Annotated in this window: 58 protein-coding genes (2 of these 58 cut by a window edge); 32 read left to right on the top strand and 26 right to left on the bottom strand. The window is 67.3% G+C overall.

Annotated elements, in window-relative coordinates; all coding sequences use genetic code 11:
• From G6N57_RS20770 to G6N57_RS20750, 5 genes are all read left to right on the top strand, one after another.
• A protein-coding gene (locus tag G6N57_RS20770) for an alkaline phosphatase family protein (RefSeq protein ID WP_097926358.1) crosses the window boundary here: on the top strand, positions 1-390 show its final stretch. 771 nt of this gene lie to the left of the window's left edge; only the last 390 of its 1,161 coding nucleotides appear in the window; its start codon lies off the left edge, out of view; it ends in the stop codon at positions 388-390.
• 47 nt (positions 391-437) lie between these two features.
• Positions 438-770, top strand: coding sequence for a DUF732 domain-containing protein (locus G6N57_RS20765; protein ID WP_077744003.1), 333 nt, complete (start codon positions 438-440; stop codon positions 768-770).
• A gap of 39 nt (positions 771-809) precedes the next feature.
• Positions 810-1,271 carry a DUF5078 domain-containing protein gene (locus G6N57_RS20760; RefSeq protein ID WP_097926357.1) on the top strand — a complete coding sequence of 154 codons (462 nt, stop codon included), beginning with the start codon at positions 810-812 and terminating at the stop codon, positions 1,269-1,271.
• A gap of 417 nt (positions 1,272-1,688) precedes the next feature.
• Entirely contained in the window at positions 1,689-2,162 is a 474-nt protein-coding gene (locus G6N57_RS20755) for an MmpS family transport accessory protein (RefSeq protein WP_077740783.1), read from the top strand.
• Positions 2,159-5,056 (top strand): MMPL/RND family transporter, encoded by a 2,898-nt coding sequence (locus G6N57_RS20750; RefSeq protein ID WP_077740784.1) that lies wholly within the window; start codon positions 2,159-2,161, stop codon positions 5,054-5,056. The genes G6N57_RS20755 and G6N57_RS20750 overlap by 4 nt, the downstream gene beginning before the upstream one ends.
• Here G6N57_RS20750 and G6N57_RS20745 read toward each other — a convergent pair.
• Positions 5,053-5,826 carry an ArsR/SmtB family transcription factor gene (locus G6N57_RS20745; protein WP_077740785.1) on the bottom strand — a complete coding sequence of 258 codons (774 nt, stop codon included), beginning with the start codon at positions 5,824-5,826 and terminating at the stop codon, positions 5,053-5,055. The genes G6N57_RS20750 and G6N57_RS20745 overlap by 4 nt on opposite strands.
• A gap of 548 nt (positions 5,827-6,374) precedes the next feature.
• Here G6N57_RS20745 and G6N57_RS20740 point away from each other — a divergent pair.
• The gene (locus G6N57_RS20740; protein WP_163646651.1) at positions 6,375-7,040 is read left to right on the top strand and encodes a C40 family peptidase; all 666 of its coding nucleotides are present in this window, start codon (positions 6,375-6,377) and stop codon (positions 7,038-7,040) included.
• 53 nt (positions 7,041-7,093) lie between these two features.
• Positions 7,094-7,840, top strand: a complete 747-nt coding sequence (gene yaaA, locus G6N57_RS20735) for a peroxide stress protein YaaA (RefSeq protein ID WP_077740787.1) — start codon at positions 7,094-7,096, stop codon at positions 7,838-7,840.
• Positions 7,841-7,870: 30 nt separating this feature from the next.
• Here the strand turns inward: yaaA and G6N57_RS20730 are convergent, their stop codons facing one another.
• Genes G6N57_RS20730 through G6N57_RS20710 form a run of 5 tightly spaced genes read right to left on the bottom strand, consistent with a single transcriptional unit; the run spans position 7,871 to position 12,437 of the window.
• Positions 7,871-8,788 carry a TauD/TfdA dioxygenase family protein gene (locus G6N57_RS20730; protein WP_077740788.1) on the bottom strand — a complete coding sequence of 306 codons (918 nt, stop codon included), beginning with the start codon at positions 8,786-8,788 and terminating at the stop codon, positions 7,871-7,873.
• 33 nt (positions 8,789-8,821) lie between these two features.
• Positions 8,822-9,859 carry a PhnD/SsuA/transferrin family substrate-binding protein gene (locus tag G6N57_RS20725; protein WP_234815680.1) on the bottom strand — a complete coding sequence of 346 codons (1,038 nt, stop codon included), beginning with the start codon at positions 9,857-9,859 and terminating at the stop codon, positions 8,822-8,824.
• Positions 9,860-9,897: 38 nt separating this feature from the next.
• Entirely contained in the window at positions 9,898-10,641 is a 744-nt protein-coding gene (locus tag G6N57_RS20720; protein ID WP_077740790.1) for an ABC transporter ATP-binding protein, read from the bottom strand.
• Entirely contained in the window at positions 10,628-11,515 is an 888-nt protein-coding gene (locus tag G6N57_RS20715; protein ID WP_234815681.1) for an ABC transporter permease, read from the bottom strand. The genes G6N57_RS20720 and G6N57_RS20715 overlap by 14 nt, the downstream gene beginning before the upstream one ends.
• Positions 11,493-12,437, bottom strand: a complete 945-nt coding sequence (locus G6N57_RS20710) for a TauD/TfdA dioxygenase family protein (protein WP_077740792.1) — start codon at positions 12,435-12,437, stop codon at positions 11,493-11,495. The genes G6N57_RS20715 and G6N57_RS20710 overlap by 23 nt, the downstream gene beginning before the upstream one ends.
• A 390-nt stretch (positions 12,438-12,827) precedes the next feature.
• Here G6N57_RS20710 and G6N57_RS20705 point away from each other — a divergent pair, with 390 nt between their 5' ends.
• The 7 genes from G6N57_RS20705 to G6N57_RS20675 all read left to right on the top strand — a co-directional run bounded on the left by G6N57_RS20705 (position 12,828) and on the right by G6N57_RS20675 (position 19,328).
• Positions 12,828-13,457 (top strand): hypothetical protein, encoded by a 630-nt coding sequence (locus G6N57_RS20705; protein ID WP_234815682.1) that lies wholly within the window; start codon positions 12,828-12,830, stop codon positions 13,455-13,457.
• A gap of 43 nt (positions 13,458-13,500) precedes the next feature.
• Positions 13,501-13,722, top strand: a complete 222-nt coding sequence (locus G6N57_RS20700) for a hypothetical protein (RefSeq protein ID WP_077740794.1) — start codon at positions 13,501-13,503, stop codon at positions 13,720-13,722.
• Positions 13,723-13,728: 6 nt separating this feature from the next.
• Entirely contained in the window at positions 13,729-15,204 is a 1,476-nt protein-coding gene (locus G6N57_RS20695; RefSeq protein ID WP_077740795.1) for an amidase, read from the top strand.
• Positions 15,205-15,297: 93 nt separating this feature from the next.
• Positions 15,298-16,191, top strand: a complete 894-nt coding sequence (locus G6N57_RS20690) for a fructose bisphosphate aldolase (RefSeq protein ID WP_077741945.1) — start codon at positions 15,298-15,300, stop codon at positions 16,189-16,191.
• 32 nt (positions 16,192-16,223) lie between these two features.
• Entirely contained in the window at positions 16,224-17,138 is a 915-nt protein-coding gene (locus G6N57_RS20685) for an alpha/beta fold hydrolase (RefSeq protein ID WP_077740796.1), read from the top strand.
• Between the two features lie 50 nt (positions 17,139-17,188).
• The gene (locus tag G6N57_RS20680; RefSeq protein ID WP_077740797.1) at positions 17,189-17,836 is read left to right on the top strand and encodes an MBL fold metallo-hydrolase; all 648 of its coding nucleotides are present in this window, start codon (positions 17,189-17,191) and stop codon (positions 17,834-17,836) included.
• A gap of 91 nt (positions 17,837-17,927) precedes the next feature.
• Positions 17,928-19,328, top strand: coding sequence for an FAD-dependent oxidoreductase (locus tag G6N57_RS20675; protein WP_077740798.1), 1,401 nt, complete (start codon positions 17,928-17,930; stop codon positions 19,326-19,328).
• Positions 19,329-19,413: 85 nt separating this feature from the next.
• On the opposite strand, the gene G6N57_RS20670 is transcribed toward G6N57_RS20675, so the two are convergent.
• From G6N57_RS20670 to G6N57_RS20650, 5 genes are all read right to left on the bottom strand, one after another.
• Positions 19,414-20,682 (bottom strand): competence/damage-inducible protein A, encoded by a 1,269-nt coding sequence (locus tag G6N57_RS20670; RefSeq protein ID WP_077740799.1) that lies wholly within the window; start codon positions 20,680-20,682, stop codon positions 19,414-19,416.
• A gap of 35 nt (positions 20,683-20,717) precedes the next feature.
• A complete protein-coding gene (locus tag G6N57_RS20665) occupies positions 20,718-21,941 on the bottom strand; it encodes an enhanced intracellular survival protein Eis (RefSeq protein WP_077741946.1) in 1,224 nt (407 codons plus the stop codon).
• A 74-nt stretch (positions 21,942-22,015) separates the two neighbouring features.
• Positions 22,016-22,240 carry a hypothetical protein gene (locus G6N57_RS20660; RefSeq protein WP_077740800.1) on the bottom strand — a complete coding sequence of 75 codons (225 nt, stop codon included), beginning with the start codon at positions 22,238-22,240 and terminating at the stop codon, positions 22,016-22,018.
• Between the two features lie 9 nt (positions 22,241-22,249).
• A complete protein-coding gene (locus G6N57_RS20655; RefSeq protein ID WP_077741947.1) occupies positions 22,250-24,976 on the bottom strand; it encodes a glycoside hydrolase family 2 protein in 2,727 nt (908 codons plus the stop codon).
• 172 nt (positions 24,977-25,148) lie between these two features.
• The gene (locus G6N57_RS20650; protein ID WP_077740801.1) at positions 25,149-25,886 is read right to left on the bottom strand and encodes a glucose 1-dehydrogenase; all 738 of its coding nucleotides are present in this window, start codon (positions 25,884-25,886) and stop codon (positions 25,149-25,151) included.
• Between the two features lie 102 nt (positions 25,887-25,988).
• On the opposite strand from G6N57_RS20650, the gene G6N57_RS20645 reads away from it, so the two are divergent.
• Positions 25,989-27,065 (top strand): NAD(P)H-dependent amine dehydrogenase family protein, encoded by a 1,077-nt coding sequence (locus G6N57_RS20645; protein WP_077740802.1) that lies wholly within the window; start codon positions 25,989-25,991, stop codon positions 27,063-27,065.
• Here the strand turns inward: G6N57_RS20645 and G6N57_RS20640 are convergent.
• A complete protein-coding gene (locus G6N57_RS20640) occupies positions 27,062-27,826 on the bottom strand; it encodes an HAD family hydrolase (protein ID WP_077740803.1) in 765 nt (254 codons plus the stop codon). The genes G6N57_RS20645 and G6N57_RS20640 overlap by 4 nt on opposite strands.
• A 56-nt stretch (positions 27,827-27,882) precedes the next feature.
• On the opposite strand from G6N57_RS20640, the gene G6N57_RS20635 reads away from it, so the two are divergent.
• The 5 genes from G6N57_RS20635 to G6N57_RS20615 all read left to right on the top strand — a co-directional run bounded on the left by G6N57_RS20635 (position 27,883) and on the right by G6N57_RS20615 (position 32,912).
• A complete protein-coding gene (locus tag G6N57_RS20635) occupies positions 27,883-28,248 on the top strand; it encodes a VOC family protein (RefSeq protein WP_077740804.1) in 366 nt (121 codons plus the stop codon).
• Positions 28,249-28,368: 120 nt separating this feature from the next.
• Entirely contained in the window at positions 28,369-29,499 is a 1,131-nt protein-coding gene (locus G6N57_RS20630; protein ID WP_019346340.1) for a nitronate monooxygenase, read from the top strand.
• Positions 29,500-29,540: 41 nt separating this feature from the next.
• Complete coding sequence (locus tag G6N57_RS20625; RefSeq protein WP_077741948.1) at positions 29,541-29,942, top strand: hypothetical protein; 402 nt, start codon at positions 29,541-29,543, stop codon at positions 29,940-29,942.
• A 154-nt stretch (positions 29,943-30,096) separates the two neighbouring features.
• Positions 30,097-30,666 (top strand): TetR/AcrR family transcriptional regulator, encoded by a 570-nt coding sequence (locus tag G6N57_RS20620; protein ID WP_077740805.1) that lies wholly within the window; start codon positions 30,097-30,099, stop codon positions 30,664-30,666.
• The gene (locus G6N57_RS20615) at positions 30,663-32,912 is read left to right on the top strand and encodes a molybdopterin-dependent oxidoreductase (protein WP_077740806.1); all 2,250 of its coding nucleotides are present in this window, start codon (positions 30,663-30,665) and stop codon (positions 32,910-32,912) included. The genes G6N57_RS20620 and G6N57_RS20615 overlap by 4 nt, the downstream gene beginning before the upstream one ends.
• A 15-nt stretch (positions 32,913-32,927) precedes the next feature.
• On the opposite strand, the gene G6N57_RS20610 is transcribed toward G6N57_RS20615, so the two are convergent.
• Positions 32,928-33,500, bottom strand: coding sequence for a hypothetical protein (locus G6N57_RS20610; RefSeq protein ID WP_322790639.1), 573 nt, complete (start codon positions 33,498-33,500; stop codon positions 32,928-32,930).
• Between the two features lie 239 nt (positions 33,501-33,739).
• On the opposite strand from G6N57_RS20610, the gene G6N57_RS20605 reads away from it, so the two are divergent.
• A complete protein-coding gene (locus tag G6N57_RS20605) occupies positions 33,740-35,020 on the top strand; it encodes a cytochrome P450 (RefSeq protein ID WP_077740807.1) in 1,281 nt (426 codons plus the stop codon).
• Here the strand turns inward: G6N57_RS20605 and G6N57_RS20600 are convergent.
• On the bottom strand, positions 34,941-35,297 hold the full coding sequence (locus G6N57_RS20600; protein ID WP_077741949.1) for a hypothetical protein: 357 nt from the start codon (positions 35,295-35,297) through the stop codon (positions 34,941-34,943). The genes G6N57_RS20605 and G6N57_RS20600 overlap by 80 nt on opposite strands.
• A gap of 147 nt (positions 35,298-35,444) precedes the next feature.
• On the opposite strand from G6N57_RS20600, the gene G6N57_RS20595 reads away from it, so the two are divergent.
• The 4 genes from G6N57_RS20595 (at position 35,445) to G6N57_RS20580 (ending at position 38,295) form a co-directional block, all read left to right on the top strand.
• Positions 35,445-36,179 carry a helix-turn-helix domain-containing protein gene (locus tag G6N57_RS20595; protein WP_097926038.1) on the top strand — a complete coding sequence of 245 codons (735 nt, stop codon included), beginning with the start codon at positions 35,445-35,447 and terminating at the stop codon, positions 36,177-36,179.
• Between the two features lie 75 nt (positions 36,180-36,254).
• Entirely contained in the window at positions 36,255-36,866 is a 612-nt protein-coding gene (locus G6N57_RS20590; RefSeq protein WP_077740808.1) for a peroxidase-related enzyme, read from the top strand.
• 53 nt (positions 36,867-36,919) lie between these two features.
• On the top strand, positions 36,920-37,642 hold the full coding sequence (locus G6N57_RS20585; protein WP_077740809.1) for a FadR/GntR family transcriptional regulator: 723 nt from the start codon (positions 36,920-36,922) through the stop codon (positions 37,640-37,642).
• Complete coding sequence (locus G6N57_RS20580; protein ID WP_077740810.1) at positions 37,639-38,295, top strand: sterol desaturase family protein; 657 nt, start codon at positions 37,639-37,641, stop codon at positions 38,293-38,295. The genes G6N57_RS20585 and G6N57_RS20580 overlap by 4 nt, the downstream gene beginning before the upstream one ends.
• Here G6N57_RS20580 and G6N57_RS20575 read toward each other — a convergent pair.
• Positions 38,276-39,055, bottom strand: a complete 780-nt coding sequence (locus tag G6N57_RS20575; RefSeq protein ID WP_077741951.1) for a L,D-transpeptidase — start codon at positions 39,053-39,055, stop codon at positions 38,276-38,278. The two genes, G6N57_RS20580 and G6N57_RS20575, sit on opposite strands and share 20 nt — an antisense overlap.
• A 175-nt stretch (positions 39,056-39,230) precedes the next feature.
• Complete coding sequence (locus G6N57_RS20570; RefSeq protein WP_174814500.1) at positions 39,231-40,667, bottom strand: DUF7159 family protein; 1,437 nt, start codon at positions 40,665-40,667, stop codon at positions 39,231-39,233.
• Positions 40,668-40,878: 211 nt separating this feature from the next.
• On the opposite strand from G6N57_RS20570, the gene G6N57_RS20565 reads away from it, so the two are divergent.
• Entirely contained in the window at positions 40,879-42,336 is a 1,458-nt protein-coding gene (locus G6N57_RS20565) for a peptide MFS transporter (RefSeq protein WP_077740812.1), read from the top strand.
• On the opposite strand, the gene G6N57_RS20560 is transcribed toward G6N57_RS20565, so the two are convergent.
• Positions 42,330-43,283, bottom strand: coding sequence for a threonine ammonia-lyase (locus G6N57_RS20560; protein WP_077740813.1), 954 nt, complete (start codon positions 43,281-43,283; stop codon positions 42,330-42,332). The two genes, G6N57_RS20565 and G6N57_RS20560, sit on opposite strands and share 7 nt — an antisense overlap.
• 98 nt (positions 43,284-43,381) lie before the next feature.
• Here G6N57_RS20560 and G6N57_RS20555 point away from each other — a divergent pair, with 98 nt between their 5' ends.
• The 4 genes from G6N57_RS20555 (at position 43,382) to G6N57_RS20540 (ending at position 45,538) form a co-directional block, all read left to right on the top strand.
• On the top strand, positions 43,382-43,804 hold the full coding sequence (locus tag G6N57_RS20555; protein WP_077740814.1) for an acyl-CoA thioesterase: 423 nt from the start codon (positions 43,382-43,384) through the stop codon (positions 43,802-43,804).
• Positions 43,805-43,853: 49 nt separating this feature from the next.
• The gene (speB, locus tag G6N57_RS20550) at positions 43,854-44,891 is read left to right on the top strand and encodes an agmatinase (RefSeq protein WP_077740815.1); all 1,038 of its coding nucleotides are present in this window, start codon (positions 43,854-43,856) and stop codon (positions 44,889-44,891) included.
• An 84-nt stretch (positions 44,892-44,975) separates the two neighbouring features.
• Positions 44,976-45,188: an Rv3202a family protein gene (locus tag G6N57_RS20545; RefSeq protein WP_077741952.1), complete on the top strand. Its 213-nt coding sequence runs from the start codon at positions 44,976-44,978 to the stop codon at positions 45,186-45,188.
• Between the two features lie 17 nt (positions 45,189-45,205).
• Positions 45,206-45,538, top strand: a complete 333-nt coding sequence (locus G6N57_RS20540; RefSeq protein WP_077740816.1) for a hypothetical protein — start codon at positions 45,206-45,208, stop codon at positions 45,536-45,538.
• Here G6N57_RS20540 and G6N57_RS20535 read toward each other — a convergent pair.
• The 3 genes from G6N57_RS20535 to G6N57_RS20525 form a co-directional block, all read right to left on the bottom strand.
• Positions 45,480-46,382 (bottom strand): cytochrome c biogenesis CcdA family protein, encoded by a 903-nt coding sequence (locus G6N57_RS20535; protein ID WP_077740817.1) that lies wholly within the window; start codon positions 46,380-46,382, stop codon positions 45,480-45,482. The two genes, G6N57_RS20540 and G6N57_RS20535, sit on opposite strands and share 59 nt — an antisense overlap.
• Before the next feature lie 9 nt (positions 46,383-46,391).
• Positions 46,392-46,871, bottom strand: a complete 480-nt coding sequence (locus G6N57_RS20530; protein ID WP_077740818.1) for a protein disulfide oxidoreductase — start codon at positions 46,869-46,871, stop codon at positions 46,392-46,394.
• A 106-nt stretch (positions 46,872-46,977) separates the two neighbouring features.
• Entirely contained in the window at positions 46,978-47,859 is an 882-nt protein-coding gene (locus tag G6N57_RS20525; RefSeq protein ID WP_077740819.1) for a TIGR03854 family LLM class F420-dependent oxidoreductase, read from the bottom strand.
• 86 nt (positions 47,860-47,945) lie between these two features.
• Here G6N57_RS20525 and G6N57_RS20520 point away from each other — a divergent pair, with 86 nt between their 5' ends.
• Positions 47,946-48,386: a DUF6188 family protein gene (locus G6N57_RS20520; protein ID WP_077740820.1), complete on the top strand. Its 441-nt coding sequence runs from the start codon at positions 47,946-47,948 to the stop codon at positions 48,384-48,386.
• A gap of 39 nt (positions 48,387-48,425) precedes the next feature.
• On the opposite strand, the gene G6N57_RS20515 is transcribed toward G6N57_RS20520, so the two are convergent.
• The gene (locus G6N57_RS20515) at positions 48,426-48,893 is read right to left on the bottom strand and encodes a hypothetical protein (protein WP_077740821.1); all 468 of its coding nucleotides are present in this window, start codon (positions 48,891-48,893) and stop codon (positions 48,426-48,428) included.
• 179 nt (positions 48,894-49,072) lie between these two features.
• Between G6N57_RS20515 and G6N57_RS20510 the strand changes: the two genes are divergently transcribed.
• The gene (locus tag G6N57_RS20510) at positions 49,073-50,353 is read left to right on the top strand and encodes a cytochrome P450 (protein ID WP_077740822.1); all 1,281 of its coding nucleotides are present in this window, start codon (positions 49,073-49,075) and stop codon (positions 50,351-50,353) included.
• A gap of 4 nt (positions 50,354-50,357) precedes the next feature.
• Here G6N57_RS20510 and G6N57_RS20505 read toward each other — a convergent pair whose 3' ends face one another.
• The 5 genes from G6N57_RS20505 to G6N57_RS20485 all read right to left on the bottom strand — a co-directional run.
• On the bottom strand, positions 50,358-50,744 hold the full coding sequence (locus G6N57_RS20505; RefSeq protein WP_077740823.1) for a cupredoxin domain-containing protein: 387 nt from the start codon (positions 50,742-50,744) through the stop codon (positions 50,358-50,360).
• 84 nt (positions 50,745-50,828) lie between these two features.
• Positions 50,829-52,055: an acyl-CoA dehydrogenase family protein gene (locus G6N57_RS20500; protein WP_077740824.1), complete on the bottom strand. Its 1,227-nt coding sequence runs from the start codon at positions 52,053-52,055 to the stop codon at positions 50,829-50,831.
• Entirely contained in the window at positions 52,052-53,377 is a 1,326-nt protein-coding gene (locus G6N57_RS20495) for a glutamine synthetase family protein (protein WP_097926039.1), read from the bottom strand. Before G6N57_RS20495 ends, G6N57_RS20500 begins: the two co-directional genes overlap by 4 nt.
• Before the next feature lie 14 nt (positions 53,378-53,391).
• A complete protein-coding gene (locus G6N57_RS20490; protein WP_097926016.1) occupies positions 53,392-54,819 on the bottom strand; it encodes an APC family permease in 1,428 nt (475 codons plus the stop codon).
• Positions 54,820-54,928: 109 nt separating this feature from the next.
• Positions 54,929-55,783, bottom strand: partial view of a glycosyltransferase gene (locus G6N57_RS20485; protein ID WP_077740825.1) — the 3' portion only. The gene runs 252 nt beyond the window's last position; only the last 855 of its 1,107 coding nucleotides appear in the window; its start codon lies beyond the right edge, outside the window; the stop codon is at positions 54,929-54,931.

The raw sequence follows: 55,783 nt of genomic DNA, 5'->3' as shown, positions 1-55,783 counted from the left end.
GGGATGGTCACCGTGAACCCGGCAGCGGTAACCGACATCGACGAGTGCCAACCGCTGCTCGAGGGGGTTACCGCGGTAGGCGGCGAGGCGCGCGCCCGTCACGTGTACACCGCCCCCGGGGCGGGTGACGACGTCCTCGCGACATGGCGCGACAGCCTGGGTGATTTCGCGTGGGTGATGTCGCGGGAAGAGGCCATCGAGGCGGGTTGGTTCGGCCCACACGTGCGCGACGACGTCCGGGCCCGCATCGGCGATGTCATCGCCGCCGCCACCGGGTCCGCCGCGTTGCTGCGACGAACCGTCGAGCCCATGGAGTCGGCGTTGGTCGGTCAGCACGGTTCGCTGACGAGCGCCGAGCAGTATGTCCCGCTACTCGCCGCGATCAGTTGAGCAAACCGCACACCCCGAACAGGCTTAGATGGGCTAAGATTCAGCGCATGAAGCTTGCAGGGCTGGCAGCAGTTGGCGCCGCGGCGGCTATCGCCTTCGCCGCTCCCGCACATGCCGATCCGGACACGGATTTCGCGAATGAGTTGCACACCTTCGGGATCTACGGGCAGAAGGACTACAACGCCTGGATCGGCAAGATCATGTGCAAGCGGTTGCACAACGGCGTCGACCACAATGCCAAGGACTCGGTCGGTTTCGTCAAGAAGCAACTGGCCAAGGACAGCACCGACGCCCAGTCGTGGCAGTTCCTGGGTACCGCCATCAACTACTACTGCCCCGATCAGCGCTTTGTCTACGAACAGGCCGCGACGCCGTCGTAGTCTGATTCCCGACGCCGATCTGACGAGTTTTGGAGTGAGATGAACCGCAAGAGTCTCAACACCGCGATCCGCACCGGCGTGGCCGCGTGTGCTGTGGCCGGAGCCCTGGCCGGCGCCGGCATCGCCTCGGCCGATGCCACCGACGACTACCCGATCCCGAACCGGATCCTCAAGACCCCCTGCACGGCCGAGCAGATCATGGCGGCCGCCCGCGACGTCGAGCCCGTGTACTACGAGCGCTACATGATCGACTACAACAACAAGCCCGTCGCCGACCAGCAGGGCGCCCAGGACCGGATCCACTGGTTCTTCTCGATGGACTACGCCGGCCGCCGCCAGTACTCCGAAAATATGGCCACCAACGCGTTCTTCGAGAACATGTCCTGGCGCTGGCCGAACTGGGCCAAGCTGTTCTTCAACAACAAGGGCGTCGCGGCCAACACCACCGACGTCTGCCAGAACTACCCGCCCAACGACATGTCCGTCTGGGACTGGCACTAGTCCGAGGGATTTCCACGAGGGCTGGGTCTGGCGGCCGACACGGCAGCGAGACCCAGCCCGTTTCGTTAGCTCCATCACAATCAGCGCCCTGCGCCTCAGCGCGCCCACCCCTGACGGCGCCGTAAAAGTGCCCTGACCTGCGATTGCACGGCGGGCTACACAGCTGGGCCCGTCACGGCCGCCGGGCGGTGCCGTAGGCGCACAATCACGGCTGTGTCACCGTTTTGCCACGCATTTAAATAGGCTAATATCTCGCTAACTTTTAGTTAGCCATTCGGCTAGACAGCGAGGCGTGATCGAGGTGAACATGGTGCACAGGTACTGCCCCATCGGCTGCCGTGCCACCGGCATGTCGACACCGCCCTGCCTCCCCATTGCCCATATCGCCAACAATCGACGGACCGGTGCCATTTCACGATGACCAACGCGACGAAAAGCTCTCGCCGGAAACAGTTTTCATTCTCAGGCCTGGCCAGGAAGTTCTGGATTCCGTTGATCATCATGGCGGTGGTGGTGGTCGGCGGGTTCACGGTGATGCGGGTCCGCACGTTCTTCGGCGCGGGCGACGGCACCGGCATTTCCAGCGCCAAGGTCGATGACACCAAACCGTTCGATCCCAAGGTCGTGGTCTACGAGATCTACGGCGTGCCCGGAGCGACCGCGGACGTGAACTACCTCGATCTCGACGCCCAGCCCCAGCGCATCGACGGGGTGACCCTGCCCTGGACGCTGCGGCTGGAGTCCACCGCCCCCTCGGTGTTCCCCAACATCGTCGCGCAGGGCAACGGCGACACGATCAGCTGCCGCATCACCGTCGATGACGAACTCAAGGACGAGAGAACCTCCAACGGCGTGAACGCCCAGACCTTCTGCTTGGTGAAATCTGCATGAGCAACCACGACGCCCCGACCGAGTCGATTCCGGTCACCGGGCCGAGGCATGCCCAGCAAGGTGGGATCGCCAAGTGGATCCGGCGCCTGGCCATCCCGATCATCATCGGCTGGATCGCCCTCATCGGCGTCCTGAACACCGCTGTGCCCCAGCTCGAAGAGGTGGGCAAGATGCGCTCGGTGTCGATGACCCCCGACCAGGCGCCGTCGATGATCGCGATGAAACGCGTCGGCGAGGTGTTCCAGGAGTTCAAGTCCAACAGCTCGGTGATGGTCGTCCTCGAGGGCGACGAGCCGCTCGACATCAAGGCGCACGACTTCTACGACGAGGTCGTCAAGAAGCTCGAGGCCGACAAGGCGCACGTCGAGCACGTCCAGGATTTCTGGGGCGACCCGCTGACCGCTTCGGGTGCGCAGAGCTCCGACGGCAAGTCCTCCTATGTCCAGGTCTACACCGCCGGTAACCAGGGTGAGGCGCTGGCCAACGAATCGGTCGAGGCCGTCCAGAAGATCGTCGAGAGCGTCACGCCGCCGCCCGGTGTCAAGGCCTACGTCACCGGCCCGGCCGCGTTGGCCGCCGACCAGCACATCGCAGGCGACCGCAGCATGCGGATGATCGAGGCGCTGACCTTCACCGTCATCATCATCATGCTGCTGTTGGTCTACCGCTCCATCGTCACGGTGATCCTCACCCTGGTCATGGTGGTGCTGTCACTGTCGGCCGCCCGCGGCGTGATCGCCGCCCTCGGCTACTACAACATCATCGGGCTCTCGACATTCGCCACCAACCTGCTGGTGACGCTGGCCATCGCCGCCTCTACCGACTACGCGATCTTCCTGATAGGCCGATATCAAGAGGCCAGAAGTGTCGGTGAAGACCGCGAACAGTCCTACTACACGATGTTCCACGGCACCGCGCATGTGGTGCTCGGCTCAGGTCTGACCATCGCCGGCGCGACGCTGTGTCTGCACTTCACCAACCTTCCGTACTTCCAGTCGCTGGGTATCCCGCTGGCCATCGGCATGGTCACCGGCGTTATCGCAGCCCTCACCCTGGGACCGGCCATCATCACGGTGGCCAGCAAGTTCGGTAAGACACTGGAACCCAGGCGAGCCATGCGCACCCGCGGCTGGCGCAAGCTCGGTGCGGCCGTGGTGCGCTGGCCCGGACCGATCCTGATCGCCACGATCGCGCTGTCGCTGATCGGTCTGCTGACCCTGCCGGGCTACCGGACCAACTACAACGACCGCAAGTACCTGCCCGCCGATCTGCCGGCCAACACCGGGTACGCCGCATCCGACCGGCACTTCTCCCAGGCCCGGATGAACCCTGAATTGTTGTTGATCGAAAGCGATCACGATCTGCGCAACTCGGCGGACTTCCTGGTCGTCGACCGCATCGCCAAGCGAATCTTCCAGGTGCCCGGTATCTCCCGGGTCCAGGCCATCACGCGCCCGCAGGGAACGCCGATCGAGCACACCTCGATCCCGTTCCAGATCAGCATGCAGGGCACCACGCAGATGATGAACATGAAATACATGCAGGACCGCATGAAGGACATGTTGAAGATGGCCGACGAGATGCAGACGACGGTCGACACCATGCAGCAGATGCTGGTGCTGGTCAAGCAGATGTCCGACACGACCCACAGCATGGTCGGCAAGATGCACACCATGGTCGCCGATGTGGCCGAAATGCGGGACCACATCGCAGATTTCGACGACTTCTTCCGGCCGATCCGGAACTACCTGTACTGGGAACCGAAGTGCTTCAACATTCCCCTGTGCTGGTCGATCCGGTCGATCTTCGACACGCTTGACGGCATCGACACCATGACCGACGACATCCAGAAGATGATGCCGGACCTGGATCGTCTCGACCAGCTCATGCCTCAGATGCTCACGATCATGCCGCCGATGATCACGACCATGAAGAACATGAAGAACATGATGCTGACCATGCAGGCCACGATGGGCGGGCTGCAGGATCAGATGGAAGCGATGATGGAGAACCAGACGGCCATGGGCCAGGCGTTCGACGCTTCCAAGAACGACGACTCGTTCTATCTGCCACCGGAAACCTTCGACAATCCGGACTTCAAGCGCGGCATGAAGATGTTCCTGTCCCCCGACGGGCACGCCGTGCGGTTCATCATCAGCCACGAGGGCGACCCGATGAGCCCCGAAGGCATCTCACACATCGATGCGATCAAGAACGCCGCCAAGGAGGCGATCAAGGGCACCCCGCTTGAGGGCTCCAAGATCTACCTCGGCGGCACCGCGTCCACCTTCAAGGACATGCAGGAAGGCGCCAACTACGACCTGTTGATCGCCGGCATCGCCGCACTGTGCCTGATCTTCATCATCATGTTGATCCTCACCCGCAGCGTGGTGGCCGCCGCGGTCATCGTCGGCACCGTGGTGCTGTCCCTGGGCGCCTCCTTCGGTCTGTCGGTGCTCATCTGGCAGCACCTGATCGGCCTCGAACTGCACTGGATGGTGATCGCGATGGCGGTCATCGTGCTGTTGGCGGTCGGCGCGGACTACAACCTGCTACTGGTCTCCCGATTCAAAGAGGAGATACACGCAGGCCTCAACACCGGCATCATCCGCGCCATGGGCGGCACCGGATCGGTGGTCACCTCCGCGGGCCTGGTGTTCGCCTTCACCATGATGTCGATGGCGGTCAGCGAGCTGGCGGTAATCGGCCAGGTCGGCACCACGATCGGCCTGGGCCTGCTGTTCGACACCCTGGTCATCCGGTCCTTCATGACCCCGTCCATCGCCGCACTGATGGGCAAGTGGTTCTGGTGGCCGCAGCGGGTGCGTCAGCGTCCCCTGCCTGCCCCATGGCCCACGCCCGTCCAGCGCGATCCGCAGGATTCGCTGGTCTAGTCGGACTGCTCCAGCCCGGACTTCAGGCTGGACAGCTTGACGGGCCAACTGTGCGCGATCACGTCGCGCACCACGCTGCCCGGATCGAACCCGTCGTGTGTCACGGTGAGCTTCACCTGATCCCCGATGGGTTCGATGTCGAACGACACCCGTGACCGGCGTTCCGCCGCGGCCGCGGCGATGGTCTCCTCGCCGAGCTCCGGGGCGATCTCCAGCAGTTCGGGCGTGAACGTATGGAAGGTGAAGGCCAGCCGCTGATAGGGGTCGGACTCGACGATCACCTGCTCGGGGTCTTCTATGCGAAGCGTGTCCTCGATCCAGGTATAGGTCGAGCCCTTCTGCCAGTCGGATTCGATGGCGTGTGCCAGGTAGCCGCTGGAGTACGCCGGATTGGTGATGGCCTGCCACAGCCGCTCCGGGGTGGTGCGGATATAGGTGGTGTAGACGAACTCGCCGACCATGCCGGGGTTGTCCAAGACCGTCTTGAGGTCGGCGAGGGTCTGCACCCTTGTCGCGTCGTAGCGGTCGATCCACCGGTCCGCGACGGCATTGATCGGTTCGGCGTTGATGAAGTGCAGCTTCTCCCGGCCCTGGCGCAGAGTCGTGACGAGGTTCGCCGCCTCCAGCACGGCCAGGTGCTTGCTGACCGACTGCCGGGCCATCGACAGACGCCCGCAGAGCTCTCGCAGACTCTGCCCGTCCCGGTCGTTGAGGCTGTCCAGGAGCAGTCGCCGGCTCGGATCCGCCAGCGCCTTGAAGACCTCGTCCACCCTCGCCGTCCTCTCGTGCCCCCGGACGCCCGGGTTCCTTGGTCAATCATGCAGCCAATAGGCTGCATGTCAAGCGCCGCCGCCACCGGGGATCGCCACCCCGACCGCGAATCCAGCCGCACCATCGGGGGTCGCCAGCCACCATCCAGCGGGTGTCACCGTTGCCGAAATCACCGCGTCCGGTCGATCTGCCCGCGAGACGCGCCCGGCCGGACGGTCACAGACGCTTCTGACAACTCCGCCCGGACAGATGGCCGAGCGGAGTTCGAAATGCCTTTCACATCAATGTAATTCGCATATCACTTGCGGAACGCAAGGCAATAGTGGGCGCGCCACGCATCAGCACAAGTCCAGTGCCACAGCACTATTGGTGATTGCTCGATACGTCCGGCAACCTCGGGCAAACACATTCCGCTGGCAACCGAATTGCCCGCACAGGCAACAGCGCTCAACCCGAAGCTGCGTGAAACAGTCCATATCGGGCACCCCTTGTGAACGGAGTCACATATTTTGCCCGCCCAAAATCGGCTCTGCTAGCGTCCCGCCGCATGTTTGCTATCGCGACGCTTATGGCGCTTGTCCAGCAGGTTTCGGGCACGCCGTACATCTCCGGTGGAGACTCCCCAGCGGGTACGGACTGCTCGGGCCTGGCCTCATGGGTCAGCAACATGGCCACTGGCCGGCCGGTCTACGGGGACCGCTTCAACACGGGCAACCAGGAGCGTGCGCTCCTGGCCCGCGGCTTCAAGTACGGCACCCAGCCGGGCGCCCTCGTGATCGGCTGGAACAGCGGCCACACCGCCGTGACCCTGCCGGACGGCACGCCCGTTTCCTCCGGTGAGGGCGGCCACGGCGTGCGGATCGGTGGCGGCGGCGCCTACCAGCGCCAGTTCAGCCACCACATGTACCTCCCGATGGCAGCAGAGGCTCCGCAGGACGCACCGGTGGACGCGCCGATCGACCCGTTCGCGCCCCCGCCTCCGCCGGCCCCGATCGACCAGATGGCCGCCCCGGCCCCCGTCGATCCCTTCGCACCCCCGCCGCCGGCCGACCCCATGGCCGCCCCGGCACCGATGGACCCCTTCGCTCCGCCGCCACCGGCCGACGCGATGCCGCCGGCGCCCCCGATGGACGGCCCCGCCCCGATCATGCTGGACGTGCCGCCGCCTCCGGCGCCCCCGGCTCCCGAGGAACCGGCTCCGGTCGCCATCTGACATCACACCTGTCGGTGGTCAGAGGGCCACGATCGTTCGGATAACGTCTGGATGTGATCGTGCTCCTGCCACCGTCGGAGACCAAACGCACCGGCGGGGACGGCCCACCGGTGCGTTTGGACATTCTGAGCTCTCCGAAACTCACCCCGCTGCGCCAGTCGCTGATCGACGAGCTGGTCGATCTCGCCGCCGACCCGCCGGCGTGCCGCAAAGCCCTGGGCATCTCGGCCAATCAGGACGTCGAGATCGAGCGCAACGCCGCGCTCTGGCAGGCGCCCACGATGCCGGCCATCGAGCGATATACCGGTGTCCTCTACGACGCCCTCGACATCGCATCCCTACGGGGTGCCGCTGCCACGCGCGCCCGGGCCCGGCTGGCGGTCGGATCGGCGTTGTTCGGTCTGCTTCGGGCCGATGACCCGGTGCCCGCCTACCGGCTCTCCGCCTCCTCGAAGCTGCCCGGCCAGCCCGGCCTGGCCACGCGTTGGCGGCCATTGCTGGAGCCGGTGCTGGCGGACCTCGCCGCCCAGGAGCTGATCGTGGACCTACGCTCCGGCTCGTACGCGGGGCTCGGACGGATCCCCGATGCCGTCCGCGTACAGGTGCTGGCCGAACACGCCGACGGTCACCGCACCGTCGTCAGCCACTTCAACAAGGCCCACAAAGGCCACCTGGCCCGCGCGCTGGCCGGCTCCCGGGCCGAACCGAGCGATGCGGCCGCCGTGGCTGCGGTTGCCCGCCGCGCCGGCATGAATGTGGAACGTGACGGCGCCGAACTGACCGTCGTGGTGCCGGCCTGACGCTCAGGCAGCCTCGAACGGCTCGCCGACTCAGGCAGCCCCGAACGGCTCGCCGTCCAAAGCCCGCGAGGGCCGGCCGTCCGGCCCCTGCGGCACATCGCCCACGAGTGTCACGCGATACAGCCGGCGGTCGTGCTCGCCGGTGAGGTCCGACGGTGCGAGATGAACGGTCGAGCGGTTGTCCCAGAACGCGATGCTGCCCGGCTCCCATTTGAACCGCACGGTGTACTCGGGCCGCACCAGCTCGTCGTAGAACAGCCCCAGCAGCCGGCGGCTCTCATGCGGCGAGACGTCGACGATGTGGCTGGTGAAACCGGGGTTCACGTAGAGCGCGCGCTCCCCCGTCTCGGGATGCACCCGAACCACGGGGTGCTCGGTCAGCAGGGGACGTCGCTTCACCCGGCGCTCGTAGTCCTCGGTGGCCGTCGTACCGTCCGGAGGCGCGAACCGGTGCACCGCCCGCAGCCCGTCGGCCAGCCGCTGCAACGGAGCGGACAAACCGTCGTATGCGGCAACGGTGTTGGCCCATTGGGTGTCGCCGCCGTACGGCGGGATCACCTCGGCCCGAAGTATGGACGCCGCAGGAGGATTCACCGCCGCGGTGACATCGGCGTGCCAATTCGCCTTGTCGTAACCGCGGCTGCTGCCGTACCGCGCCTTGAACCGGTCGGCGAAGATCGGATAGATCGTCGGGTAGTCCGGGTCAGGGATGGAATCGAACAGCGGGTGCGCCGGGGTCGGCGAGCCGAAGGCGCGGGCCAGCCGGAGGTGATCCTCGTGCCCGATGAACTGGTCGCGGAAGAACACCACCTTCCACCTGAGCAGAGCGCCACGGATCTCGGCCACGTGTTCGTCGAGGAGCGGTGCGGTCAGGTCGATTCCGTGTATCTCGGCGCCGATCCACCCGGACTGCGGCCGGATGCTCAGTGCGGATGCCAATTGCGTCATCTGTGCTCCCCTGTGTTGGTACGGCTGAAGTCCCTACGACTTCAGTGACTTCGGTGTGACACCGTCGAGTTCGTTCTGCGCCGTGACGATGTCGTTGTAGCGGCCGTCCACATACGGCTTCACATCGACGCGGCCCTTGATGGTCCCGGTCTCGTGCAGACCGTCGGCGACGGTTTGGAACAGCGCCGTGGACTGCTCGTCGATCGGGTAGTACGAGGCGATTCCGTCCTCGTCGTACAGCTTCCTGCCCTGTTCGAAGGTGATGCCCTGAACCTTCACGTAGTACTGGTCGATCCACTGATCGGAATGGGTGTCCTTCCAGTTGTTCGCCGCGACGGCCCGCCCGACGTAGTCACCGATCGCCGCGGCCTTGGCGGGATCGTCGAGCACGTCGCGGCGCACGATCAGGGTCTGGATGCCCGTGTTGATTCCCTTGCCGTCACCGAGGATCGGCGGCTCGCCCAGCTGGTAGTACTGGTTGCCGAGCACGATGGCGGCGTCGACGGCGCCGGCGGCGAATGTCGGAACCACCTCTGCCCCGGCCAGTTCCACGGGCTGGACATCGGTTCGCAGGTCAAGCCCATGGCGCTTGAGCAGCCCGGCGGTGACCATGTGCCGGCCCGACCCCGGTGGATAGGCCACCCGCTTGCCGCGCAGATCCTCGATCGTCTTCACCCCGCTGCCGGGGCGGGCCACCAGGTAGTAGCCGCCGCTGGTGCCCGGGTTCGCCTGCAGCCCAACGGTCACCAGGTCGGTTACCCCGCTGTCCACCGCGATGGGCACCGGAGCCTCACCGATCGACCCGACGTCGGCAGCCCCCGACCGCAGTGCCTCGATCACCGCGGCACCGCCGCTGAAATCGGCGAAATCGACCTCGTAGGGCGTGCCCTGGCCGGCATTGGCCAGATTCCAGGGCAACGACTGGGTTCCGTTCTGCTCGGCGATGACGAGCTTGGTGCCTGCCGGGACCTCGGTCCTGGCAGCGATCTTCACCGTGTCGATGGCGGTATCGGCCTCGTCGTCGGACAATCCGCATGCGCTGAGCAGCAACGGGATCAGCAACAGTGCCACGGAATGCCGCCGCACTCGACCACCAATTGGCATGTGACTCATTCCTTGTCTTCGGATACACCGAGTTCGGACAGCAAACGCTTTCGCAGCGAGGCGAATTCGTGGGCGTCGCGGGCCCGCGGTTTGGGCACCGTGACGTCGACGTCGAGAGAGATGACCCCGTCGGTCAGGACGATCACGCGGTCGGCGAGCAGGATCGCCTCATCGACGTCGTGGGTCACCAGCAGGACGGCCGGGGTGTGTCTGCGGTACAGGTCCAGCAGCAGGCCGTGCATCTTGATCCTGGTGAGTGCGTCGAGTGCGCCGAAAGGTTCGTCGAGGAGCAGCAGCTGCGGTTCGCGGACCAAGGCCCGGGCCAGGGCGACCCGTTGCGCCTCGCCACCGGACAACGTGCGGGGCCATGCCTTTGCCTTGTCCGCCAGATTGACCTCGGCCAACGCTGCCAGCGCACGTTTCTGTACGACGCCGGTCGACGGCAACCCGATCGTCACGTTGGCGAGCACCCGCTGCCACGGCAGTAGCCGGGAATCCTGGAAGACGATCGCGCGCCGCTCGGGAACCCGGAGGTAGCCGTCCACGTCGCTGTCGAGCGCACCAAGAGCCCGCAGAAAGGTGCTCTTGCCCGAACCGCTGCGGCCAAGGAGCGCGACGAATTGGCCCGCGCCGATCTCCAGATCGAGGCCGTCGATGATGACGTTGTCCCCGAACCGCTTCCGGATGTCGCGCGCGATCACCACCGATGAGGCGCCTGCCGTGGCCGGCAGGGTGTCAGCCGCCGTCATAGGCCCGTCTCCAAGTCAGCAGGCGGCCTTCGAGGAACCGGACCACCAGGATCGAGATCAGCCCGAGGATCGCGTAGACCGCGATCAGCACGAAGACGATGTCGATCTGGAAGTACTCGCGGGCGTCGGTCATCATCCGGCCGAGGCCCTTCTTCGCGTTGATCGTCTCGGCGAAGATCAACGACAACCAGGAGGCCGTCAGCGCAAGGCGCAGGCCGACCAGGAACCCCGGCAGTGACCCGGGAATGATGACGCGGTAGATCATCTCGGCCCGGCCTGCGCCGAAGGATCGGGCCGCTTCCACCAGGGCGGCATCGACGCTTCGGATCGCGCTGAAGGTGTTGATGTAGATCGCCACGGCGACGGCGAGCGTGATCAGCAGGATCTTCGGCACCTCGCTGATGCCGAACCACACGATCAGCAGCGGAACCAGCGCGAAGTTCGGAACCGCCCGCAATACTTCCATATTGGCGTCGACAAAGTTTTCCCCGATTCGGGACAGTCCCGATATCAGCGCCAGGCCGAGTCCGAGCACGATCCCGAACGCCAGGCCGTATCCGACCCTCAGCAGGCTGGCGGTCAGATGTTCCTGAAAGGTGCCGTCGGCGATCAGTGTCCAGGCTGCGCTGAGCACCCGGGTCGGCGGCGGCACCGTGCGCTCGTCGAATATGCCGACGGTGGACAGCAGTTGCCATACGCCGACCAACAGGATCGGGCCGGTGAGTCGCTGCACCGGCCGCGGCACCATCGGCTTGCGCTGCGCCCGCCGCACTGCCGCCCGGGGATCGACGAGCCCGATCGGGGCATCGGCCCGCACGGCTCCGGCCGGGCGTGACAGCAGAATGGGCATCTCAGGCGGCCCCGAAGAAGTCACCCGAAATAGACTCAGACGCAACACCATCGGGGCCTACCGGAACGTCGCCCACCAGCGTGATGCGATGCAGCACCCGGTCACCTTCGACGTGTTCGAAGTCGCGCGGAGCCAGGTGCAGCGCGGCCCGGTTGTCCCAGAACGCGACACTGCCCGGTTCCCATTTGAACCGCACCGAGTACTCGGGGCGCGCGATCTCCTCGAAGAGCAGATCCAGCAGGTGCCGGCTCTCCCGTGGGGAGAGGTTGACGATCTCGCGCGTGAAAGACGGGTTGACGTAGAGCACCTTCTCCCCCGTCTCCGGGTGCACCCGCACCACCGGGTGGATGGTGGCGAGCGGATTGCCGCGGACGAGGTCGCCGATCTTCTCGGAGCTGCGTTCGGCCGACGTCGTCGCGCCGAAGCGATGCTCGGCCCGCAGTTCGCCGACGAGTGTCTGCACCGACGGCGACAGTCCCGCGTACACGGCGGCGACATTGGTGAACTGAGTGTCGCCGCCGTAAGCCGGAACTCGCTCTGCCCGAAGGATCGAATGCGACGGCGGGTTTATCAGTGGGGTGACGTCGGCATGCCAACCGGGACCGTTCGGGCTTTGCCGCTTGCGGTACTTGGTGCCGTACCGGTGATCGTAGGCGGCCGGTGACACCGTGTGGATCTGCGGGAATCCGGCTGGAGCAGAGTCACCCTCGTACGGATGGCCGGGAGTCACCTCACCGAACTGGGCACCGAACGCGATCTGGGACGCATGGTCGAGGTCCTGGCCCCGGAAGAACACCACCTTCCACCGGTGCAGTGCGGCACGGACGGCCGCGACCTGTTCCGGTGACAGCGGAGCGGCAAGGTCGATCCCTTCGATCAACGCTCCGGTGTGTCCCGACAGCGGACTGACGGTGAGTTCAGAAGTAGACAGTTCAGCAGTAGACATAGCCACGCTCCCCTCGAAAGCGGCTGCTTGCATCGGAAATTCGACGCTAACGAGGTTCGTCTCGTGGGTTACCGGTTTGAATCGGCGTGACGGGAATGGCGACCGGTGCTCGCGGCACCCAATCGACGTTGCCGACCGCGGGCCGAACGGATCACCCAAATCGCTTCTGCCTGCGGCGTACTGGCTTCCGCCCGGTCGCCGAGCCCGAATCTGACTGTTGCCGAGCTAATTTCAGAGCATCTGCGCCACCGTCCGGCACCGAAGCGGGTTTCGGCGAATTCCCGGGTGTCGCCCCCAGCGCCCAGCCTCGTCGTGCAGAATATGAGCTCGCGTCAGCGCACCCGTCGCCTCTGCCACGCCCCAACACACCGCCGTTCCCCGGGAGCAAGCTTGGTCACCTGCCTCGTCCCCACACCGCATCCGCCATATCCACCGGTACGTCGTGGGCGGCATCGCAAGGCACCGGAACGACGCTGGCTGCCCGTCGGCATCGGAGTGGCGGCCGCGGCCGTCGTCAGCTCCATGCTCACCGCATTCGTCATCCTCACCACGCTCGCCTCCAAGTTCTCCGCCAAGGAGTCGGTGTATGCCGTCGGCGCCAGGATGTATGAGGTGAAACCGAACCGGCCGCTGCAGCGCAGCTTCGCCGCGCGGGCCACCGCTCCGGCCGCCGCGGCGTTCGCCTCCGACGGCTCCGGCTTCGTCGATTCGGCAGCACGGTGCCGTGACACCCAGACCGCCAGGGCCATCGGCCGCACCGACGCATCACTGGTGGTGATCTGCCTGGACCGCACCGGCCGGCTGGAGTACCACGGTGTCCGACTGTCCGACAAGGCCGCCCTGGCGGCGTCGGCCGACATCACGCCGGGGCGCCGCTTCGTCGCGCGCAACTACCAGGTCAACTACGCGGTCTCACCGACCGAGCTGCTCGTCACCTCGGGCAGTTCGGTGCTCAAGCGCGAACCGATGGTCGAGTACCGGGAGATCCTGTCCACGCCGGTCGTCGTCGCACCGCGATAACCGCGTTAAGCTGGCCGCTCATCGGACACGCGGCGGGAGATCGATGTCCACATTCTGGCGATACATCCGGATCCAGGCCATGGTGTTCGTGGTCGGGATCGTCGGACCGATCTTCCTCATCGTTTACTTTGCCGCGCAACCGGATCCGACCCTCAAATGGATGTATTTCGCCGGTCTGGTCATCACCGGGGTCGAGGTTCTCATCGCGCTCGAGTTGACCCGCGTCAGTGCGCCCACCGATACCACCATCGATCGCCCGGAGTGATGTGTCATGGATTCGTCGTCGGCATTCGAACTCGCCCGCACCGACGGGATCGGGCAGGCGGCGCTGGCCGCCGCCGGTGAGCTGACCGCCGTCGAACTACTCGACGCGGCGATCATCCGGGTGGAAGCGACCCGTGGTCTCAACGCCGTGATCACCGACCTGTTCGAGCGGGGCCGGGCCCAGGCCGCAGCCCTCGACAAGTCCGGTGCGCTGCGCAGCGAGCGGACCGGACCGCTGGCCGGCGTGCCGTTCCTGCTCAAAGATCTCGGTGCGGCCCTGGCGGGTGCTCGCGAATCGATGGGCTCCTGCGCGCTGCGAGACCATGTCGCAACCGACACCGCGTGGACGGTGAACCGCTACCTCGACGCGGGCCTCGTCGTGTTCGGGAAGACCAACACCCCGGAATGGGGCAATCACTGCACCACCGAGCCGACGCTGTACGGCCCCACGGTGAACCCGTGGTCCCCGACCCGCACCCCCGGTGGATCCAGCGGTGGCTCGGCGGCAGCCGTCGCCGCCGGTGTGGTGCCCGGGGCCTCGGGTGGGGACGGCACGGGCTCCATCCGCGTGCCTGCCTCATGTTGCGGCGTGGTCGGCCTCAAACCACGGCGCGGGCGGGCCTCCTTCGCCCCCGACGGCGGCCACGGACTCGAGGGACTGGTGAACAATCACGCGCTGACCCGGACGGTGTGCGACAGTGCGGCCCTCCTGGACGTCATCGCCGGCACCGCACCCGGTGATCCATACAGCGCCGCCGTCCCGGCCGTGTCCTTCCTGGAAGCGGCCGCGCAGACCCCGACGGCACAACGCATCCTGATCGCCACCTCGTCGCCGTTTCCCACCGACCGGATCGACCCCGAGGTGGTGTCGGCGGTCGAGGCCGCCGGGCGGCTGCTGGAAAGCCTCGGCCACCACCTCACACCCGGCGCGCCCACGATCGATCCGGACGTCGTCGCCGACGCCATCGCGGTGCTGCACACCGTCAGCAACGCGGAGTTGCACGAGCTGGCCCGGCAGCATCTGGGCCGGGAACCCCGCGAGGACGAGTTCGAGCCGAGCAGCTGGGTGATGATCCGGGAGGGCTTCACCACGACCGGCCTTGCCTATGCGAAGGCCATCTCGGACATCCATGCCCAGACGCGGCGGTTCGCCGCGGAGATGGCAGGTCATGATGTGCTGCTGGTGCCGACGCTGCTGACCGGTCCGCCGCCGTACGGACTGTTGAACCAGCCCCGGGGCACCACTCGGGCCTTCTTCGACGTCGAGTTCGCCACCACCGGCTGGACGGCCCTGGCCAACGTGACCGGTTGGGCTGCGATTTCACTGCCCCTGGGGCAGACCTCCGATGGCCTGCCGATCGGGGTACAGCTGATGGCTCCCGACGAATCGGTCCTGCTCAGCCTGGCCGGTCAGCTCGAACAGGCCGCCCCGTGGGCTGCCCGAACCCCGCCCCGATGGGTGGCCGCTACCGCCGGGACGTAGCCGCATATCCTCTGAGTCGAACTGTGCGCCACTGTGGTGTGCGCCTCACAGCAGAAACAGCAGGACGCCGTCTTCAAAGGAGTGGACAACCTCATGGTGAACCAGCAGCAGGCCGACAAGATGACCACGGGCAAGGGCTTCATCGCCGCGCTCGACCAGAGCGGTGGGTCGACCCCCAAGGCCCTGCGTCTCTACGGGGTCGAGGAGAGCGCCTACTCCTCCGAAGAGGAGATGTTCGACCTGATCCACCAGATGCGCTCGCGCATCATCACCTCGCCGGTGTTCACCGGGGAGCGCGTGCTGGCAGCGATCCTGTTCGAGCAGACCATGGACCGCACCATCGACGGCAAGCCCACCGCGACCTACCTCTGGGAGGACAAGGGCGTGGTTCCGCTGCTCAAGATCGACAAGGGCCTGGCCGATGCCGCCGACGGCGTGCAGGTGATGAAGCCGATGCCCGGCCTGGACGAGCTGCTGGCCCGCGCAGCGAAGAACGGCATCTTCGGCACCAAGGAGCGTTCGGTGATCGGTGCGGCCAACGCCGACGGCATCGCCGCCGTGGTCGCCCAGCAGTTCGAGGTGGCCAAGCAGGTCCTGTCGCACGGGCTGATCCCGATCATCGAGCCCGAGGTCACCATCTCGATCTCCGACAAGGCCGAGGCCGAGGACCTGCTGCGCGACGAGATCACCAAGAACCTCGACGCGCTGCCCGCCGATCAGAAGGTGATGCTGAAGCTGACCCTGCCGACTGTGGCCAACCACTACCAGTCGCTGGTCGAGCACCCCAAGGTGATGCGAGTCGTGGCGCTGTCCGGCGGCTACTCGCGCGACGAGGCCAACAAGCTGCTGGCCGCCAACACCGGCGTGATCGCCAGCTTCAGCCGCGCGCTGACCGAAGGGCTTTCGGCACAGCAGAGCGACGACGAGTTCAACGCCACGTTGGACAAGTCTATCCAGTCCATCTACGACGCCTCCGTCGCGGGCTAGTCGCAGACCCCGGCCAGGCGAGGCACACGAACATGGTCATCCCGATCGATCGCCCCAAACTGGAGGGCAATGTCGCCGTGGGCGACGGCAGGCAGCTCGGGTTCGCCGAGTTCGGTGATCCGCAGGGCCGCGCGGTCTTCTGGCTGCACGGCACCCCGGGTGCCCGCAGGCAGATCCCGACCGAGGCCCGGATCTACGCCGAGCGGAATCACATCCGGCTGATCGGGGTGGACCGCCCCGGCATCGGGTCCTCCACTCCGCATCAGTACGACCGGGTGCTGGATTTCGGCGACGATCTGCGGACCATCGCCGACACGCTTGGCATCGACACGATGGCCGTCATCGGGTTGTCCGGTGGCGGGCCCTACACCCTGGCCACCGCGGCCGCCATGCCCGACCGGGTGGTGGCGGCCGGGGTGCTCGGCGGGGTGGCCCCGATGATCGGCCCCGATGCGATCAGCAGTCCGCTGATGCAGCTCGGCGCGGCGGTCGCCCCGATCCTCGAGGTGGCAGGCGCACCGATCCGATTGGCCGCCTCCGGACTGATCCGGCTGATCCGTCCCGTGGCCTCGCCGGCTCTGGAGATCTACGCCAGGATCTCCCCCGAAGGCGACCGGCGCATGCTCGGCCGCCCCGAGTTCAAGGCCATGTTCCTCGACGACCTGCTCAACGGCAGCCGCAAGCAACTGGCCGCCCCGTTCTACGACATCGTGGTGTTCGAGCGGGACTGGGGCTTCCGGCTCGACGAGGTCAAGGTCCCGGTGCACTGGTGGCACGGCGACCACGACCACATCGTGCCGTTCGCCCATGGTCAGCATGTCGTCTCCCGCCTGCCCGACGCGGTGATGACCGAGCTGCCCTATGAGAGTCACCTCGGTGGGCTGGGCTGCGTGGAGGAGATCATGGGGACCATGATCTCGACGTGGGACAAGGCGAAGACGGACTGAGCCGGACCGGGGGTTGACCTCAACCATTGTTGAGGGTCGAGGCTGTCGTCATGACGAACTCGATGACCCGGATCCGGTCCGACCTGTGGGAAACCCGTACCGACACACCGTTTCCCGGTTTGACCACACACTCCTACCTGTGGACGTCCGGCGGGCACAACGCGCTGTTCTACTGCCCGGCCGGAGATGCGGACTTCGCCACGCTGGATTCCCTCGGCGGCGTCGACGATCAATATCTGTCGCACCAGGACGAGGCAGGCCCGATGCTGGCCCGGATCGCCGAGCGGTTCGGTTCCCGGTTACATGCGCCCGATGCCGAGCGCGAGACGATCGGCCGGCACCGCCCGATCGACGTACCGCTGTCGTCCCGCCACGTCGATGACCGCGGCGTCGAGGTGATCCCCACCCCCGGGCACACCCCCGGCAGCACGAGCTACCTGGTCGACGGCGCCCAGGGCCGGTACCTGTTCACCGGGGACACCATGTTCGTCGCCGCCGACGGCCGATGGTCGACGTTCGTGATTCCCGGCATCGGCGATGCCGGAGCCATGGCCGACAGCCTGCATGTGCTGGCGAGCTTGCGGCCCGACGTCGTCATCTCGAGCGCCTATGGGGCGCGTGCGGTCACAGTCCTCGACGAGGGTGCCTGGCCCGCCTGCGTGGAGGAGGCACTGGCATCGATACCGGCGACCCGGTGACGTTCGAGTAGCGCACTACTCTAGGCCCGGACCCAGCCCCGTTCCCATACTTCGAACAACTGGCGATGTGCCAGCGGTCCGGAGGTCGGCAATGGCAACGATCGGCAAACACGCAGTGGTGCTCGGCGCGAGCATGGGCGGACTTCTGGCCGCCCGGGCCCTGGCCGAATTCTTCGACACCGTCACGCTGGTGGAGCGCGACGTACTGCCCGACGGCCCGGTCCAGCGGCGCGGCGTCCCGCAGGGCCGGCACGCGCACGGACTGCTCAGCGGCGGACTACAGGCCCTGGCCGAGCTGTTTCCCGGGCTCCCCGAGGAACTGGCCGCCGACGGTGCGACGGTGCTCGACGCGGCGAATCTTTCCCTCATCTCGCTGACGTTCGGCGGCCACCGGCTCAATCTCGACCAGGAGCCGTCCAGACCGATCGAGTCGTATCTGGCCAGCAGACCGTTCCTGGAGGCACATGTCCGGGACCGGGTGCGCGCCATCGACAACGTCCGCATCCTCGACGGACACGACGCGGTCGAGTTGCTGATGGATGACCACCGGCGCGTGACCAGCGTCCTCGCGGCCCCTCGCTCCGGTGGTCCCGGGCAGGCGATCGCCGCCGATCTGATCGTCGACGCGATGGGCCGCGCCGGACGCACACCGGCGTTTCTGGAGAGCGCCGGATTCGGACGTCCGGCCGAAGACCGGATCGCGGTGCAGGTGGCCTATTCCAGCCAGTTGATGCGCTTCACCGAGAACCCGCCCCGCGACCGGCTCACCCTCGTCGGGGCGGTTCCCGAAAGGCCCTGCGGCGGTTCCCTGTTCGCCTATGAAGACAACACCTGGCTGCTCACCACCGCGGGGATGAACGGCCAGGAGCCGCCTGCCGACCTGGACGGGATGATCGCCTTCGTCGAGGATCTGTTCCCCGCCGAAACCATCGCGGCCCTGCGCACCGCCCAACCGCTGGGGGCGGTGGCGACCTTCCGCTACCCGGCGAGTGTGCGGCGACGCTACGAGCGCATGCCCCGCTTCCCCGAAGGTCTGCTCGTGTTCGGCGACGCGATCTGCAGCTTCAACCCGGTGTACGGGCAAGGCATGTCGGTAGCCGCGCTCGAGGCGCTGGCGCTGCGCGACTGCCTGACCCGGGGCGCCGACGATCTCGGTCGCCGATTCCTGCGGGCCGCTGCCGGATGCGTCAACACTGCATGGCAGATGGCCTGCGGCGCCGATCTGGCCCTGCCCCAGATTCCGGGGCACCGACCGGTATCGGTCCGGCTGTCCAATTGGTACACCGAGCGGGTGCTCACCGCGGCCGAGAACGATCCCGTGGTCACCGAGGCATTCTTCCGGGTGATGAACCTGGTTGACCCGCCCAGTCGGTTGATGCATCCGGCGATCGTGCGGCGGGTGGCGACCGGCGCGTCCCGGCGACGCGGCCGCGCAGTCCCAGCGCCCTCGGCACCAACCCCCGAGGCACTTACACCTAGGATTACTGCTTGATATTGACTGGAGTCCTAGATTTAGAGCATGTCTAATCAATGCGAATAGTGGTGCAGCCCATGGGGAGACCTGACTTGCCGCCGACCTAGTCGCCGAATCCCGTGAGGGCCCGGCGCAGCAGATGCATCGCCACCGTCGTGGCCCGTTCCCGGATGTCGGACCGATTGCCCGGCAGGCGCAGGGTGCGGGTGATCGCGGCCGATCCCGACCGGACCGCGAAACACACCGTGCCGACCGGCTTTTCCGGGCTGCCGCCATCCGGGCCCGCGACACCGCTGATGGCCACCGCCGTGTCGGCCCCGAAATGATGCAGCGCACCGGCAACCATGGATTCCACCACCTGTTCGGACACCGCGCCGTACTCGGTGATCAGAAGCGGATCCACGTTCAGCAGTTCGGCTTTGGCCTCGTTCGAGTAGCTGACCACCCCTCCGGCGAAGTATTCCGAGCAGCCCGGGATGTCGGCCAGCCGCGCGGCCAGCAGTCCGGCCGTGCAGGATTCCGCGGTGGCGATCCGGTGCCCGGCCAGCAGTCCGGCCACCTGCTCGTCCACGGTCGTGCCGTCCTCGGAGTACAGCGCGGCACCGTGCCGGTCGCGCAGCAGTGTCAGCAGGTCCTGATACGTGCCTGCCGAGTCGGGCTCGTACCGGGTGACGATCTCGAGTTCACCGCGGCGCAGGCAGGTGGTGATCTCGAGGGCGTCGAAACCCGGGATCGTGCTCTCGGCGTCCCGCAGGGTCTCGGCCAGGCCGGATTCGGCGAGGCCGAACATCCGCACCATTTCCTGCCGGTACTGCGTGCGGCCCGAAATGGCCTGTTGCACAGCCTCGGTCGCGACGGCGGTGTGCCACATCGGCTGCAGCTCGCGTGGCGGGCCCGGCAGCACAACGACCGTCGGGCTGCCGCCCACGACGACGCCGGGTGCGGTGCCGACCGGCGCGAGCACCTCGGCACCGGCGGGCACCATGGACTGCTTGCGGTTGGCGGCGCGGACCGCATCGAAATCCACGCCGGGCCGCTCGCCGATCAGCTTGCGCAGGATCGCCGCGATGCGCTCTTCCATGGCCTCGTCGAGGACGAGTTCACGACCGCAGAACTCGGCGACCGTCGCCACGGTGAGATCGTCGGCGGTCGGCCCGAGCCCGCCGCTGGTCACGATCAGGTCCACCCCCTCGGCAGCCAGGAACTGCAACTGCGCCGCGATGTCACGAGGACGGTCACCGCAGATGGTTATGTGCGCGAGCTCCACCCCGAGCTCGAGGAGCTGGTCGGCCAGCCACGGACCGTTGCGGTCCTGAACCCTTCCGGTGAGTACTTCGGTTCCGGTAACGACGATGCCTGCACGTGCGCTCACCTGATGAACACTACGCAGCGGGCTCTCACCCAGGCTCAGAAGCTGTAGCCCAGTTCGGCCGGAACATCGCTCGCGAAGGCCGCACCGAGCCGCCGTACCGCCTCTGAGTCCTTGCCCCGCAACCGGTTTGCGGCGACGAACCCTTCGGGGCGGTGGCTGCCCAGGTACAGGCTGCCCAGCACGTCGAGGCCGAGCTCGATGTCCGCCGGAGCGTCGGTCGGAGTACACCGGGCCCGGCCGTCGCGGATCTGCAGGGCGAAGCGTCCACCGTCATCGCGGAAACCGTCGGCGACGTCCAGCACGGCGTCGAGGTCGGCCTGATACCGGCGGGCCTCCAGAGCAGCCGGGATGTTCATGATCCGGACCCACAGGTCGTCGCTGCTCGAAGTCACCCGGGCCAGCCGCGGATTGGTCAACAGGTAAGGAAGCGGGTCGCCCGGATAGGTCCAGGTACTCACCTTCTCCATCAGGTCCATGCCCAGCAGCGCCCGCCACAGTGCGATGTAGGCATCGGTGGTCACCGCGGTCACCTCACGTACCCGCAGCGTCCTGGACTCCTCGCCGTGCACCCGGTACAGCGCATAGCCGTCGGGATGGAGGAACGCGAACAATTCGGACCCGCCTTCCCGGGTGTTCTCCCGGTCGGCGAGGACGTCGTCCCACAGCGCCGTCGGGCACGCCAGCCCGCCCGGTGTCCGCAGCCGCCAACGGTCGTAGATCTCGGCGAAGGTGTCGCGATGCTCGGCGGGTTTGACCAGGCGCACCCCGCCCGGGTCCGGGACGGCGGCATGGAACTGGGCGAACCTGCGGTCGATCGTCACCAGCTGCACGGTGGTGGCGGGGCCGTAGCCGAACCGGCCGTAGATGCCGCCTTCGCTCGCGGTGAGTGCGGCGATCGGATACTGCGAATCGGCGATCCGCTGGTGCAACTCGGTGTACATCGAACGCAGGATCCCGCGCCGCCGATGGGTGGGAGCGACGGCCACGTAGCTGATTCCTGCCGCGGGCAGCACCGCGCCGCCCGGGACGGTCAGGGTGAGATCGAGGTAGATCGACTGCCCGACGATGTCCCCGTCGTCGCCGGCACGCATCACCACACCGCCGTCGGCGGGCACCATCTTCTGCCACGCCGACATCGAATCGGGGTGGCCGATCTCACCGAACGCGGTGTTGCCGAGCAGCGCCATGCCCGCCCAGTCGGAGTCGGTGACGGTGTGCAGTGTGAGGGTCGTTGCCGGGGAATCCGCTTTGTCGGTCACGGAATCCGACGGTGCCACACCATCACCCGCCGAAGCGACCGAATTTCCGCCCGGCCGTCGTAAGGTTCAGCGGCTCAGCGCTTGAGCCAGTTGTTCAGGGTGGCCAGGTCGCGGGTGTACGTGGTCATGATGTCGTCCTGGTACAGCGTCGCCCCGCTCAGCGCAGTCCGGCCCTGCCACACCACCCTGATGCGGTTCGTGCCCCGCTGGTAGACGTCCACCCGGTCGAGGTCACGGTGCAGCCATCCGCCGCTCTCGGCCAGCTGGCTGATCTCATGGCGCTCATCGGTTGTGGTCATCAGGCGATCCTATCGTCGTGCCCGTTGGTCGATCGGTACCACCGTGGGTGCGCTGTTGTAGCCGCTGACGCGGACCCAGTTCGCCTCGGGTTCGGATCCGGTGACCGCGCCGGTCACCTCGACCGTCTCCCCCGGATACACGGTGACGTAGTTGTCGGAGTACTCGATCGGCAGGATCTCGTCACCGTCGTGGGTCGTGGTGATCTCGGCGCGTTCGAAGAACGCGATCTGGCGGCCGGGATTGTGCAGCCGGATCTGCACACTGGCGCCGCCGTCGGCCGCCTCGGTCCGGTGCGCGGTCACCTCCAGCTGCGCCGGTGCCATGGTGTTGAGCGGAGTCATGTCGGCCCAGCTGCTCTGCACGAGGTCGAACGCCTGGTCGTTGACGGGAGGGCCGACGTCGTCCGGCTGCTGCGACTGCCAGTAGGTGTTGTCGGCGACGACGGCACCGTTCTCGTCGAGCAGTTCGGCGCGGACGAACACCACCGGCGAGTCGGCGGCCAGCCGGGGCAGCGACAAACCGGGCACAACGCCGTTGGACGGCACGGCAGGCACTTCGGCGTCCCTGTCGTCGCGCATCCGGCCGATGAGGTCGTAGGTGCGCACCCGGACCCGCAGTCCGGTCCGCTCCTGCGGGGACTGGTTGACCACGCTCACGTGCGCGGTGTCGTGGTCTCCGGTGGCATAGGAGTCGAACACCACCGACAGCGGGCGCAGTCCCTTCTTGGCCCCGTAGTAGGCGCCACCGGGCCGCAGGTAGTAGTCGAAGAGGTGTCCGAAGAACGACGGCCAGTGATTGTTGAGCATCCAGTAGATGGTCATCTTGTGGTTGTCCCACCCGCCGGCCGCGAACGCCTCGAACTGTGCGCGGGTCGACTCGTAGTGGGCCAGCTGCGCCTTACGGGCGAATTCCTCTGCGCCGCGCGAAGTTCCGTACCGCTGGACCACCGCGGTGCGAATGCTCTCCAGGGCGGCGTTGCTCGGGTTGGCCCCGGCGTGGAAATACCAGGCCTCGTTGATCGGCCAGAGCTTGTCCTTCGGGATGAACTTCTGCAGGCTGGCGAACGGCGGGATGTGTTCGTTGTCGCCCTGTTCGGCGTTGGACCCGCGAGTGGCCTGATACCGCCCGCTGAACCAGTAGCTCGGCGGACGCCAGGTGTACGGGCCGGCCATGTGGATGCCGTCCCAGTCAGGTTCCCCGTTGGCGTCGCGGGCCAGCGACGACACGGTGTCGACGACGGTGTTGGGCCAGTGCAGATCGCGCAGGATGCCGTGATAGCCCGCGAGCACCGGCGCAGGCGGCTTCCCGTCGCTGCCGTTGGCCCACAGGAAAGCCGAGGCGTGCCCGCGCAGCGAGAGGATCTGCGAGCGCATGCTCTCGTCGGCCACCCGCCGGTCCTCGTCGTCCCACTGCCACCACTTCTCCCACTGGTTGCAGCACATCCATCCGTACATCAGCGGGATGCCCAGTTCGTCGGCTCGCTCGATGATGTTGTCGCCCGGGAACTTTCCCTCCAGCCGCAGCATGTTCAGGCCCAGATCGCGGACATACCCGAGGATGGCGTCCTCACGCCGCGGGTCGTACTGGAACAACAGGTCGGGTGTGTAGGCCGCGCCCCGGACCAGGAAATCCCGCCCGTTCACGGTCAGGTAGAAACTCCCGCCGCGGCCCAGGTCCGGATACTGCTCGTCGTTGTCGCGGTGCTGCGCCACGGTGCGGATGCCGAACCGGGAATCCAGGGTGTCGGTGGGCCTGCCGTAGCGCAGAAATTCCAGCCGCAGGTCGTACAGGTCGGGCTTCCCCATGGTGTACGGCCACCACAGGTCCGGGTTGCCGACCCGCAGGTCCGCGAAAGTGTCCGGATCGAACCGGATCTCACGGCTCTCCCCCGGCGCCAGGCTGACCGGTTGATCCACCGAGATGGCCGGTTTCCCGGGCCGGCTGATGCGCGCCCGCACCACGCCGCGCATCGGGACATCGGCGGTGTTGCGGATGTCCGAGTAAACGGTGAGCCGGGCCGAGTCGGTGGCAGGCAGCGGCAGCTCGGTGGTGACCAGCGGGTCGCTGAGTACGACCTGACCCGAGTAGCTCAGGTACACCGGTTTGAAGATGCCCGCATTGCGGTCGGCCACATAGGAATTGCCGCGCAACGGATTCTTGTCCGGGCCCTGGTAGCCGATGCGGTTCCAGTTGAGCCAGTCCCACCAGCTGTCGGCCAGCTCGACGCCGTCGATGTCCTGGAGCGCCTGCTCGGGCGTCACCTTGACCGCCAGCGTGTTGACGCCCCCGGGGTTGATCCACTGCGTCGCGTCGATCTCGTGGATCGTGTGCATGCCCACCAACAATGAACTGCCGGCGATCATGGTGCCGTTGAGCCACACCTCGGCGCGATAGTTGATACCCGGGAAATCGAGCCGGTAACTGGAACTGCCCTGCGGCGCGGTGAACGTGGTGCGGTACCACCAGTCCTGACGGAACAGGTCGTCGGGTACGTCGGCCAGGTTGTCCCCGACGTACAGGTCCGGATAGGTCCCGTCGTCCTGCAGCGCCGCCAGCACCGTGGACGGCATCTGCTTGACCGGGTGCCAGTCGGCATCGATCTCGCCCGGCGTGGACATGGTCGCACCGTCGGCGGTCACGGTGCGTGCCGAGGCGAGCTGCCAGCCCTGAGCCAGTTCCATCCGCCCCGACGGCGGCTCCGGGGTGGCGAACGGCGGGAAATCGGCGACGCACAGCGACAAAACCAACAGTGCGACGACAACGAAACCCGTGACGCTCAGGCCGGCGCGGGGATTCCGGGCGGAAATGGGCAGCTCCTCACAGACCGGTGTGGCACCGCGTCCATGAGTCGATGCCCTGCCGGGTCATTCTGCCGTGGTCCTTACCGCCGCGTGCGGCCGGTGCGACTCAGAGCTTGTGCGGGACGTCGTTGACGAGGCCGCCGTCCATGACGAACTCGGCACCCGTGGCGTAGCGGGATTCATCGCTGGCCAGGAACACGACGAAGCTGGACACCTCGTCGGGCTGTCCGGGCCGGCCCAGCGGAATGCTGAGCATGTCCTCCGGGAAATGCTCGGTCATCGGGGTCCGGATGAAGCCGGGGTGGATCGAGTTGACCCGGATCTGCTTGGAACCGAGCTCGAGTGCCGCGGACTTGGTGATGCCGCGCACGGCCCACTTGGAGGCGACGTACGGGTGCACCATGGCCGCGCCACGCAGGCCTTCGATCGACGACACGTTGATGATCGAGCCGCCGCCCGCGGCCTTCATCGCCTTGACGCACGCCTGCATCCCCAGGAAGGTGCCGGTGAGGTTGACGTCGATCACCTTCTGCCACTGGGCCATGTCGAACTTGCCGATCTGACCGAGGGCGACGATCCCGGCGTTGTTCACCAGCACATTGAGCAGACCGAACTCCGAGGTGGCAGTCTCCACCGCAGCGTTCCACTGGTCTTCCTGGGTGACGTCGAGGTGCACATAGCGGACCGCATCACCGAGTTCGGCCGCCAATGCCTTGCCCTCGTCGTCGAGAATGTCCCCGATCACGACCTTGCCGCCTTCGGCGACCAACGCCCGAGCGTGCTCGGCACCCATGCCCCGCGCACCGCCGCTGATGAGTGCCACTTTTCCGTCTACCCGTCCCATGACGGGTGACGCTACCGCGTCCGCGATCAAATTAGAACCTGTTCCAATTTCGTTTCCGGATCGGCATACTGCGATTGGACCGCCCACCTTGAGGAGACCTGTATGGCGATTCGCGTGGCGATCGTCGGCACCGGAAACTGCGGCCGGTTGGCCCTGATCCAGCTCATCGACGACCCCCGGTTCGAACTCGTCGCGGTGGGCACCTCGACCGAGGCGAAGGTCGGCCTGGACGCCGGCGAACTGGCCGGGCAGGGCGGCGTCACCGGGGTCACCGCCACCCTGGGCATCGACGCCGCGATCGCCGCCAAACCGGACTGCCTGGTGTACTGCGCGATGGGTGACACCCGCCCCGTGGAAGCCACCCGCGATGTGATGGCCGCACTGGCCGCCGGGATCAATGTGGTCGGCTCGGCCCCGGGCGGCCTGCAATTCCCCTGGGGCGCCATGCCGGAGAAGGCCATCGCGCGGGTCGAAGAAGCTGCTCGGGCGGGCAATTCAAGTGTGTTCATCACCGGTGTCGACCCCGGCTTCGCCACCGACCTGGTGCCGTTCGCGATCGCCGGTACCTGTCAGCGCATCGATCAGATCAAGACCATGGAGATCGCCGACTACGCCACCTATGACGGCACCGAGGTGATGTCGATCGTCATGGGATTCGGCAATCCGATCGACCAGCCCGGAATGCTGTTCCTCCCCGGAATCCTCAGCGCCGCTTGGGGGACCGCGATCCGGATGCTCGCCGCCGGACTGGGCGTCGAAGTCGAGGACATCACCGAGCACTACGAGTTGGAGCCCGCGCCCGAGGACATCGAGGTCGCGACCGGCGTCATCGCCAAGGGCACGGTGGCGGCGATGCGCTTCCAGATCAACGGCATGGTCGGCGGTAAGCCGGTGATCGTCGTCGAGCACGTCACCCGGGTGCGTGCGGACCTGCGACCGGATTGGGCGCAACCGGCCCAGCCCGGCGGCTCCTACCGCGTCGAGATCACCGGCGAGCCGTCGTATGTCGTGGACATCTGCCCGACCAGCGATCGAGGTGACCACAACCACGCCGCGATCGTGGCCGCGGCCGGGCGCATCGTGAACGCGATCCCCGATGTGGTGGCCGCCGCCCCGGGCATCCACACCACCCTGGACCTGCCGCTCGTTACAGGCAAGGGCCTGCACCGGCTGGGCTAGGCGCCGGGACGGAGCCGGCGTTCGCCGCGGCGCCGGCCACCAGGTCGCGGCAAGTTGAGCACCGGCCAGTCCTGCGCGGTGGCAGCCGAGGCCAGACCCGGCCGTGGATTCACCGGCCGTGGATGGCCCACCAATCGCATCAGTGCGCTGTCCTCGGGTCCGTCGGCGTAGAAATAGCTGTGCGCCAGATCGACCTGCTCGACCCGGCAAAAGGCCTGTACCGCATCGGCTTTGCGGGCTCCCCAGATGATCGGATCGACGATCCCGCCGGTGAGCCTGCCCTGGCCGTCGGTCAGAAAGTGGTTGCACAGCACGTGGTCGATCCCCAGGTGCCGCGCGACCGGCTCGGCGTGGATGGTCAACGCCGAGGAGCTCAACACCACGGTGTGGCCGCGGTCCTGGTGGCGCCGCACCACGGCGCGCATGTGGGGATAGACGCGCTGGGCGATCCGGCTCTCGAACAGGTACTCCCCCAGTTCGTCGAGTTCGAGCAGAGATTCGCCGCGCAGATAACCGGCCGCCCGCACCAGGAGCCGCTCGAACGGCATCCGGCCGATTCGATAGCGCACCGAGGCTTCCAGGATCCCGAGGATCTCACCGGCGGCCGCCTGCCGTTGACGGATCCGATGACCGGCGTGCGCCGTCGCGGTGAATCCGTCCACCAATGTGCCGTCGAGGTCGAAGAAGGCGCCCACCCGCGGCCCACCCGGACCGGCGCCGATCTCCTCGAGTGACTCGGGTGGCGACAACGTGCGGCCCATGGGGCTACTAAACCAAGCCACTACGACACTCGGCCAGTCGAGACTAGAAATGGGGAATGTCCCCAACTACACACCGCATCGGAATAAAGGACATCGCGGCCGTCATCGCCACCAAAAGATTCGACGAGGCGAAAGCCTGGTACACCCGGTTACTCGACCGGGAACCCGACCTGGAACCGGTTCCAGGAGTCGCCGAATGGCAGCTGACCGGCACCGCGTGGCTACAGGTCGTCACCGATCCTGGCGGCGCCGGTCGATCGGCCGTGCGATTCGGGGTCGATGAACTCGACACCACCGTCGCCTGGCTGCGCAACAATGGTGTCAGCGCGACAGAACCGCAGGTCATCGCCGACATGGTCGCCGTCATCGATGTCGCCGATCCCGATGGGAATGAAGTGTCGTTCGTGGCGGAGCTGGCGTGAATCCGCCGGGTCTCGACCCAAAACGGCTCAACGTGGTACTAAACTAGAACACGTTTCATTTCCGTCCGGGCCGGATCGGCCGAGGACTCTCGAACCGCACCGTCACTCAAGGAGCTCCCAATGCACACCGCACTCTGCGACGAGCTCGGGATCGAATTCCCGATCTTCGCGTTCACCCACTGTCGCGACGTTGTCGTCGCCGTCAGCAAGGCCGGCGGTTTCGGCGTGCTCGGCGCCGTGGGCTTCACGCCCGAGCAGCTGGAAATCGAGCTCAACTGGATCGACGAGCACATCGGCGACCACCCCTACGGCGTCGACATCGTCATCCCGAACAAGTACGAGGGCATGGACGCGAACATGTCCGCCGACGAGCTCAAGGGCATGCTGCAGTCCCTGGTGCCGCAGGAACATCTGGACTTCGCCCGCAAGATCCTCGCCGACCACGGCGTGCCGGTCGAGCACAGCGACGACGACGCGCTGCAGCTGCTCGGCTGGACCGAGGCCACCGCGACCCCGCAGGTCGAAATCGCCCTCAAGCACCCCAAGATGACGCTGATCGCCAATGCGCTCGGCACCCCGCCGGCCGACATGATCAAGCGCATCCACGCCGAGGGCCGCAAGGTCGCAGCACTGTGCGGCTCGCCGTCACAGGCCCGCAAGCACGCCGACGCCGGCGTCGACATCATCATCGCCCAGGGCGGCGAGGCCGGTGGGCACAGTGGCGAGGTGGGCTCGATCGTGCTCTGGCCCCAGGTGGTCAAGGAGGTCGCGCCGGTGCCGGTGCTGGCCGCAGGCGGCATCGGCAGCGGGCAGCAGATCGCCGCGGCCCTGGCGCTCGGCGCCCAGGGCGCCTGGACCGGATCCCAATGGGTCATGGTCGAGGAGTCCGAGCACACCGCGCAGCAGCACGCCGCGTACGCCAAGGCCACCAGCCGCGACACCGTGCGCAGCCGCTCGTTCACCGGCAAGCCGGCCCGCATGCTGCGCAACGACTGGACCGAGGCCTGGGAGAACCCGGACAACCCGAAGCCGCTCGGCATGCCGTTGCAGTACATGGTGTCCGGGATGGCCGTGGCCGCCACGCACAAGTACCCCAACGAGAGCGTCGACGTCGCGTTCAACCCGGTCGGCCAGGTGGTCGGCCAGTTCACCAAGGTCGAGAAGACCTCCGCGGTGATCGAACGCTGGGTGCAGGAATACCTGGAGGCGACGGGCACCCTCAACGCCCTCAACGAGGCCGCCGGCGTGTGATCGAGGCCGCCGGCAGCGGGTTCCTCATCGCCGTGCTGTGGATGGACCTGATCTTCGACGTTCAGGTCCTACCCCACCGCAGGTCGGCCGAATTGCCGGAACCCGTGCTGGCGTCCATCGCCGGCTACTACCGGCGCGCGACGACCACATCGCGCCCGATGAGCCTGCTGATCGCCGCTGTCATGGTGATCCTGTTGGCGGCATTGGCTTTTCACGCATTCGACGGTGCCGACGCGGGCTGGCTGACCGCGCTGTTCGCGATGCTGGCCGGCGTCCCCGTGCTGCTGGCGGTGCTGCGCACCGTCCCCAATGCCGTGGCCCTTGGCTCACGCACCGGCAGCCCTTCCGAACAGACGCGGTTGGCCAGGGCCGTCTGCCGTGACCACCTGGTCTGCCTGACGAGCATGTCCACCTTCCTCGTGCTGTGGTTGACGGTCACCTAGCCGTTTGATGCACCTGTGCGGCGGGTTGCGGTCAGTATCAAGCAGCAATCCGCCGCACAAGCCCGGACACTGCGCATCCCACTCAGTCACGGCCGTAGACCCATGCCCGGCCGTTATGTATGGTTACATACATATTCCGGCGAAAGGGCATCCGATGACCGGTCCTCGCGAACGCATGGTGGCCTCGGCCGCACTGCTGATCCGGGAGCGCGGTGCGCACCCGACCGCGATCGCCGACGTACTCGCCCACAGCGGCGCACCGCGTGGATCGGCCTATCACTACTTCCCCGGCGGGCGCAGCCAACTCCTGTGCGAAGCCGTCGACTACGCCAGCGATCAGGTGGCCGCGCGGATCGACAAGGCCGACAGCGCGGTGGCGTTGCTCGACGCCATGATCGCGGGGTTCCGGAAACAATTGTCCGCCAGTGACTTCCGGGCCGGCTGCCCGATTGTCGCGGTCGCGGTCGAGGCGGGAGAACCTGGCACGACCGAAACCGCCGCGCTCGACCGCGCCGGCGCCGCCTTCACCCGCTGGACCGCTCAGATCACCCGCCGACTGGCCGACGACGGAGTCCCCGCCGAACGCGCCGAGGAACTCGCGACGCTCATCATGACGGCGATCGAAGGCGCCGTGGTGATGGCGCGGGCGACTCGCGACGTCACACCGCTCGAGAAGATCCACCGCCAACTTCGCGCACTCCTGCCGGAAGGAACCTCGTCATGACCATTGATCAATGGCAGCCCACCGCATGCATCCTGTGCGAATGCAACTGCGGCATCGTGGTGCAGACCGAAGGCCGGGCCATCACCAAGATCCGCGGCGACAAGGACCACCCGGCGTCGCAGGGATATACCTGCAACAAGGCGCTGCGACTGGATCACTACCAGAGCAGCACCAACCGGCTGACTTCGCCGCTGCGGCGCAGGCCCGACGGCAGCTACGAAGAGATCGATTGGGACACCGCGATTTCCGAGATCGCCGCGCAGTTCCTGGCGCTTCGGGACAGCCACGGCGGGGACAAGGTCTTCTACTACGGTGGGGGCGGTCAGGGCAATCACCTGGGCGGCGCGTACAGCGGGGCGTTCCTCAAGGCGATCGGTTCGCGGTATCGGTCAAATGCCCTGGCGCAGGAGAAGACCGGTGAGGCGTGGGTCGATGCTCACCTCTACGGTGGCCACACCCGCGGCGAGTTCGAACATGCCGAGGTCTCGGTGTTCGTCGGCAAGAACCCGTGGATGTCGCAGAGTTTCCCGCGGGCCCGCGTCGTGCTCAACGAGATCGCCAAGGATCCGGGCCGCGCGATGATCGTGATCGACCCGGTGATCACCGACACCGCCAAGCTCGCCGACTTCCACCTGCGCGTGCGACCGGGGACCGACGCGTGGTGTCTGGCGGCCATGGCAGCGGTGCTGGTTCAGGAAGACCTCTGCGACGAAGAGTTCCTGGCAGCCCACGTCAACGGTGTCGAACCGGTCCGGGAAGTGTTGCGGCAGGTGCCGATCGGCGACTACGCGCAGCGGTGCGGCGTCGACGAATCCCAGCTGCGCCAGGCGGTGCGGCGCATCGCCGCGGCAGGCAGCGTCGCGGTGTTCGAGGATCTCGGCATCCAGCAGGCCCCCAACAGCACGCTCTGCTCGTACCTCAACAAGATGCTGTGGATCCTGACCGGCAACTTCGCCAAACGCGGTGGGCAACATCTGCATTCGTCGTTCGCGCCGCTGTTCGGCTCGGGCGGGGTGGGCCGCAGCCCGGTCACCGGCGCCCCGGTGATCGCCGGCCTGGTGCCGTCGAACGTGGTGCCGCAGGAGATCCTCACCGACCATCCCGACCGGTTCCGCGCGATGATCGTCGAGAGCAGCAACCCGGCCCACTCGGTGGCCGATTCGGCTGCCGTCCGGACCGCGCTGGAATCCCTCGAGCTCCTGGTGGTCATCGACGTCGCGATGACCGAGACCGCACGGTTGGCGCACTATGTGCTGCCCGCGGCCAACCAGTTCGAGAAGCCCGAGGCGACGTTCTTCAACCTGGAATTCCCGCACAACAATTTCCACCTGCGTCACCGGCTGTTCGAACCGCTGCCCGGAACCCTGCCCGAGCCGGAGATCTGGGCTCGTCTGGTGCGCGCCATCGGCGCGGTCGACGACGCCGAACTGGATCCGCTGCGCCGCGCCGCCGGGGAAGGCCTGGACGCCTACGCGGCGGCGTTTCTCGGCGCCGTGGGGGCCAACCCGGGGCTGGGCCGCGTGCTGCCGTACGTGCTCTACGAGACGCTCGGGCCGGTGCTGCCGGACGGCCTGGCCGGGGCGGCGGCGTTGTGGGGCCTGGCCCAGAAGACGGCGATGACCTATCCCGATGCGGTGCGCCGCGCCGGTCACCCCGACGGCAACGCCTTGTTCGAGGCCATCCTGGCCGGCCGGTCCGGGCTGACGTTCACCGTGCACGAGTATCCGGACGACTTTGCCCTGATCAGCCATGCGGACCACAAGATCGCGCTGGACATGCCCGAGATGCTCGACGCCGTGCGGGCCCTGCCTGCCATGCCCTCGGCGCTGACCACCGAGGAGTTCCCGCTGGTGCTGTCGGCCGGCGAGCGGCGCGCGTACACCGCCAACGACATCTTCCGCGACCCCGGCTGGCGCAAGCGCGATACCGACGGCGCCCTGCGGATCAGCGTCGAGGACGCCGAAGCCATCGGCCTGCTCGACGGTGACCGGGCCAGGATCACCACGGCAGCGGGCAGCGCGGCGGCCACGGTGGAGATCAGCGACGCGATGCTGCCCGGGCACGTCTCGCTGCCCAACGGGTTCGGCCTGGACTACACCGACGGCGACGGGCGCGCCGTCATACCCGGCGTGGCCCCCAACGAGCTCACCTCGTCGCAGTGGCGCGACGAGTACGCGGGCACGCCGTGGCACAAGCATGTGCCCGCGCGGGTCGACCGGATCCCGGTCGAGCGCGTTCCGGTCTGATCAGATTTGCGGCCCTCAGGGCGCGGGTGCCGGAGCCGGCGGGGCAGGCACGGCCGGGGCGGCCGGTACAGCCGGACCCGCGGGGACGGCTACGGCCGGGCCAACGGGCGCGGCGGGCACCGCTACGCCCGGGCCGACGGGACCGGCGGGCTCGGCCACGGCAGGCCCGCCCGGCACCGGTGCCGTCGGCGCGACCGGAACGTTCGGACCGGGCACCTGGCCCGGGACGGGCGTGTTCATGCCGCGCTGCGCGAGCCCGAGAACCAGCGCTTCCTTGCCGCTGATCTCCTGGTTCTGCACGGCGTGCCACAGATCCTTGAGGTAGCTCAGGTTGGGGGTCTCGGTGCCCTGTCCGGTCGGATCCATCGTCGCACCCGGCGGCAGGGCATCCGGGCTCGCCAGGTGCGGGGTGCCCGCCGGGGACGCGGCAGCCGCTGCCGCCGGATCTCCGGCCACGGCCTGAGCCGCCGGCCCGGGGGCTGGTGCCGGCGCAGGCGCGGGGGCAGGCGCCGGATTGGGTGGCTCCGCGGTCGCCGCGGCGGCCATCGCCAACGCGACGACGGGACCCGACACGCAGCCCGTCAACACAATCCCGAACCTACGGACATCCACTCGCATAACTGGTTGGCCTCCTGCTGTTGCTCCAGGGACAGATGGTAACGCTGGGTGCATCGTCGCGCTCGTTCAATCGTTACAAGGCAAGAATCGGAACACGTTCCAATACGAACAATGCGGCAGTTTCTGAAACCCGCTCCGAGGGGCCCCACCTGTGGTGTAGCAATGGCTTTACGCCACTACACAACGTCGTCGCGAGGAGCGCCAACGCCATGCCGACTCTGAACCTTCCGCCCGGATTCGACTTCACCGATCCCGATATCTACGCCGAACGGCTGCCCGTCGAGGAACTCGCGGAGATGCGCAGGCTTGCGCCGATCTGGTGGAACGAACAGCCGAAGGGTCAAGGCGGGTTCGACGACGGCGGGTTCTGGGTCGTCACCAAGCACAAGGACGTCAAAGAGGTATCCCTGCGCAGCGACGTGTTCTCCAGCCAGGAGAAGACCGCCCTGCCGCGCTATCGGGAGGGCACCGTCCAGCAGCAGATCGACCAGGGCAAGTTCGTGATGCTCAACATGGACGCCCCGCATCACACACACCTGCGCAAGATCATCTCGCGGGCTTTCACCCCGCGTGCGGTCGAACGCCTGCGGGCCGACCTGGCCGAGCGCGCGCGCACGATCGTGGAGACCGCCGCCGCCGAGGGCTCGGGAGATTTCGTCGAGCAGGTGTCGTGCGAACTGCCGCTCCAGGCCATCGCGGGTCTCATGGGCGTGCCGCAGGAAGACCGCAAGAAACTGTTCGACTGGTCCAACCAGATGGTCGGCGACCAGGACCCCGAGTTCGCCTCCAACGATGCGATCAGCGCCTCGGTCGAGTTGATCATGTACGGGATGCAGATGGCGGCCGAGCGGTCGAAGAACCCCGGCGAGGATCTGGTCTCCAAGCTCCTGCAGGCCGACGTCGAGGGCCACAAGCTCTCCGACGACGAGTTCGGCTTCTTCGTCATCCTGCTCGCCGTGGCGGGCAACGAGACGACCCGCAACTCCATCACCCAGGGAATGATGGCGTTCGCCGATCACCCCGACCAGTGGGAGTTGTTCAAGCGGGAGCGCCCTGGCACCGCCGCCGACGAGATCGTGCGATGGGCCACGCCGGTGACGTCATTCCAGCGGACCGCGTTGGAGGACACCGAACTGGCCGGTGTGCCGATCAAGAAGGGCCAGCGGGTGGTGATGTTCTACCGCTCGGCGAATTTCGACGAGGACGTGTTCGACGACCCGTACTCATTCAATATCCTGCGTGACCCGAACCCGCACGTGGGATTCGGCGGTACCGGCGCGCACTACTGCATCGGCGCCAACCTCGCCAGGATGACCATCGACCTGATCTTCAACGCGATCGCCGACGTGATGCCCGATCTGACCCCACTCTCGGCACCCGAACGGCTGAGGTCGGGCTGGCTGAACGGGATCAAACACTGGCAGGTCGACTACCGAGGCGGCGCTTACGCGAAACCTTCTGTGTCGCAGCAGGACTCGGGTAGTCGATGATGGATCGCCAATAGTCTTCCGGGATTTCGGTATTCGACCGCAGCACGATCGCAAGACCGGTTGCCATCGCAATACCGAGCAGCCCCAGCCACAGGCCGGCCAGCGCGATCGCGATCCAGAGCACGGTCGTCAGCGTGGGCCACGGCGACGCCAGCGCGAGCACCGGCGCGAAGAAGAACCCGGTGCCGATGTAGGCGGATGACCCGGCCCGGTCGGCCGCCATCACAAAGTGCAGCCAACGTGGGATCGACTCGGGCCACTGGGGTGACTTGCGCATCCTTGCCTCCTTCGTGGGGACGTGCTCCACGGTGTCGCCGATCGGGTAACCGGCGCAATTACCCCTCAGGTAGTGGTCTTGTCGCGGCGGGTCGGCGAGACTCGGGTGGTGACCACTGCGGCAACCCAGACACCGATCGGCTCGCTGATGCGCGACTGGCGATTGCGCCGGCGGATCAGTCAATTGGATCTGGCGATCGAGGCCGACGTGTCGGCCCGGCACCTCAGCTTCATCGAGACCGGGCGCTCGGTGCCGAGCCGGGCCATGGTGCTTCGCCTCGCAGAAGCCCTGGACGTGCCGTTGCGCGACCAGAACCAGTTGCTGCTCGCCGCCGGGCTGGCACCGGTCTACGCCGAACGGACACTGGAGGATCCCGAGATGGCAGCTGTGCGCGACGGGGTGACCCGAGTTCTAGACGCCTACAACCCTTTTCCGTGTGTGGTCATCGATCGCACCTGGAACCTGTTGCAGGCCAACGCAGGTACCGCGGTCATGCTGGAAGGCGTCGCGCCGCACCTGCTGGCCCAGCCCAACGCCCTGCGGATCACGCTGCACCCCGACGGCATGGCGCCGCGCATCCGGAACCTGGCGGAGTGGCGTCACCACCTGATCAGCCGGCTGCGCCGTGAGGTCACCGTGAGCGGATCGGCCGAACTGGCCGAGCTGCTCGCCGAGATCGAGTCCTACCCGGGTGGTATGGAACCGGTCCGCGATCTCGGCGGCGTCGTCGTCCCGCTGGAGCTCAGCGCTCCCGACGGGAGGGTGCTCACCTTCCTGAGCACCGTCACGACGTTCGGCACCGCGCTGGACCTGACCGCCGCGGAACTGAGCATCGAGGCGTTCCTGCCCGCGGATGCCGCGACGGCCGCCGCCCTGCGCTGAGCGCGCCGCGCAAGGGTTCGCCTCGACGGTGTCGAAATCCTTGTCCGGCAAGGCCGCCTGCATCAGGGTGCGGGTATGACTGCCACCGCTGACGCTCCCCCGTCCCTGTCCCCCTCACGCATCTCGCGGCTGCGGGTACCCGAACTGGATGAACTGACCAGCGCAGGCGTGCGCGGCTTCTTCAGTCGGCAGCAGCGCGAGGAAGGACTGACGTCCAACTGGTTTCGCGCGCTGGCCCTCAACGAGGGTGATCTCGAACGGCTCAACGGTTACCTGCTGCCGCTGCTGGGCGCCGATGGGCGGGGCGGGTTGAGCGCTCGGGAACGCGAGGTGATCGCCACGGTGGTGTCCGGGGAGAACCGCTGCGCCTACTGCCACACCAACCACGCCAACAAGCTGGGGAAAGTCGCAGGCGACTGGTCGTTCGGCCAACGGGTGGCCATCGATCACCGGCAGGTGGCCGAGCTCACCGACCGGGAACGCGCACTGGGCGATCTCGCTGTCCTGGTGAACAACCATCCGCAGGACCTGGGCGACACCCACTTCGACGCGTTGCGCGCCCTCGGGCTCGACGATCATCAGATCCTCGAGGCCATCTCGATCGCGGCGTTCATCGGCGCGACCAACCGGATCGGCATCGCGCTGTCGGTCCCGCCGAATCCGGAGTACACCGGCGTCCCGAAATGAGGCGAGTGGTCTGACCACTTGACCTCTGACCGCCAGGCGGGCAACATGGCGGCATGGCGCTACAACCGGTCAACCGCCGATCCGTACCCGAGGATGTCTTCGAGCAGATCGTCACCGAGGTGCTCAGCGGGCAGATGCAGCCCGGCGAGCCGCTACCCAGCGAACGCCGGCTGGCCGAGGTGCTCGGGGTGTCCCGTCCGGCCGTCCGGGAGGCCCTCAAGCGCCTCACGGAGGCAGGACTGGTCGAGGTCCGGCAGGGCGACGCCACCACGGTCCGCGACTTCCGCAGGCACGCCGGCCTCGACCTGCTGCCCCGGCTGCTGTTGCGCGCAGGCGAACTCGACGTCAGCGTCGTGCGCAGCATCCTGGAAACCCGGCTGCACAACGGGCCCAAGGTCGCCGCACTGGCCGCCGAGCGGGCCCCGGCCGCACTGATCGCTCAACTCGGCCACACCGTGGACGCCCTGGCGGCGGAGCCGGATCCGGTGGAACAGCAGCGCCAGGCACTGGCCTTCTGGGATCTCGTGGTCGACGGCGCCGACTCGATCGCATTCCGCTTGATGTACAACACTCTTCGGCAGACCTATGAGCCTGCGCTTCCGGCCTTGGCCACCATGATGGCCGCCGAGGTCGGCCGTCCGGACGCCTACCGCCGGATCGTCGAGGCCATCGAAGCGGGCGACCCGGCGGCGGCCGCCCGAGCCGCTCAGAACCTGCTGGGGCCGGCTACCGAGGCCCTCATGGGAGCCCTCGCCGCGTTGGAGGAAACCCGATGACACGCAACGCTTTCACATTGGGAGACGCGGTCCGCGAATTCATCCGGCACCCCTCCCCCTGGATGATCGGCACCGCGCTGATCCTCAGCGTCTCCGCGCGATGCGCGGTCGGAGACTGGCAGCTCACCGACGTGATCGTGCCCGCGGTGATGCTCGTGACGTTCCCGTTCTTCGAATGGATCGTCCATGTGTTCGTACTGCACTGGCGGCCAAGGCGGTTCGGCCCGATCACGCTGGATTCACTACTGGCTCGCGACCACCGGCTACACCACGTCGACCCACGCGACATCCCGTTGATCTTCATACCGTGGCGGGCTCTGCTGTGGATCCTGCCCGTCGCCGTGGCCGTCGCCCTCCTGGCATTCCCGCGCCTCGGCCTCGGTCTCACGTTCCTGTCACTGCTGACAGTGCTCGGCCTGTCCTACGAGTGGTGCCACTACCTGATCCACAGCGACTACAAGCCGAAAACCAGCGCATATCGCGCGGTTTGGCGTAACCATCGGCAACATCACTACAAGAACGAGCACTACTGGTTCACAGTGACCACCGCTGGAACCGCCGACCGGGTGCTGGGTACCTGTCCCGACCCGACGACGGTGTCCACCTCACCGACGTCGAAGAACCTGCATGCGGCTACGACTGCACGACAATAGGATCGCCCAGGCGCACCGTGTTGAAATACCAATCGGCGTTGTCAGGGCTCAAATTGATGCAGCCGTGGCTGACGTTGGCGTAGCCCTGTGACCCCACCGACCAGGGCGCGCCGTGCACATAGACGCCGCCCCAGGTGACACGGACCGCGTCGTACACCGTGAGCTTGTACCCCTCCGGATCACTCAGCGGAATGCCGATGGTGCGCGAATCCATCACCACGACAGGCTCTTTGGCCAAAGCGGTGAAGGTACCGACCGGGGTCGGGTGCTTGGGCTTGCCCATCGAGGCCGGCATCGTACGAGCCACCGCGCCATCGATGCTGACGGTGAAGGTGTGAGCGTCGATGTCGGCGACGCCGAGTACCTCGGCCCCGGTCTCGAAGCTGGTCTTGGCACCGCCCGCGGAGACCGAGATCTTCGAGTGCGCCGGCCACAGCTGATCCGGCTTCCACTGCATCACATCGTCACTGAGCCACGTGAAAGTGCCTGTGGGCGTCTTCGACGAGCTGATCCGCAGGCTGCGCTGTGCCGCATTGCGATCGGTCACCGGGTTGTCGAATGTCACCGTCAGCGGCATCGCGACACCGACCACCGAACCGGCGGCGGGCTCGATGGTCGCGCCCGGCGCGGGCGTGCTCACGGCAGCCGATGCGACATTGACCGGGCTTGCAGCGGCCAAGGTGGCGACACCAATCGCCGCAAACACTTTCAGGACCGACGCTCGAACGGTTCCGAATGACGACGATGGGGCGCTCAGCATTCCACCAGTGTAGGTGCTCGCCGAGAGTGCACCGTTTAGGCGCAGCGTGACGGCGGCAGAACGGTGTCGGCGGTAGCGCGGTGTGTTGCCCATGGTGAACACATCGACGCGACCCGCCAGAACGTTTCACCGCAAGATCGGCGGGCTTCCCCGCGTCTCAGCAACGTCACAGAGATCAGGGGACGGCGGGAACCGGCGCCTGCGGGTCGGGCGCCTGCGACTCGGGCGCCACCGGAACCGGCTCAGGTGCGGGCGGCACCGCTTCCGGCGCCGGCGGCACTGCTTCCGGAGCAGGCGGCGCCGGTTCGGCCGCCGGAGCCTGCGCAGCCGTCTGTTGTATGGGTGCCGCCTCCTGCGGCGGGCTCGGCGGAGGTGACGGCGCGACCTCGGGTGCCGGAGACGGCGGAGGCGGCGGCGGAGGCGCCTCGGATATCGGCGAGGGCGGCTGCGGCGCCGCGGGGTCTGCCAACGGTGGCTGTGCACCCGCCTCGGGCGGGGGCGCACCGGGCACCTGCTCGGGCACTGCCGGCGGTAGCTCCGACGTCACCGGCACGGGCTCGGACCCGGTTGGAGCGAGCTGCTCGCCGGGCACCGCGGTGTGTTCGGACGGGGTTGGGACGCTTTGATCGACGACATGCTCCGGCGCGGCGTCCTGGACCACGGGTTCGAGTACGGACGGCACTTCGGACGGCGGAGCAGCAGGCAGCGGGACGACAGAAGTCTGTTGCCCGGCGCCCGAGTCACCCGAGGTGCTCACCACCGGACGTGTACTCCGGTGCGGCGTCGGCTCTGAACCCGGCAGCAGCTGCTGACCGACGGCCAGTGCCAATGACACCCCGAAGGCCAGCACTCCGCCGACCAATATCGCCAGCGGTGTCAATTGCCTAGTGGGCCAGCGCCAGCCGAACGGACCCGGGCGACCGTCGGCGGTCAACCGGCCCCGGCGTGCCGAGGCCAGAGCCGCGCCGCGGGCCAACGGCAATCCGGGTTCGGCAGGCGTGAACACCGGCACCGCCAGAGCCTGTTCCAACTTCGGCAGTACCGAATCCAGGTCGACGGCAGATCCCACCACCACCAGTGCATCTGGGCGGCGATCAGCGGAGTCGAAGATGTCGGACAACCAACTGGTCAGGCCTGCCACGGTTTCGATGCCACGGCTGACCGTGGTCTGCACCGGCTCGTCGCCGCTCACCGTCATTGCCTGCACGACATCGGGTTCCAGGACGCACACACCGGTGGTGCCGAATCCGACGATGCCGGCCACGCGGCGCGCCAGCGCATCCGTCGCGTGCGGCAGGCGCACCGGGACGACGTCGGCGAACCCGGCATCGGCGAATTTCTTCAACAACACCGCAGCCTCGGTGGCCGCACCGGAACTCCAGGTGACCCCGATCGTGGTCAGCCGCAAACCGTGTTCTGCCGCAACTCTTTCGGCGCGCCGAACCGCCTTCACGACGTCAGCGCAGATGTCATCGGTCCGCGCGGGCGCGAGGCCGCGGATGTCAAGGGCGTTGTGGTCGACGGTCGCCCCGTCGGCCTCACCGCCCTCGACCAGGACCAGGCCGACGGTCGACGGTGTCAAGGAAACACCGAGCACCGCGTCCACGTTCACCCCCGAAAAGTGTGGCCGTCGTCCAAACGTTTCACGGTGACACTACCGGGTGGCAGCATCGTATCCATCCCCCGGACCTTCGATTGCCAGGGTTCGCGCGTGCCGAAATGTGCTGTGCCACAGAACCGCCAGTACACAACGGCGCTCTAGTTTGCCACTGTCGCCGTCAATATCGGCCGGCCGGGCCGCCCTCATGGCAAGGTTATGACCCATGCAGCAAGTGCAGGACTCTCCACACCACCGCGGCTTCTTCGGCCATCCCATCGGGCTGGCCAATCTGTTCGGGGTGGAGTTGTGGGAGCGCTTCTCGTTCTACGGGATGCTCACCATCCTGGGTTACTACCTGTACTACACGGCCACCGACGGCGGTCTGGGATTGCCGAAGAGCACCGCCACCGGCATCGTCGGCGCGTACGGCGGACTGGTGTACCTGTCCACCGTCCTCGGCGGATGGATCGCCGATCGCCTGCTGGGCATGGAACGCACGGTGTTCTACGGCGGGCTGGTCGTGATGGCCGGGCACATCGCTCTGGCAGTCGTTCCGGGCCTGTCCGGGGTCGGCGTCGGCCTGGTCCTGGTAGCCCTTGGCTCCGGTGCCCTCAAAGCCAACGCTTCCTCGCTGCTGGGCACGCTGTACGACAAGGACGACCCGCGAGCCGACGGTGGGTTCACGTTGTTCTACCTCGGGGTCAATCTGGGCGCCTTCGTCGGACCGCTGACCACGGGGTTGCTGCAGACCCGCGCCGGCTTCCACTACGCGTTCGGCGCCGCGGCCATCGGCATGGCACTGGGGCTGGCGCAGTATGTGGTGTTCCGGCGCAACCTCGGGAGCCACGGACGCGTCGTGGCAAACCCGTTGCCGCCCCAGGCAATCGGCAAGGTCATCGGCCTCGTCGCCGCCCTTGCCGTGGCCGTGGCCGTGCTGTTCACGATGCACGTGGTCGATCTCGCCAACCTGTCGCAGTTCACCACCGGGGTGATCGTCGTGGCCTCGGTGATGTATTTCGTGGTGATGCTGAACAGCGCCAAGGTGTCCGAGATCGAACGCACCCGGGTCAGGGCGTTCATCCCCCTGTTCATCGCCAACGCGGTGTTCTGGTCGTTGTTCCAGCAGACCTTCACGGTGCTGGCGGTCTACTCCGACGAACGGGTCAACTGGTCCGTATTCGGCTGGCAGGCACCGTCGAATTGGATCGGGTCGATCGAGCCGGTCTGGATCATCCTGCTCTCACCGCTGTTCGCGGTCCTGTGGACCCGGCTGGGCAACCGCGCACCGACCACCCCGCACAAGTTCGCCTACGGCGTGATCGGCATGGGCGCGGCGTTCCTGCTGTTCCTGCCGACCGCCTCGACCGCCGGCAGGGTGGTGCCCGCACTGCTGGTGGCCGGCATCATGGTGGTGTTCGCGGTATCCGAGCTGCTGCTGTCACCGATCGGGCTCTCGGTGACGACAAAGCTTGCCCCACAAGCATTCCGAGCGCAGATGATGGCGCTGTTCTTCTTCTCGGTCGGGCTCGGCACGGCGATGTCAGGGGTGCTCGCGCAGCACTACGACCCGGCGAACGAGTTCGCCTATTTCGGCATCCTCGGCGCGGTGGCGATCCTGGCCGGCGTTGCCGTTCTGCTGGTGTCGCCGCGAATAAGCCGGCTGATGGAAGGTGTTCACTGACCGCCGGACAGGATGTCTGCCAGCATCGGTGGTTCGATGTTGCCGCCGGAGACGATCACCACGGCCGGGCCGGGCGGCACCGCCACCTTGCGGTAGCCCGCCAGCGCCACGGCGCCGCTGGGTTCGGCAACCAGGTGCGCGCGGTGGGCCAGTTCCCGTACCGATGACCGGATCTCGTCCTCGGTCACGGTGATGACATCAGCGAGCACACGTTGCAGATGGGCGAACGTCAACTCCGACGGCGCCGAGCGCAGCCCGTCTGCGATCGTCCGGTTACGTTGCGCCACAGGCCAGTCCACGCGGTGGCCGACAGCCAGACTTTCGGCGGTGTCCGCGGCGAGTTCCGGCTCGACACCGAATATGTCGGCGTCCGGGCACAACGCGCGGACCGCGGTACCCACACCTGAGGCCAGCCCGCCGCCGCTGATGGGGATGAACACGGATGCCACCTCGGGGAGATCCTGGGCGATCTCCAGCCCGATGGTGCCCTGTCCGGCGATGACGTCAGGATGATCGAAGGGCGGCACCAGCACGCCGCCCGTGCGCTCGACCAGCTCCGAGGCGACCGCTTCACGCTGCCCGGCGGCGCACAACACCACCTGCGCCCCGTGATCCCGGGTGGCCTGCACCTTCACGGTGGGCGTCTCCTCGGGCATCACGATGTGGGCGGTGACGCCGAAAGCTGCCGCCGCATACGCCACTGCCTGAGCATGGTTGCCGCTCGAATATGCCACCACTCCCCTGGCCCGGACGCCGGGTTCGAGCCGACCCAGGGCATTGAACGCACCGCGGATCTTGAACGCGCCGATCGGCTGCAGACTCTCGGGCTTGAGCCACAGCGGCCGCTCAGGGTCCCCCCACGCCGCCGCCAGCAGCGGCGTTCGCACGATCTCGGAGTCGATCCGCCGGGCCGCGGCGGCGATGTCGTCGAGGGTCACCAGGTTCACGGCACAAGTGTCTCCCGCGGACCGAACCGGCGAAAGTCCGGGCCGTTGCGCGACCCGTTAGCGTGAAGCCGCAGACCCGCCGACCTTGGAGTGCTCACGTGACCCAGTACAGCTTCGGCATCGTGCCGCGCTACGCCGAGATCGACCAGCAGGGTGTGGTGTTCAACGGCCACTACCTCACCTGGTTCGACGAGGCCTGCACCGGACTGTTCGATCACCTGCGGGTCAGTTACGCCGACCTGATCGCCGACGGCCTCGACATGCAGGTGGTGCACAGCGAGATCGATTTCCGGGCGCCGGTCCGGTGGCGGGAATCGGTGCGGGTCGCCGTGCGGTGTGAACGGATCGGCACCACCAGCTTCACCCTCGGTTTCACGGTGCTCGGCACCGACACCTCCGGCGACGAGCAGCCCAGGGTGTGCGGGCGCAACGTCTACGTCGTCGTCTCGACCGATGACTGGGCCAAGCGTCCGGTTCCCGAACGCGTTCGCACTGCACTGAGTTCCGTTGCCGGCCAATGAATCTTGTGTCCAGCGCATGCCGCGGCAGGCGCGGCGGTAATGTCGGATCATGGGCGATCAGCACGATCACGGTCCGCAGCGTGAATTGCCGCCCGGCATGGCCGAGCAGCTCGGCCTGCCGCACTCGGGGATGGTCTCGTTCGGGAACCGGCCGATCCTCACCGAGACGGCCCAACTCGACGCCTGGCAGCCCGACGTGGCGATCGTGGGTGCGCCGTTCGACATTTCGACGACGAACCGTCCTGGTGCCCGGTTCGGTCCCCGGGCGATCCGGGCCACGGCCTATGAACCGGGCACCTACCACCTCGACCTCGGCTTGGAGATCTTCGACTGGCTCGAGGTGGTCGATTTCGGTGACGCCTACTGTCCGCACGGACAAACCGACGTGTCGCACGCCAACATCCGTGAGCGGGTCCACTCGGTAGCCTCGCGCGGCATCGTTCCCGTGGTTCTCGGCGGTGACCATTCGATCACCTGGCCGTCGGCGACCGCGGTCGCCGACGTACACGGCCATGGGAACGTCGGCATCGTGCATTTCGACGCGCACGCCGATACGGCCGACAACATCGAGGGCAATCTGGCGAGCCACGGCACCCCGATGCGCCGGCTCATCGAGTCCGGTGCGGTTCCCGGTACACATTTCGTCCAGGTCGGGCTGCGAGGCTACTGGCCGCCGCAGGACACCTTCGAATGGATGCTTGAGCAGGGCATGACCTGGCACACCATGCAGGAGATCTGGGATCGCGGGTTCAAGGAAGTGATGGCCGACGCGGTTGCCGAGGCCCTGGACAAGGCCGAAAAGCTCTACGTTTCAGTCGATATCGATGTGCTGGACCCGGCGCACGCACCCGGCACCGGCACCCCGGAGCCCGGCGGCATCACCAGCGCGGACCTGCTGCGGATGGTGCGGGAGTTGTGCCGCACCCACGATGTCGCCGGCGTCGACGTCGTCGAGGTGGCACCGGCCTACGACCATGCCGACCTCACGGTGAACGCCGCTCACCGGGTGGTGTTCGAGGCCTTGTCGGGTATGGCCGCCAGACGGCGCGACGCCACCCAGACCCCGGCGGGGCCGCCCGCGCGCTGAGCGGCCCGAAATTCGCGTTGAAACACCACTTCCCGGGTAGCACAATCGGTGTGGATGGCGATGCCGGTCTATGAGGGGAAAATCATGACGCACGCACAGCGTGGTGAATTCGATGACGACGCCCCAGAAGCGGACGTCGTCGAACAACTGATACCGGTTGGTGTCGACGATGACGACGACGCGATGTCCGATCTGCGGCGGGTGCGGATCTCGACGGATACCGAAGCCACCGAAGCCGATCTGATCGATCAGGCCATCGTGGCACCACTGGACGACGAGTCCGACTTCGACCGCTGACAGGAAGGATGCCCGGCATGCGCTTGCCCGATGCGCTCGACAGCATCTCCGGCGACACCGCGACCACCTCACGGGTGTTCGGTGACCCATATGTGACACCCGACGGAGCGACGGTGATTCCGGCCAGTGTGGTCCGGCACCGGCCCGACAGTGGGCGGTTCACGTCCCGGCCACTGGGGATTTTCGTCATCAAGGACGGCAAATCCACCTGGGTACCGGCCATGGACAACACGCGGATCGCGTTGATGGGTGAACTGATCGGATTGGTGGCAGCGACATTGGCCACTGTCGCTATGGTGCGCCGTCCACCGTGGCCGGATGTGCGCGGCGAGTTCTTCCGGCGAATCTGACCCGCCGTCTGCGCCACCCGAGTCCCAGCACGACGAGCGTCAGCAGGGCGAGTACCCACGGCCACGCCCCGTGCCGGTGCACCCATCCCGCGAGCGTGCCCTGCACCCGCCCGGCGGCGGCGATCACCGGGTCACTGGGATTGCCTGCGGCGGTGAACAATTGGATCTCGTACCAGCCGTAGTACGCGACGTAGGCACCGACGGCGATCAACAGGGCGCCGCTGATCCGGCTGATGTAGGGGACGATGCGCCGCAACCGGTCGACCACCACCGTGCCGGCCAGCGCCGCGGCGATGGCGAGCACGCCGACGACGAGCGCGAAACCCGCCGCGTACGCGGCGAACACCGCGACCCGGTGCAGTGCCGTATTCGATTCCAGAGTTGCGCCGGTGACGGCCAGGAACGGTCCCACGGTGCACGAGAGCGACGCCAGAGCATACCCGACCCCGTAGCCGGCCATCGAGCCGAGTCGCGCGGTCGGCGCCCAGCCGGTACGCCGTGCGACGGCGCCGGGCAGTATCAACCCGAGCCTGCGGCCGGCGAGCAGCCAGCAACCGAGGGCGACCAGGACCACTCCGATCAGCAGTGTCACGTACGGCAGATAGCGCTGGACCGTGCTCGCGGCCGCGACCGTGAGCAACCCGAACCCGCCGAACACGGCGACGAATCCGGCGGTCATCACCACGGTGGCGACAAGCGCTCGACCCAGCGCCTGCAGTGGCCCCCGCGGCGAGGTCCCTCGCACCACCAGTGCGAGGTACCCCGGCAACAACGCGAACCCGCATGGGTTGAGTGCCGCGACGAGTCCGGCGCCGAACGCCAACCCCACCAGGTTGTCTGGCACGCCCGGCGACTAGCTCTTCAGAGCCGCCACCCGATCGGCCAGCTCCTGCTGCGGCATCGCCGACGTCGGGTTGTTGACGAACGTGGATGACCCGTCGGCACGGTAGAAGACATACGCGGGCTGCCACGGAACGTTGTAGCGCGCCCAGATCGACCCGTCGGCGTCGTTCAGATTGGGGAAGTTGAGGTGGTATTTGTCGACGAAGCCCTGCATGGCCCCGACATCGGAGTGGGCCGCCACACCGACGAAGCTGACCTGCGGATTGGCCGCGGCAACCTGGCTCACCGACGGCGCTTCGGCGTTGCAGAACGGGCACCACGGCGTCCAGAACCACAGCACCGCGGGCCGTCCGGCCAGGCTGGACCCGTTGAACGGGGCGCCCGACAGGGTGGTGCCGGTGAACTGCAACCGGTCGTCAGCGACCGCTGTCGGCGCCGTGACCAGTGCGAATACGATCGCGAGCGCACAAAACAGGCCTCGCATCCTCATGACGGTCTCCTTCGGTCAAGGCGCAGCACACGCGTGGCCTGCGCGTACCCCCTAACACGGCGGTCGACACGCGGAAGTTCAATCGACCGGGAGTTCTGCGCGGGCTTCAGTTCTGCCGCGGCAGCAGCTCGGCGGTGAACCGCTCCAGGAACCCCTTGCGGCCGGCCGGTCCGGCCGCCCTGATCACGAACTTGGTCAGGCCGGCTGCCAGATAGCCGTCGAGCTGACGATGCAGGTCGGGCCAATCGGCGGCGACCAGTTCGTGGGGGTCGACGTCAGGTCGGCGGCGACGGACCGCGGCGAGCAGATCTGCCGGGAGCGTGCCGTCCCCGACGGCGAGGCTGATGCCGTAGTGGTCGGCCTCGATGCTGCGGCCCGCGGCAACCGCCTCGGCTTCGATGCGCCGGCGCGCCGCGCCCGCCTCGTCGGGGGTGAGGAAACTGCCCAGCCACCCGTCGCCGTATTTGCCGATGCGGGTCAGGGCCGCCGGAGCCGATCCCCCCAACCAGATGTCGATCGGCGTCGCCGGCAGCGGCTGTACCTGTGCCGAGCGGGCGGTGAAGTACTCGCCCTCGAACGACACGTCACCGCCGTGTAGCGCCGATCGCAGCAGGGCCAGCGATTCGTCGAACACCGCGGCCCGGCGCCCATCGGGGACGACGAAGATGTCCCGCTCGGCCGGCAACGCCGAATGCAGGCCGAACGCGGGCAGCACCCGCTTGGGTGCCAGCGCCGCCAGTGAGGCCAGTTGCTTGGCCACCAGAACCGGATGGCGGCCCGGCAGGATCGCGACCGAGGTCCCGACCTTGAGCCGCCGGGTGCGGGCCAGCGCGTAGGCCATGCCGACGAAAGGATCCACCGCCGGGGTGTAGACCAGCTCGGAGAACCACACCGAGTCGATACCGGAACTCTCCAGGTGATCGACGATGCCGCCCAGCTCGTCCGGACTGGTTTCAGCGCCCAGCCCCACGCCGAATCGAACCTTCATCGATATGTTCCCGTGCCATCCATACTGGGCGTAACACCGCGAAGGCGCCTCTTGTGCCCGGTCGTCCGGCGGTACAGAGTAAGACAATGAGCGAACAATGGATTCAAGGGTGCTTGGTCCAGCGGATCACGTTTCGTGATGGCCTGGTGCTCAACCTCGACGACTACAACGAACTGGTCATCTCGGTTCCGCTGGAACTTACGCTGCCCGCGACGGGCTCCGACGACTCCGAAGTGGTGTCACTGGACCCCCGGTCACTACGCAATGAGGTCCGCCCGCTGTTCGATTTCGCCGGCCAGCGCTGCACGCATGCCGACTGGGAGAAGGACGGCAGCCTCCACCTGAGCTTCTCCGACGGTCACCGGATCGACGTCCGGCCCGACGAGGGCCACACCTCGTGGGAGCTGTACGGGAAGTACCACGGCTACGCCGCATGCCTGCCACACGGGCGGGTCCGCGTCGTGCGCCACGATCAGGACGACCCCGATCAGGACGACGACGAGGGCCCCACCCGGGAGAGCGGCTGACCGGCATGCGGCGTGGCCGGTGGCACTACCAACGGGGCATCAGCCGACGCCGACGCCGATGATCGGGATCCAGACGCCGAACAGCCACACGCCCCATTGCCGGAACCCGTTGTCCCACACGGGGTTCAAGTTGTAGCCCCAGTAGTTGATGGTCGGCGGCAACGGTCCGCCCCGCCAATGGAACGGTGGCGGCGGGCCCCAGCCCCACGGCGGCGGGCCCTGGCGGTCGTCCCACCAGTCGTGCCGGTTGTTCGCCCACCACGGACCCTTGTCGTCCCAGTGACCGCGGTTGTCGAAGTCAGGGCCGTGACCCCGACCGTCGAAATCCCGATCATGGCCGGGCGGCCCGCCGTTGCAGAACGGGAAGCAGTCGTCGTTGCCGTGCCCCGGCTTGAGCGGTGCGGGCACCGCAGGCGACGCCGACGCCACCGGAACCCCCATTCCCGTGACGCCCATTCCGAACGCACCGACCGTCAACGCAGCCGCCACGAACTTGGACAGTTTCATACCTGGACCTCCTAAGAGTCGTGACCCCGGCGCTGGCCATCCCCCAATGGCCCGGCGCCGCAACGCCTTGCAACTCGGCCCTGATGCGAGCGGCGAAACGTGCACCCCAGTGGGGTATCGCCGAGGCGGATCCGAGCGTTACCCGTTTTCCGAACCGGCTGCGGACCTACCCTGGCGGGGTGGGTATCGCACCGCGGGTCAACGGCGCACCTCCTCCCGACATTCCGCGCTCCGAGATCGATCTCGGGTCTTGGCAGTTCTGGCGCGAGGACGACGACATCCGCGACGGAGCGTTCGCCGCACTGCGCCGCGACGACCCGATCTCGTATCACCCGGCATGCGTCCTCGAGGGTTTTCCGGAGAGCCCCGGGCACTGGGCGGTGACCAGGTATGACGATGTGTTCCAGGCCAGCCGCCACCCGGAGATCTTCAGTTCCGCGTCCGGCATCACCATCGGTGACCAAACCGCGGAGTTGGCCGAGTATTTCGGATCCATGATCGTGATGGACGATCCGCGTCACACCCGCCTGCGCAACATCGTGCGCAGCGCGTTCACGCCTCGGGTGGTGGCCTTGATCGAGGATTCCGTCCGTGACCGGGCCCGGCGACTGGTCGCCGACATGGTGGCCAGAAATCCGGACGGCAACGCCGAACTGGTCACCGAACTCGCCGGCCCCTTACCGCTGCAGATCATCTGCGACATGATGGGCATCCCCGAGCCCGACCATCAGCAGATCTTCCACTGGACCAACGTGATCCTTGGGTTCGGCGATCCAGATCTGACCACCGACTTCGACGAGTTCGTCCAGGTGGCGATGGACATCGGCGCGTATGCCACCGCCCTGGCCGATCAGCGCCGCGCAGTGCCCACTGAGGACCTCACCACGAGCCTGGTGCAAGCCGAGGTCGACGGCGAACGGCTGACCTCGGCTGAGGTGGCCTCCTTCTTCATCCTGCTGGTGGTCGCGGGAAACGAGACCACCCGCAACGCGATCAGCCACGGCGTGCTCGCGCTCACCCGATTTCCCGAACAGCGCCAGAAGTGGTGGTCACGGTACGAGGAGCTGGCTCCCACCGCGGTGGAGGAGATCGTGCGCTGGGCGTCGCCGGTGAGCTATATGCGCCGCACGGTCACCCAGGACACCATGCTCGGCGGCACCTCGCTGCCCGCCGGGGCCAAGGTGACGCTGTGGTACGGATCGGCGAATCGGGACGAGTCGAAGTTTGCCGATCCGTGGCTGTTCGACGTCACCCGCCATCCCAATCCCCACCTCGGATTCGGTGGTGGCGGTGCGCATTTCTGCCTCGGAGCAAACCTGGCGCGCCGTGAGATCACGGTGGCGTTCGAGGAACTGCATCGCCAACTGCCCGACATCGCCGTGACCGAGGAACCCGACCGGCTGCAGTCGCAGTTCATCCACGGCATCAAGCGCATGCCGGTGGCCTGGTCGACGCGCTGAGGGGCTACTTCACCGTGAGGGTGCCCAGCATCGCCGGGTGGTAGAGGCAGTAGAAGGCGTACTCCCCCGGTTGTTGGGGAGCTGTCAGCGTCGCCCGCCCCTTGCCTTCGACGTGGACGTCGAACAGTCCCTTGGTCCGCGACGTGACCGAGTGCTCGACCTCGTCGTTGTTGATGATCGTGATCTGGGTCCCCGGGGCGACGGGCCCCAGGGAGCCGAAACCCATCCCCTCGATCGTGATGGCGGGCCCGGCCGGGACGGACGCACCGGGGCTGGTGGTGACCGCCTCGGAGTGCTCGCCGTGACCGGACGGCGAATTGGCTTGCCCGCAGGCAACACTCGCCCCCGCGAGCAAGAACAACGACACCGCCAACGCTGCAAGTCGACACATCCGGGCCCCCTGGGGTTGTCCTGGCCGCAGACGATTATCGTCTCCGCCACGGCGTGATGTGCCCGATTCTGCCGATCCGGCGACTCAGAAGTATCCGTTGGCAGGCGGCCAGACCCCGTTGACCGCGAAGTTTCCCGCTGCATATGCCTTGTAGGCCAACGGGTTATGACTCGCCACCGTGCGGGCATTGCGCCAGTGCCGGTCCAGATTGAGCGACCGCGACGTGGCCGAAGCGCCACCGGTGTCGAACAACCGCTGCGCCGCGGACAGGGTCAGCCGCTCGGCCACCAGCTGCGCGCGGGCAACCGTGATCGCCAGGTCGGCGAGCGCCTGCCCGTCGTGCTGTCGGCCACCGTCCACCACAGCGTCGACCGCGTCCGCCGCGCTGAGTACCAGAGTGCCCGCGGCCTCTGCATCGGCCGCGATATCGCCCACCGCCTGCAGGACGAACGGGTCCGCCGCTGCGGTGTCGGCCAGGGAGTGCGCGGCGGGTCGGGCTTTGGTGCGCACATATCGCACGGCGTCGTCGAGGACGCCGTACGCGATGCCGGCTGCCACCGCCGCCAGATACAGCTGCAGGAACGTGGTGCTGTGGCCCAGGTGATTTCCGTCGGACACCGTGGTGACCTCGTCGGGGTGCACCACCACGTCGGTGAACCGAGTGCCGCCGCTGGCCGTCAACCGCTGGCCGAATCCGTCCCAGTCGTCGAAGAGTTCGACCCCGGCACGATCCGTCGGCACGATCGCCTGCAGGTCGCGCCCCTCGGCGTCCACCGCCGACACCGCGATGACGTCGGCGAACAACGATCCGGTCGAATAGAACTTGTAGCCGTCGAGCCGCAGCACCCCGTCGTCTCCGGGCAGGACGGTGGTGTCGGCACTCGAGGGCGAGCGGCCCGTCCCGTCGGTGATCGCGTTGCCGAACACCAGCCCGTCGTTGATCCGGGCGAACCATCGCCCGCGCTCGTCTTCGGTGGCGCGATTGCTCAACAGCCGTTCGGCATATCCGAAATGAGCCCGGAGCGCCTGAGCGACATTGGAACTGGCACGCGCGATCTCGATCACCACGCCCAGCACATCGCGCACACTGCCGCCGGGTCCGCCGTAGCGCGTGGGCACCCGCAAGGCGAGCAGCCCGGCGACCCGAAGCCGGTGTACCGCGTCGTGCTGGAGCACCCGGTCCCGTTCGGCGGCCACATCCCCATGCCGAAGCTCGTCGACGATCTCCGGAAGCCGTCCCAGCCGGTCGGCCACCGAACCGCCCAGCGGCTGTCGGTGTTCGGTCTCGGAGCCGTTCACGGTCGCGGTCATGAGCCGGCCAGATAACGTCGGCGTTCCCAATCACTGACGTGACGACCGTATTCGCGCCATTCGCTGTGCGCGATCGCGGCGAAATCCTGCACGGAATCGTGCCCGAGAATCTCGGCAACGGTGTCGTCCTGGGTGGCCAGTGCGATCGCGACGCCGAGAGACTCCGGCAACGAGGTTCCCTTCTCATACAGGTTGCCGCCCTCGGCGGCCGGCGGTGTACGTTGCGCCCGGATCCCGGCGACCACTGCGGCCAGCGCCGCCGCCACCAGCCAGTACGGGTTGGAATCCGAAGCACCACTGCGCAATTCGATACGGGTCGCCGACGGGTCGGCGTCCACCAGGGATCGCACCGCCGCGCTGCGGTTGTCCCGGCTCCAGGTCACCGTGGCCGGCGCGAACGAATCCGGCACGAACCGCCGGTAGGCGTTGACCGAGTGCGCACCGAACAGCGTGATCGACGGCAGATGCTCGAGCAGCCCGGCAATCGACCACAGCGCCAGCGGGTTCTCGGCGCCGTGCTGGGGCGCGAAGGCAGGCTCGCCGTCCCGCCACAGCGAGATGTGCAGATGCGCCGAGCTGCCCGAATGTTCGGTGAACGGCTTCGGCATGAAGCTGGCGATCTTGCCGTGCCGTCGGGCCACCTCTTTGGCCGCGTACTTGAGCCGGGCGGCATCGTCGGCGGCTTCCAGGGCATCGGCGTAGATCAGGTTCGCCTCGACCTGCCCTGGGCCGTATTCGGTTTCGATCCCTTCCAGCCGGGTGAAGGCGGCGAGGGTCTGCTGCAGGTCGCTCAGCAGCGGGTCCAGGGCGTTGGCGTTCTCCAGCGAGTAGGCATGGATGTCGGGCTGGAACGCCGAACCGTCCGGGTCGAGCAGATAGAACTCCAACTCGACGCCGACCTTGGCGGTGTAGCCGAGCTCGGCCAGCGCTGCGAGCACCCGGCGGAGCACCGCGCGGGGATCGAGCTGCGAAGGGCTGCGGTCATGGGTGACGATGTCGGAGATCACGTGCCCGGTGCCGGGTCGCCACGGCAGCTGCCGGAAGGTCGACAGGTCCGGCACCGCGTATACGTCGGGATAGCCGCCGTCCCAGTTCGTCAGTCGCAGCCCGTCGATCACCGTGGCATCGGCGTTCCATCCCAAAGATGCCTCACAGAAGGCGAATCCGGCGCCACGCGCCCGGTCCAGAAAACCGGCGGCCGGGATGCGCTTGCCTTGTGCGTGACCGAAGGGATCGCTCCAGGCGACTTCGATCTCGGTGATCGAGCCGTCCGCGATGCCGTGCGCCGCAGCGTCCTCGGCACTCGGCGCCGCGGCGCTCACCGTGCCGTTGACCGTCACGAGACGCTCCCCACCCGACGGCCCACCACCACACCGGCCGTGAACGCGGCGACAAGCACACCGACGATCACCCAGGCCAGCACACTGGAACCGCCGACCAGGTCATTGAGGTTGGTCAGGATCAGCACCAATGCGCCCAGCAGGCCCGCCAGACCGAGGGCCGGGGCGATCCGGACCCGCCACAGCGAATGGCCGTGCCGATCGCGAGCGAAGTAGACCAGCACCGCGACGCTGGTGGCGATCATCAGAAGGACCACACCGACCGTCGTCGCCCCGGCGAACCAGGTGTAGAACTGCGCGGCCGGATCCAGCCCGAACACCACCGCCAGCAGCACGCTGACCGCCACCACACCGGAGATCCACAGCGAGGCCTGGTGCGGTGAGCCGTGCCGGTGATGCGGTCGGCTCAGCCGCGCGGGCAGTACGTCGCGCTGCGAGAGCGCGAACACGTACCGCGACGCCACATTGTGGAAGGCCAGGATGCAGGCGAACAGGCTGGTGAAGTACAGGACCGTGATGATGTCGGCGCCCGCGGCGCCGACATACCGGCGTGCGGTGTCGCCGAGGAACGTGGAACCGGAGTCGGTGGCGCGGGCGATGGCCTGCTCGTCGCCCCAACCCGAGATCAGCGCCCAGCTGGTGACGGCATAGAACACCCCGATCAGGATCAGCGCCAGGTAGGTGGCCCGTGGAATCGTCCGTTCGGGAGTCCGGGCCTCGTCCCGGAAGATCGCGGTGGCCTCGAATCCGACGTAACTGATGATCGCGAAAAGCAATCCGATGCCCAGTGACCCGGAGAAGATCGCACTCGGACTCACGATGCCCGAGGACAGTCCGTGATCGCCGCCGTTGGCCACGATCACCAGGTCGAGCACCAGCACGATCGCGATCTCGGCGGTCAGGAGCACGCCCAGTACGCGGCTGGACAGCTCGATGTTGCGGTAACCGAGGTAGGTGGTGACGGCGAAGGCCGCTGCGGCGAACACCCACCAGGGCAGCGCAGGCCCGCCGGCCAGTTCTACGACGGCGGCGCCGGCCGGGCCGAGCAGGCCGTACACCCCCGCTTCCAGCGCGACGTAACTCACCAGTGCCACGAACGCGATTCCGATGCCGGTGGGCAGACCGAGCGCCTGACGAACATAGGAGAAGAAGGCGCCCGCCTCGTCGACATACGGCGTCATCGCGGTGAAGCCGACCGCGAACAGCAGCAGTACCACTGTGGCGGCGATGAACGTCGCGGGGAATCCGGCGCCGTTGCCGGACGCGATACCCAACGGCACCACACCACCGATCACACCCAGCGGTGCGGCCGCGGCCACCACCATGAAAACGATCGAGGCCACCCCGAGGTTGCCGCGCAGCTGCCGGCCCGTCGGCGGCGGCTGGTAGCCCAACGATTCTGGGGCTGTGGTGGTTTCGGACATGCTCGACCGTCCTTGCTGCAGCGTGCGCGTAAATATGACCCGGGGAACATAGGGCCGGTGGATACCGGCGCACCAGGTCTGGCGTCAGCGTGCGCAAAAGTCGGTTCGGCTACCGCGCTCCCAGAACATCGAGCATTCCGGCCGCCGACCGCGGCCAGGTGAACTGCTCGGCACGCTGCCGGGCACTGCTGCGTCGCAGCTGTTCGGGCCGGCCGATCACCGAGGTGACGGCCCGTGCGATGGCGTACGGGTCGTTGTCGGCGGTCGCCCCGCTGTCGCAGGTGAGAATCTCGGCCAGCGCCGAAGTCCGCGACACCACCGCCGGAGTCCCGCACGCGAGTGCCTCCAGGGCCGCCAGGCCAAAGGTCTCGTGCGGCCCCGGCGCGAGCGCGACATCGGCCGAGGCCAGGATGGTGGCCACGGTGTCGCGGCAGCCGACGTAGCCCGTGAAGGCGACCGGCAGCCCGCTGGCCTGCCGTTCCAGCCGGGCCCGCAACGGCCCTTCGCCGACCACCACCAGCTGCGCGTCGACACCTGAATCACGCAGCGCGGCAACGGTATCGATACTGCGGTGGGCATGCTTCTCCACCGACAGCCTGCCGCAGTGCACCAGCAGGGTCTGCTGCGGTGCGGCCCAGCGCCCGCGCATCTCGGCACACCGCCTGCGCGGGTGGAACTGCTCGAGGTCCACGCCGAGCGGGACGGTCGCGACGTTGTCCGCGCCGATCCGGTCGAACTCCTCGCGCGCGAAACCCGTGGTGCACACCACGGCGTCATAGTTGGCCGCAGTGCGCCGGTTGGCGAAGTCCGCCACCATGACCGCAGCAGTCCGGGGCAGCACCTGGCCGACCAGCCGGTCCAGGCGTTCGTGGGAGATCATCACGGTGGCCACGCCGTGCCTGCGACCCCACGGGCCCAGCGACCGCAGGGTCAGCCGGTCGGAAACCTCGATGGCGTCGGGACC

The organism is Mycolicibacterium boenickei (assembly GCF_010731295.1).
Taxonomy (GTDB): Bacteria; Actinomycetota; Actinomycetes; order Mycobacteriales; family Mycobacteriaceae; genus Mycobacterium; species Mycobacterium boenickei.
The sequence above is the reverse complement of the archived record's forward strand: the minus strand, read 5'-3'. Positions and strand labels throughout refer to the sequence as shown.

What these genes read in the sequence shown, in the direction of transcription:
- G6N57_RS20640 (WP_077740803.1), bottom strand. Translation starts at nt 27,826, where the DNA reads ATGGGCCGCACGTTGTCGCCACCCGAGTCACTCGAGGAGATCGGCGCC.
- G6N57_RS20635 (WP_077740804.1), top strand. Translation starts at nt 27,883, where the DNA reads ATGTCCCCAACTACACACCGCATCGGAATAAAGGACATCGCGGCCGTC.
- G6N57_RS20755 (WP_077740783.1), top strand. Translation starts at nt 1,689, where the DNA reads ATGACCAACGCGACGAAAAGCTCTCGCCGGAAACAGTTTTCATTCTCA.
- G6N57_RS20600 (WP_077741949.1), bottom strand. Translation starts at nt 35,297, where the DNA reads ATGCGCAAGTCACCCCAGTGGCCCGAGTCGATCCCACGTTGGCTGCAC.
- G6N57_RS20540 (WP_077740816.1), top strand. Translation starts at nt 45,206, where the DNA reads ATGCGCTTGCCCGATGCGCTCGACAGCATCTCCGGCGACACCGCGACC.
- G6N57_RS20515 (WP_077740821.1), bottom strand. Translation starts at nt 48,893, where the DNA reads ATGAAACTGTCCAAGTTCGTGGCGGCTGCGTTGACGGTCGGTGCGTTC.
- G6N57_RS20530 (WP_077740818.1), bottom strand. Translation starts at nt 46,871, where the DNA reads ATGAGGATGCGAGGCCTGTTTTGTGCGCTCGCGATCGTATTCGCACTG.
- G6N57_RS20625 (WP_077741948.1), top strand. Translation starts at nt 29,541, where the DNA reads ATGGACCTGATCTTCGACGTTCAGGTCCTACCCCACCGCAGGTCGGCC.
- G6N57_RS20685 (WP_077740796.1), top strand. Translation starts at nt 16,224, where the DNA reads ATGGTCATCCCGATCGATCGCCCCAAACTGGAGGGCAATGTCGCCGTG.
- G6N57_RS20525 (WP_077740819.1), bottom strand. Translation starts at nt 47,859, where the DNA reads ATGAAGGTTCGATTCGGCGTGGGGCTGGGCGCTGAAACCAGTCCGGAC.
- G6N57_RS20690 (WP_077741945.1), top strand. Translation starts at nt 15,298, where the DNA reads ATGGTGAACCAGCAGCAGGCCGACAAGATGACCACGGGCAAGGGCTTC.
- G6N57_RS20605 (WP_077740807.1), top strand. Translation starts at nt 33,740, where the DNA reads ATGCCGACTCTGAACCTTCCGCCCGGATTCGACTTCACCGATCCCGAT.
- G6N57_RS20650 (WP_077740801.1), bottom strand. Translation starts at nt 25,886, where the DNA reads ATGGGACGGGTAGACGGAAAAGTGGCACTCATCAGCGGCGGTGCGCGG.
- G6N57_RS20565 (WP_077740812.1), top strand. Translation starts at nt 40,879, where the DNA reads ATGCAGCAAGTGCAGGACTCTCCACACCACCGCGGCTTCTTCGGCCAT.
- G6N57_RS20720 (WP_077740790.1), bottom strand. Translation starts at nt 10,641, where the DNA reads ATGACGGCGGCTGACACCCTGCCGGCCACGGCAGGCGCCTCATCGGTG.
- G6N57_RS20765 (WP_077744003.1), top strand. Translation starts at nt 438, where the DNA reads ATGAAGCTTGCAGGGCTGGCAGCAGTTGGCGCCGCGGCGGCTATCGCC.
- G6N57_RS20545 (WP_077741952.1), top strand. Translation starts at nt 44,976, where the DNA reads ATGACGCACGCACAGCGTGGTGAATTCGATGACGACGCCCCAGAAGCG.
- G6N57_RS20595 (WP_097926038.1), top strand. Translation starts at nt 35,445, where the DNA reads ATGCGCGACTGGCGATTGCGCCGGCGGATCAGTCAATTGGATCTGGCG.
- G6N57_RS20760 (WP_097926357.1), top strand. Translation starts at nt 810, where the DNA reads ATGAACCGCAAGAGTCTCAACACCGCGATCCGCACCGGCGTGGCCGCG.
- G6N57_RS20590 (WP_077740808.1), top strand. Translation starts at nt 36,255, where the DNA reads ATGACTGCCACCGCTGACGCTCCCCCGTCCCTGTCCCCCTCACGCATC.
- G6N57_RS20620 (WP_077740805.1), top strand. Translation starts at nt 30,097, where the DNA reads ATGACCGGTCCTCGCGAACGCATGGTGGCCTCGGCCGCACTGCTGATC.
- G6N57_RS20750 (WP_077740784.1), top strand. Translation starts at nt 2,159, where the DNA reads ATGAGCAACCACGACGCCCCGACCGAGTCGATTCCGGTCACCGGGCCG.
- G6N57_RS20710 (WP_077740792.1), bottom strand. Translation starts at nt 12,437, where the DNA reads ATGTCTACTGCTGAACTGTCTACTTCTGAACTCACCGTCAGTCCGCTG.
- G6N57_RS20490 (WP_097926016.1), bottom strand. Translation starts at nt 54,819, where the DNA reads ATGTCCGAAACCACCACAGCCCCAGAATCGTTGGGCTACCAGCCGCCG.
- G6N57_RS20630 (WP_019346340.1), top strand. Translation starts at nt 28,369, where the DNA reads ATGCACACCGCACTCTGCGACGAGCTCGGGATCGAATTCCCGATCTTC.
- G6N57_RS20680 (WP_077740797.1), top strand. Translation starts at nt 17,189, where the DNA reads ATGACGAACTCGATGACCCGGATCCGGTCCGACCTGTGGGAAACCCGT.
- speB (WP_077740815.1), top strand. Translation starts at nt 43,854, where the DNA reads ATGGGCGATCAGCACGATCACGGTCCGCAGCGTGAATTGCCGCCCGGC.
- G6N57_RS20740 (WP_163646651.1), top strand. Translation starts at nt 6,375, where the DNA reads ATGTTTGCTATCGCGACGCTTATGGCGCTTGTCCAGCAGGTTTCGGGC.
- G6N57_RS20520 (WP_077740820.1), top strand. Translation starts at nt 47,946, where the DNA reads ATGAGCGAACAATGGATTCAAGGGTGCTTGGTCCAGCGGATCACGTTT.
- G6N57_RS20585 (WP_077740809.1), top strand. Translation starts at nt 36,920, where the DNA reads ATGGCGCTACAACCGGTCAACCGCCGATCCGTACCCGAGGATGTCTTC.
- G6N57_RS20645 (WP_077740802.1), top strand. Translation starts at nt 25,989, where the DNA reads ATGGCGATTCGCGTGGCGATCGTCGGCACCGGAAACTGCGGCCGGTTG.
- G6N57_RS20660 (WP_077740800.1), bottom strand. Translation starts at nt 22,240, where the DNA reads ATGACCACAACCGATGAGCGCCATGAGATCAGCCAGCTGGCCGAGAGC.
- G6N57_RS20700 (WP_077740794.1), top strand. Translation starts at nt 13,501, where the DNA reads ATGTCCACATTCTGGCGATACATCCGGATCCAGGCCATGGTGTTCGTG.
- G6N57_RS20575 (WP_077741951.1), bottom strand. Translation starts at nt 39,055, where the DNA reads ATGCTGAGCGCCCCATCGTCGTCATTCGGAACCGTTCGAGCGTCGGTC.
- G6N57_RS20675 (WP_077740798.1), top strand. Translation starts at nt 17,928, where the DNA reads ATGGCAACGATCGGCAAACACGCAGTGGTGCTCGGCGCGAGCATGGGC.
- G6N57_RS20615 (WP_077740806.1), top strand. Translation starts at nt 30,663, where the DNA reads ATGACCATTGATCAATGGCAGCCCACCGCATGCATCCTGTGCGAATGC.
- G6N57_RS20730 (WP_077740788.1), bottom strand. Translation starts at nt 8,788, where the DNA reads ATGACGCAATTGGCATCCGCACTGAGCATCCGGCCGCAGTCCGGGTGG.
- G6N57_RS20580 (WP_077740810.1), top strand. Translation starts at nt 37,639, where the DNA reads ATGACACGCAACGCTTTCACATTGGGAGACGCGGTCCGCGAATTCATC.
- G6N57_RS20695 (WP_077740795.1), top strand. Translation starts at nt 13,729, where the DNA reads ATGGATTCGTCGTCGGCATTCGAACTCGCCCGCACCGACGGGATCGGG.
- G6N57_RS20505 (WP_077740823.1), bottom strand. Translation starts at nt 50,744, where the DNA reads ATGTGTCGACTTGCAGCGTTGGCGGTGTCGTTGTTCTTGCTCGCGGGG.
- G6N57_RS20500 (WP_077740824.1), bottom strand. Translation starts at nt 52,055, where the DNA reads ATGACCGCGACCGTGAACGGCTCCGAGACCGAACACCGACAGCCGCTG.